Below are 57,459 nucleotides of genomic sequence, written 5' to 3'. Positions count from 1 at the left end.
TTTTCCGTTCAACGTCAGCTGCGACAATCTCGAAGGCGATTGCGAGCCGGATCGTATTACCTTCCAGCGCCGCGTTCACGCGCAGGTGATGGAATATCTTGAGAAAGGCATCCCGGAGCGACCGGCGCGTTTTATCAAGGCACTACAGAATTATTACCACACGCCGGCAATAACGGCGGAATGCTTCCCGTGGCCGGAAGATCTCAACTGAGGAAAAAAGATGATCGCAGAATTTGAATCACGCATCCTGGCGTTAATTGATGACATGGTGGAACACGCCAGTGACGATGAACTGTTTGCCAGCGGTTATCTGCGTGGTCACCTGACGCTTGCTGTTGCCGAGCTGGAAGCGGGCGACGATCACTCACCTGAAGCGGTCCACGCTGAAGTGAGCCGTGGTCTTGAAAAAGCCATTCAGGCGGGCGAGCTTTCTCCACGCGACCAGTCACTGGTGCTGGGGATGTGGGACAATCTGTTCCAGCAGGCTAATCTGAAGTAGTGGCTTTTTGCCCGGTAGCGCTGCGCTTACCGGGCCTCCAAACCTTATCCTACCTTTTTACCCTTCAGTAATTTTCGCACCCACAGCCGATTTGGGTTTAATCCTGCAAGCGTAACACCGTCCATCGGGATCGGCTCATCGCTCATCTGCGACGCCAGAATTTCAGCGGCCAGCGGCGCAGTACACAATCCCCGCGACCCGAGCGCACCGAGCATAAACAGGTTCGGATAGACGGGAGAACGCACGGCATTCTCTTTAGATTCTGCCAGATCCTGATAGGTCGCAAGCGTCGCGTCGTAGTCCGGTACATTGCCGATCATCGGCAGATGATCGCGGGTGGCGCACCGCACGCCGCAGCGCGCGTCGCTGCCGCTTACGTCCACCTCTTTCGCCCATTCAGCCTCCGGGAAGCAGTCGATCAAGCGCTGGCGGTTTTGCTGCTGATCCGCTTCGCTGTAGCGAATGTCCGCTTCGCCGCGATGATAGCTGGCTCCGATGCAGTGATGACCGTTGGTCGGGTTTTGCGGCGTCAGATAGCCGTCGTAGCACAAGACCTGACGCAGCTTGCCGAGCTGAGCTGTCGTGGGAATATGGCTCACCTGTCCGCCAACCGGATAGACCGGCAGATTTTCTGTTTGCGGGAAATCGCTGATGCGATGGCCGTTAGTCAGCACCACTCCGGCATGCCGGGCCTGTGCACCATGGGCAAAACGCAGCTGCCAGTCGCCTTCGATGCGATCCAGGGATTCAAGCTGATGTTCATAATGCACGGTCAGCCCTTGCGACTGGGCCAGCGCAATGGCCGCTGCCGTGAGCTGCGCCGGGCAGAGCCAGCCGCCTTGCGGATAGTGAATGCCACCGCAGCCCGTCTCCAGGCCACTTAACGCCTGCACCTGCTCGGCGTCTACGGCTTCTGCGATGTGCGCCGGTAATTCCAGACTCAGCATCTGGTCGATCTTGCGCTGGCTTTTTTCGTCCCAGCCGAGCTGTGTGACGCCGCACCACGCGTGGTCAAAGGTGACAGGCAGGCTGTCGTAAAGACGCCGGGCAAAGGTAAAGGCGGCCGGGAAAAACTGGCTAAGTGCCGGATCGTGGGCGGTCAGCAGAGGATACAGCGCTCCCTGGCGATTGCCGGAGGCACCCGTGGCGGGGGCGGTATCAGCGCAGTACAACGTCACCTGCCAGCCGCGCTGGAGCAGGGCGAGCGACAGCAGTGCGCTGGCAATACCACCGCCAATAATTGCCGTTTCACGTTTTTCCGCACCGCTGCGGGCAAACCAGGGAGTGCGCTCAGGCAGGGGATTATCCTGCTCCATCACCCCTGTCAGCATCTCTCGCTTGCGGCCAAATCCTTTGGTTTTGTGCATGGTGAAACCGGCGTCCTGCAAACCACGGCGCACGAACCCGGCGGAGGTAAAGGTCGCGAGCGTAGCGCCAGGACGCGCCAGACGCGCCATCGCAGCGAACAGATGCGGGCTCCACATGTCCGGGTTTTTCGCGGGAGCAAAGCCATCCAAAAACCAGGCGTCGACTTTCTGATTCAGAGAATCGTCGAGTTTGTCCGTCAGGTCATTGATGTCCCCGAGCCACAAATCCAGCGTGACTTGACCACCGTCTAACACTAAACGATGACAGCCGGCGATCGGCTGTGGCCACTGGGCCTGCAGCTGCTCGGCCCAGATGCGAAGTTCCGGCCAGTGCTGATGGGCCAGGGTCAGGTCGTGGGCGGTGAGGGGGAATTTCTCGAAACTGATGAAATGTAATCTTTGTAGCGTAGCGTCAGGGTGCGCCGCACGGAACTGAACAAACGCCTGCCAGAGGGTGAGGAAGTTTAATCCGGTGCCAAAACCGCTCTCCGCCACCACAAACTGGCTGCGCGGATGGACAGGGAAACGCGCGTTGAGCTGGTTTCCGTCGAGGAAAACATAACGGGTTTCTTCCAGTCCGTTATCATTAGAGAAGTAGACATCGTCGAAATCTCGGGAAACAGGTGTACCCTCAGCGTTGAACTCAAGGTTGGCGGGTTGTATGGCGTTTTGTTTCACGTAAGTTACTCGTCTGACAGGCAGTGGCAGGATCTTAGCGATGTGTGTTCGATGGTGCAAATTTCCACAGAAATTGGCTGATCGGACTTGTTCAGCGTACAAGTGTACGCTATTGTGCGACTCGAAACTTAATATAGTATGACTTACAGAGGTATTGAATGAAACGTGCAGTGATTACTGGCCTGGGCATCGTTTCCAGCATCGGTAACAACCAGCAGGAAGTCCTGGAATCTCTGCGTGAAGGACGCTCGGGGATCACTTTCTCTCAAGAATTCAAAGATTCTGGTATGCGTAGCCACGTGTGGGGTAACGTCAAACTGGACACCACCGGTCTGATTGACCGCAAAGTGGTCCGTTTCATGAACGATGCCTCTATCTACGCTTACCTCTCAATGCAGCAGGCTGTAGAAGATGCTGGATTGAAAGAAGACGTTTATCAGAACAACCCACGCGTGGGCCTGATCGCAGGTTCCGGTGGTTCTTCTAAATCTCAGGTGTTCGGCGCAGACGCAATGCGTAGCCCGCGCGGCCTGAAAGCGGTCGGTCCTTACGTTGTGACCAAAGCGATGGCGTCAGCGGTATCTGCGTGCCTCGCGACCCCCTTCAAAATCCACGGTGTGAACTACTCCATCAGCTCCGCATGTGCGACCTCCGCACACTGTATCGGCAGCGCGGTTGAGCAGATCCAGTTGGGTAAACAAGACATCGTATTTGCTGGCGGCGGCGAAGAGCTGTGCTGGGAAATGGCGTGTGAATTCGACGCGATGGGCGCACTGTCCACCAAATACAACGAAACGCCAGAAAAAGCGTCCCGTACCTATGATGCGAACCGTGACGGTTTCATCATCGCAGGCGGCGGCGGTATGGTTGTGGTTGAAGAGCTGGAACACGCTCTGGCACGTGGCGCGCACATCTACGCTGAAGTTGTGGGCTACGGTGCGACTTCCGATGGCGCAGACATGGTTGCTCCATCAGGCGAAGGCGCAGTGCGCTGCATGAAGCTGGCGATGAACGGCGTTGATACCCCAATCGACTACCTGAACTCCCACGGTACCTCGACTCCGGTCGGCGACGTGAAAGAGCTGGGTGCTATCCGTGAAGTCTTCGGCGACAACAGCCCGGCGATCTCCGCGACGAAAGCGATGACCGGTCACTCTCTGGGCGCCGCTGGCGTGCAGGAAGCTATCTACTCTCTGCTGATGCTGGAACACGGCTTTATCGCCCCAAGCATTAACGTTGAAGAGCTGGACGAGCAGGCTGCTGGCCTGAATATCGTGACCAAGCCGACTGAGCAAGCGCTGACGACAGTGATGTCCAACAGCTTCGGCTTCGGCGGCACCAACGCCACGCTGGTAATGCGTAAGCTGAAAGCGTAAGTTTTCCGCTGATGTAAAAAAAGGAGCCTGATGGCTCCTTTTTTTATGCGTTGACAATTGATTGACTGAAAAGGCAAACTTCGGCTTCAACATTATCACTTTGATAATGCGTAAGCGTTTAACGTCAACCAACGCACCTTAATCCTGATCCTCAGGTAGAGGGGGCGTGGCATTTCCCCGCCTTACTCTTCATTTTCGGAGTAATGCATGACCGCAGTAACCCAAGCAGAAAAAACCTCTTCAGCGAATGTCTCGCTGTTTCGCATCGCCTTCGCGGTGTTTCTTACCTATATGACCGTCGGCCTGCCGCTGCCGGTAATCCCCTTGTTTGTGCATCAGGAGCTGGGCTACGGCAATACCCTGGTGGGCGTCGCCGTGGGGATTCAATTCCTGGCGACCGTATTAACCCGTGGCTATGCGGGACGCCTGGCCGATCAGCATGGCGCAAAGCGTTCCGCGTTACAGGGCATGTTCGCCTGCGGGCTGGCGGGTGGGGCATGGCTGCTGGCCGCGTTGCTGCCGGTGGACGCCATCTATAAATTCGCACTGCTGATTGTCGGGCGCTTAATTCTCGGTTTTGGCGAAAGCCAGCTGCTGACCGGGACGCTCACCTGGGGTATGGGGCTGGTCGGGCCGACGCGTTCCGGAAAAGTGATGTCCTGGAACGGGATGGCGATCTACGGCGCACTGGCCGCAGGCGCGCCGCTGGGGCTGCTGATCCACAGCCATTTCGGTTTCGCCGTGCTGGCGGGGACGACCATGGTGCTGCCGCTGGTGGCGTGGGCCTTTAACGGCACGGTGCGTAAAGTGCCAGCTCATAAAGGCGATCGCCCGTCGCTGTGGAGCGTGGTCGGTCAAATCTGGAAACCGGGCCTCGGTCTGGCGCTGCAGGGCGTTGGATTTGCCGTGATTGGCACCTTTGTCTCGCTCTACTTCATGAGCCGGGGCTGGGCAATGGCTGGTTTCACCTTAACCGCATTCGGTGGGGCCTTCGTGCTGATGCGCGTGCTGTTCGGTTGGATGCCGGACCGTTTTGGCGGCGTAAAAGTGGCGGTGGTTTCGCTAATGATTGAGACCCTCGGCCTGCTGCTTTTGTGGCAGGCACCGGTGGCGTGGATTGCGTTGCTGGGCGCGGCGTTAACCGGCTGCGGCTGCTCGCTAATCTTCCCGGCGCTCGGCGTGGAGGTGGTGAAACGCGTGGCACCGCAGGTTCGTGGAACTGCACTCGGCGGCTATGCGGCATTCCAGGATATCTCGTACGGTATCACCGGCCCGCTGGCAGGGGTACTGGCTACGTCGTTCGGCTATCCGTCGGTGTTTCTGGCAGGGGCCGTATCGGCAGTGGTGGGGATAGTGGTAACGGTTATCGCATTCCGGAAGCAGTAAGCGGCATTGTCGGGTAACGCTTTGCTTACCCGACCTGCAAAGTCCGTAATTTAGCAGGTCGGGTGGCAGATGCTTCGGCTCAGGCAACCAGCCAGAACAACGCCAGCGCCACCATCAGCGCGATAAACATCAGGCCGGGGCGTGCAGACATCGATTTTATAGTGTCCACCACCGGGGCGAACAGCGGGCTGTAGATTGGCTGAATATTGCGCGCTTCTGGCACACCGCCGTCACGTTCGGCGCGGCGGATAAAGATCTGGTTCAGTAAATCCTGAATCTGGGCGGGGGTCAGCACCGTCTGCGGCGTTACCTGCCAGTTCTGCTGCGCGTATTCACGCACCGCTTCAAATTCTCGTGGTTCCAGTGGCTGTTTAAGCGCCGCCTGCAGGGTATGCAGCGTGGGCGCGCTTTGGGTACTCAACGTCTGACGCGCCTGAAGCCAGGTCACCAGGTGGGTAAACTGCTTCGCCGGGATCAGCTCACCGGCTTTTACGCCGGAAAGTTCCAGCATGGATTGCCAGATAAGCTTGTTTGACTCGCCCGTGGCCGCAGCCAGCCGGGTGACCATCTGCTTGAGAGTATTATGCTCAGCAGGCTGCAGGGGGCGTTCCGTCGCCGGACGTTGCTGCGGCTGCGGAATAGAGAGCTGATTGCTCTGTAACAGCGTGAGCACCGTTTTCAGCTGGTCCGGTGTGAGCTGGCTCAGGGCCGTCTGACCAAATTGCTGGCGGATAAAATCACTCACCGCCTGACGATTATTCCCCTGGCCTAACAGTTCGGTGAGCTGCGACACCATCTGGCGGGTGGTGTGATTTTGCTGCGCGGTATTCAGGCGCAGATTCAGGTTTTGCTCGGCGGCAGGGAAGTGGCGCGATAACAGCGGCGTGTCGTTTTTCAGCCCCAAATCATGTTTCACTCCCGCCCACACCTCCGCGTTCTGTTGCGACGTAAGCGCAACCAGGCGGGTGATCAGTCGCTCCAGCACCGTGCGCTGCTGCGTCGATAACGGCTGTTCGCCAATGGCGGAAGGTGTTACTGGGCCTTCACCGGGAGGGCGCGGCGGCGTACCTGAAATGGGCTGCATCGTCAAAATCCTTAAAGTCATTACTCACCGTAAACCAGGCAAAGCGTTCGGGTATGCCTGGCGGCGAGATTATGGCACACTTGGCCGGTTAACTTCCTCTCAAACAGGTACTCTGTCGTGAAAATCCTCGTTGATGAAAATATGCCTTACGCCCGTGAGCTGTTTAGCCGCCTGGGCGACGTTAAGGCCGTTCCCGGTCGTCCCATTCCCCTTGAAGAACTCACCGATGCTGACGCCCTGATGGTGCGCTCGGTCACCAAAGTGAATGAGGCGCTGCTGTCGGGTAAAAACGTCAAATTTGTAGGGACAGCGACGGCGGGAACCGATCACGTGGACGATGCCTGGCTGGCACAGGCCGGTATCGGATTCTCGGCCGCGCCGGGCTGTAACGCTATCGCCGTGGTGGAATACGTTTTCTCTTCACTGTTGATGCTGGGCGAGCGCGACGGCTTTGCGCTGAAAGATCGCACGGTGGGTATTGTTGGCGTCGGTAACGTCGGCGGGCGGTTGCAAAAACGTCTGGAAGCCCTCGGTATCCGCACCTTGCTGTGCGATCCCCCACGCGCCGATCGCGGTGATGAAGGCGACTTCCGCGCGCTGGATGAACTGGTCGAGCAGGCGGATGTGATCACCTTCCATACGCCGCTGTTTAAAGACGGACCGTACAAATCCCTGCATCTGGCCGATGAAGCGTTAATTCGCCGCCTGAAGCCAGGCACAATTCTGATAAATGCCTGCCGTGGCCCGGTGGTGGATAACACCGCGCTGCTGAAATGTCTGGAAGAGGGGCAGGAGCTGAACGTGGTGTTGGATGTCTGGGAGCCGGAGCCGGATCTCAACGTGGCGCTGCTGAATCGCGTGGATGTCGCTACCGCGCACATCGCGGGCTATACGCTTGAAGGCAAAGCGCGCGGCACGACGCAGGTGTTTGAAGCCTATAGTGCTTTTATCGGCCAGGCGCAGCAGGTGGCGCTGGATACGCTGCTGCCTGCGCCGGAATTTGGCCGCATTACGCTGCACGGTCCGCTTGATGAGTCTTCGCTAAAAAGGCTGGTGCATTTAGTGTATGATGTGCGCCGCGATGACGCGCTGCTGCGAAAAGTGGCCGGCATTCCGGGTGAATTCGACCGGCTTCGCAAGAATTATCTTGAGCGCCGTGAGTGGTCCTCCCTGTATGTCATCTGTGACGACGCCGATGCGGCGGCGTTGCTGAATAAACTGGGTTTTACTGCCACGCATAACCCGGCGCGTTAATGTTTTCCTCATGCTCTCTGCCGGATAATCTGGCAGAGACGCTGTTTCATTTCTGGAGTAAACCACCATGTCTGAAGGCTGGAATATTGCCGTACTGGGTGCCACTGGCGCTGTGGGCGAAGCCCTGCTCGAAACACTTGCGGAGCGTCAGTTCCCGGTGGGAGAAATCTATGCTCTGGCGCGCGCCGAAAGCGCGGGCACCTCTCTGCGCTATGAAGGTAAAACCGTTCGCGCGCAGGACGTAGCAGAATTTGACTGGACGCAGGTGCAACTGGCGTTCTTTGCGGCAGGCGTTGAAGCCTCGGCGACTTACGCTGAAGAAGCGGCGAACGCCGGTTGCCTGGTGATCGACCTGAGCGGTCTGTTTGCCCTCGAGCCTGACGTGCCGCTGGTGGTGCCGGACGTGAACCCGTTCGTGCTGGCCGACTACCGCAACCGCAACATTATTGCTGTCCCGGATAGCCTGACCAGCCAGCTGCTGACGGCACTGAAACCGCTGATCGACGACGGTGGTCTGTCACGCATTAGCGTAACCAGTCTGCTTTCTGTTTCCGCGCAGGGCAAAAAAGCGGTCGACGCGCTGGCAGGGCAGAGCGCGAAACTGCTGAACGGTATACCGGTGGACGATGACGACTTCTTCGGTCGTCAGTTGGCTTTCAACCTGATGCCAATGCTTGCCGATCGTGAAGGCAGCGTGCGCGAAGAGCGTCGTATTGTCGACGAAACGCGCAAAATTTTGCAGGACGACGGCCTGATGATCTCTGCCAGCTGTGTGCGTTCCCCGGTCTTCTACGGCCACGCGCAGATGGTGAGCTTTGAGGCTCTGCGCCCGCTGGCGGCGGAAGAGGCACGCTATGCGTTTGAGCGCGGCGAAGATATCTCCCTCAGCGAAGAGACAGAGTTCCCGACCCAGGTGGGCGATGCGACGGGCAACGCGCGTCTCTCCATCGGCTGCGTGCGTAACGATTACGGGATGCCTGAACAGGTGCAGTTCTGGTCTGTGGCGGACAACGTCCGTTTCGGCGGCGCGCTGATGGCGGTTAAAATCGCTGAGAAGCTGGTGCAGGAGTATCTGTAAGGATGTCTGAAGTGGAGCAAAAGCCAGTCCATAGAATTGCCCTCGGAATAGAATACGACGGCAGTAAATATTATGGCTGGCAGCGTCAGAATGAAGTGCGCAGCGTTCAGGAAAAGCTGGAAAAAGCGCTCTCTCAGGTGGCGAACGAACCGATTAACGTGCTGTGTGCCGGTCGTACCGATGCGGGCGTTCACGGCACGGGTCAGGTGGTGCATTTCGAAACCACTGCGGTGCGTAAAGACGCGGCCTGGACGCTCGGCGTAAATGCGAATTTGCCTGGTGACATCGCGGTGCGTTGGGTCAAAGATGTGCCCGATGATTTTCACGCGCGCTTTAGTGCCACGGCGCGTCGCTACCGTTATATCATCTACAACCAGCGTCTGCGTCCGGCGGTGTTAAGCCAGGGCGTGACCCATTTTTATGAGCCGCTGGATGCAGAGCGTATGCACCGTGCCGCGCAGCAGTTGCTCGGCGAAAATGACTTTACCTCGTTTCGTGCGGTTCAGTGCCAGTCGCGCACCCCGTGGCGAAACGTGATGCACATTAACGTCAGTCGTTATGGCGCGTATGTGGTGGTGGACATCAAAGCGAATGCCTTTGTACATCATATGGTGCGGAATATCGTTGGCAGCCTGATGGAAGTAGGCGCCGGACACCAGCCGGAGAGCTGGATTGCAGAACTGCTGGCAGCGAAGGACAGAACGCTTGCGGCAGCAACGGCGAAAGCGGAAGGGCTGTATCTGGTCTCGGTGGATTATCCGGATCGGTTTGACCTTCCAAAACCGCCAATGGGCCCGCTGTTTTTAGCGGACTAACGCAGTTGCAATTAAGGCTTAGACAATATGGACTTAATACGATTTCTCATTGATTTCATCCTGCATATCGATGTTCATCTGGCGGAGCTGGTCGCGCAGTACGGCGTCTGGGTGTATGCCATTCTGTTTCTGATTTTGTTCTGTGAAACCGGCCTGGTCGTCACGCCGTTTTTGCCAGGCGATTCGCTGCTGTTTGTCGCGGGCGCACTCTCTGCGCTGCCGACCAACGATCTCAACGTTCACCTGATGGTGGTGCTGATGATTATTGCGGCTATCGTCGGCGATGCGGTGAACTACACTATTGGGCGGGTATTCGGTGAACGGCTTTTCAGTAATCCGAACTCGAAGATTTTCCGTCGCAGCTATTTAGATAAAACGCACGCGTTCTACGAACGTCATGGTGGCAAAACCATCATTCTGGCGCGTTTTGTGCCGATCGTCCGCACCTTTGCACCGTTTGTGGCAGGTATGGGGCATATGTCCTATCGTCATTTCGCGGCGTATAACGTGATTGGCGCACTGCTGTGGGTGCTGCTGTTTACCTACGCGGGCTACCTGTTTGGCGATCTGCCTATTGTGCAGGAAAATCTTAAGTTACTGATTGTTGCCATTATTGTGCTCTCAGTCTTGCCGGGTGTGATCGAAATTATTCGTCACAAACGCGCGGCGGCTAAGCAAGCGAAATAAAGACGCATTTGCGGTTCGACCACTTTTTTATCCAAAGTTTCGGGCTGTTATGTTTTAATGTGCAACATTCATGGTCTGTTTGCGGCAAAAATGGCATTATGCGCCGCTTACAGCAAAACTGGCATACGACCAGGTTCAGGCAGAAAGGTTATCAATGAGCTGGATTGAACGAATTAAAAGCAACATAGCCCCAACCCGTAAGGCGAGTATTCCTGAAGGGGTGTGGACCAAGTGTGACAGCTGCGGCCAGGTCCTGTACCGCGCTGAGCTGGAACGCAATCTTGAGGTTTGCCCGAAGTGTGACCACCACATGCGTATGTCGGCGCGTAATCGCCTGCATAGCGTGCTGGACGAAGGTTCGCTTGTGGAACTGGGTAGCGAACTTGAGCCAAAAGATGTGCTGAAGTTCCGTGACTCCAAAAAATACAAAGATCGACTGGCTTCTGCTCAGAAAGAGACTGGCGAGAAAGACGCGCTGGTGGTGATGAAAGGCACTCTGCACGAGATGCCGGTTGTCGCTGTGGCCTTTGAGTTCTCCTTTATGGGCGGCTCAATGGGTTCTGTCGTCGGCGCGCGTTTCATCCGTGCCGTTGAACAGGCGCTGGAAGACAACTGCCCGCTGATCTGCTTCTCCGCCTCCGGTGGTGCACGTATGCAGGAAGCGCTGATGTCCCTGATGCAGATGGCGAAAACCTCTGCGGCCCTGGGCAAAATGCAGGAGCGCGGTCTGCCGTATATCTCCGTGCTGACCGACCCAACCATGGGTGGCGTCTCTGCGAGCTTTGCGATGCTGGGCGATCTGAACATCGCTGAACCGAAAGCGCTGATCGGCTTTGCCGGCCCACGCGTTATCGAACAGACCGTTCGTGAAAAACTGCCGCCGGGCTTCCAGCGCAGTGAGTTCCTCATTGAAAAAGGCGCTATCGACATGATCGTTCGCCGCCCGGAAATGCGCCTGAAACTGGCGAGCATCCTGGCGAAGCTGATGAATCTGCCGTCGCCAAGCCCGGACGAGCCGCGTGAAGGCGTGGTTGTGCCGGATCAGGAACCCGAAGCCTGATAACTCAAAAAGGGCAGGGCCAGACGGCGCTGCCCTTTTCACTTATTTGATACACAAGCCATCAGAGCAGTATCAGGGCGTTGCCAACGCAGAGACCGCTTAAAGGCCGAAGTGTATACATAAATGAAAGTGCGTATCATGGAAAAAAATACTCTTCCCCAAGCCACGTCACCCCTGGTCACGTGGCTTTCTTATCTGGAAAATCTGCACAGTAAAACCATCGATATGGGCCTCGATCGCGTGAGCGAGGTTGGGGCGCGTCTTGATGTCCTCAAGCCCGCGCCCTTCGTGTTCACCGTAGCGGGAACGAACGGCAAAGGCACCACCTGCCGCACGCTGGAGTCCATGCTGATGGCCGCCGGTTACAAGGTGGGTGTTTACAGTTCGCCGCATCTGGTCCGCTACACCGAACGCGTGCGCGTGCAGAATAGCGAACTGCCGGAATCCGCCCACACGGCCTCTTTTGCGCAAATCGAAGCGGCGCGCGGCGAGATTTCTCTCTCCTATTTTGAGTACGGCACGCTGTCCGCCCTGTGGCTGTTTAAGCAGGCGCAGCTGGATGTGGTGATCCTCGAAGTCGGTTTAGGTGGACGCTTAGATGCGACTAACATGGTTGATGCCGATGTCGCGGTGGTGACCAGTATTGCACTTGACCATACGGACTGGCTGGGACCGGACCGCGAAAGCATTGGCCGTGAAAAAGCGGGTGTTTTCCGCGCCAACAAACCTGCCGTAGTCGGTGAACCGGATATGCCGCACACAATCGCCGACGTGGCGAAGGAGAAGGGCGCCCAACTGATGCGTCGTGGCGTTGACTGGCAATATGACGTAACGGGCAACAGCTGGCGTTTTCGCGACGCGCAGGGCGAGCTGGACAATCTGCCGCTGCCACAGGTGCCGCAACCGAACGCGGCGACCGCACTGGCGGCTATCCGCGCCAGTGGTCTGGCGGTGAGCGAACAGGCGATACGAGACGGCATTCAGAACGCGCTTTTGCCGGGGCGTTTTCAGATTGTCAGCGAATCACCGCGTTTGATTCTGGACGTGGCGCATAACCCCCATGCAGCGGCCTATCTTGCTGAGCGCCTCAAATCCCTGCCAAAAACAGGGCGCGTACTTGCGGTTATCGGTATGCTTCATGATAAAGATATTGCGGGCACGCTGGCCTGCATGGAGACTGTGGTCGATTGCTGGTATTGTGCTCCCCTGGAAGGGCCTCGAGGCGCGTCGGCTGAGCAGCTGATGGAACATCTCGCGAAGGGCGAAGCTTATGAAAACGTGGCGCTGGCATGGCGCGCCGCGATGGCGGATGCTAAACCTGAAGATACCGTGCTGGTGTGTGGATCATTCCACACGGTGGCACATGTCATGGAAGTAATGGAGGCGGGGAGAACCGGTGGCAAGTAAGTTTCAGAACCGTTTAACAGGAACCATTGTGCTGGTTGCGCTGGGAGTGATTCTCCTCCCGGGACTGCTCGACGGGCAGAAAAAACATTATCAGGATGAGTTTGCGGCGATCCCGCTGGTGCCAAAACCCGGCGATCGCGACGAGCCAGACATGCTGCCTGCGGCCACGCAGGCGCTGCCTGCTCAACCTCCTGAAGGGGCGGCGGAAGAGGTGCGCGCCGGTGATGCGGCGGCGCCGTCGCTCGATCCTTCTCGTCTGGTGGCGAGTAACGCCGGTGAGCTGGACCCGGTTCCAGAACCCGTTGCACAACCAAAGCCTGCCGTGAAACCGGCAGAAAAACCGCAGCGCGATAAAGCCAGCGAGCAGATCGCCGCCGCGACGGAAGCGCCACCGGAAAAACCGGTTCAGGAAGAGAAGCCTGCGCCAACCGGTAAAGCGTATGTGGTGCAGCTTGGTGCGCTAAAAAATGCCGATAAAGTCAATGAAGTGGTCGGTAAACTCCGCGGTGCCGGATATCGGGTTTACACTTCTCCTACCACCCCGGTGCAGGGTAAAATAACCCGCATTCTGGTGGGCCCGGATGCGTCGAAAGATAAGCTGAAAGGCTCGCTCGGCGAGCTGAAGCAGATTTCCGGGCTGAGCGGTGTGGTGATGAGTTACAGCGCGAACTGATGTGTGCGCATACCCCTCGTCCCGACGGGTGAGGGGATTGCTCCATACGGTCTTGAGGGCCGGGATGAGAGGCGGGAATTCGTCCAAAGAGGCGCAATAACCCAGCGGCGTTGAACATTTTTTCAGCGCCTTTTTTATTTACGCGCGGGAAGGAAATCTCTACGCAAACGTTTTCTTTTTCTGTTAGAATTCGCCCCGAACTGGATGACAGGGCGTTTAATCGTGGGACACTTATGGTCTGGATTGATTACGCCATCATTGCGGTGATAGGTTTTTCCTGTCTGGTTAGCCTGATCCGTGGCTTTGTTCGTGAAGCGTTATCGCTGGTGACATGGGGTTGTGCTTTCTTTGTTGCCAGTCATTACTACACTTACCTGTCTGTCTGGTTCACGGGCTTTGAAGATGAACTGGTCCGAAATGGAATCGCCATCGCGGTGCTGTTTATCGCGACGCTAATCGTCGGCGCTATCGTGAACTACGTGATAGGTCAGCTGGTCGAGAAAACCGGTCTGTCAGGAACGGACAGGGTGCTGGGGATCTGTTTTGGTGCGCTGCGAGGCGCGCTGATCGTGGCTGCGATACTGTTCTTCCTTGATACCTTTACCGGGTTTTCAAAAAGCGAAGACTGGAGCAAGTCCCAGCTGATTCCACAGTTCAGCTTCATCATCAGATGGTTCTTTGACTATCTGCAAAGCTCGTCGAGTTTCTTGCCCAAAGTGTAAAACGCTTTGAGATGTGGCTTAACGAGGAAAAGACGAATGTGCGGTATTGTCGGTATCGCCGGTTTCATGCCGGTAAACCAGTCTATTTATGACGCGTTGTCGGTGCTTCAGCACCGTGGCCAGGATGCAGCAGGCATCATCACCATTGATGCCAACAACTGTTTCCGTTTACGCAAAGCGAATGGCCTGGTCAACGATGTATTTGAAGCCCGCCATATGCAGCGCCTGCAAGGCAATATGGGGATTGGCCACGTTCGTTATCCTACTGCTGGCAGTTCCAGCGCCTCTGAAGCACAGCCTTTCTACGTCAACTCACCGTATGGCATCACGCTTGCCCACAATGGCAACCTGACCAACGCGCATGAGCTGCGTAAAAAGCTGTTCGAAGAGAAGCGTCGCCACATTAACACCACCTCTGATTCTGAAATCCTGCTCAATATCTTTGCCAGCGAGCTGGATAACTTCCGCCATTATCCGCTGGAAGCAGACAACATTTTTGCCGCCATTGCCGCGACTAACCGCCAGATCCGTGGTGCGTATGCTTGCGTGGCGATGATTATCGGCCACGGTATGGTGGCATTCCGCGACCCTAACGGCATCCGTCCGCTGGTGCTGGGTAAGCGTGATTTGGGTGATGGCCGTACCGAGTATATGGTCGCCTCAGAGAGCGTGGCGCTGGATACCCTGGGCTTTGAGTTCCTGCGCGATGTCGCACCGGGCGAAGCCGTCTACATCACCGAGAAAGGTCAGCTGTTTACCCGTCAGTGTGCGGAAAACCCGGTCAGCAATCCGTGCCTGTTCGAATATGTTTACTTTGCACGCCCGGACTCGTTCATCGACAAAATTTCCGTGTACAGCGCGCGCGTGAATATGGGTACCAAACTCGGTGAGAAGATCGCCCGCGAGTGGGACGATCTGGATATCGACGTGGTGATCCCGATTCCGGAAACCTCCTGCGATATCGCACTGGAGATGGCCCGTATTCTGGGTAAACCGTACCGTCAGGGCTTTGTGAAAAACCGCTACGTTGGCCGCACCTTTATCATGCCTGGTCAGCAGCTGCGTCGTAAGTCCGTGCGTCGTAAGCTCAACGCCAACCGCGCTGAGTTCCGCGATAAGAACGTGTTGCTGGTGGATGACTCCATCGTACGTGGCACCACCTCCGAGCAGATTATCGAGATGGCGCGTGAAGCCGGTGCGAAGAAAGTCTATCTGGCCTCTGCTGCGCCGGAAATTCGTTTCCCGAACGTCTACGGTATCGACATGCCGACCGCCAACGAGCTGATCGCACACGGTCGTGAAGTGGACGAGATTCGCCAGATCATCGGCGCTGACGGCCTGATTTTCCAGGATCTCAGCGATCTGATTGACGCAGTACGCGCTGAAAACCCGGACATTCAGCAGTTCGAGTGTTCCGTGTTCAACGGCATCTATGTGACCAAAGACGTCGATCAGCAGTATCTCGACTACCTTGACTCGCTGCGTAACGACGATGCCAAAGCCGTACAGATGCAAAACGATCTCGAAAGCTTAGAGATGCACAACGAAGGCTAACGCCCCGGCAAGTGAGGGCGGATGCCCTCACTTGCAACTCCCCGCAAAATCCTGCAAAGTCTGCCCTGAAGCAAGAAAGGGCGAAATCATGAAACAACTCATTGTAGGGATCTCCGGTGCCAGTGGCGCCATTTACGGCGTACGTCTGCTCCAGGTGCTGCGCGACGTGGCGGATGTCCAGACCCATCTGGTGATGAGCCAGGCGGCGCGTCAGACCCTTTCCCTCGAAACCGATTTTTCTCTGCGCGATGTTCAGGCTCTGGCCGACGTGGTGCACGATGCCCGCGATATCGCCGCCAGCATCTCCTCTGGCTCGTTTAAAACTGCCGGCATGGTTATCCTGCCCTGTTCCATTAAAACCCTCTCAGGCATCGTCAACAGCTATACAGACACTCTCGTGACCCGTGCGGCCGACGTGGTGCTGAAAGAGCGCCGCACGCTGGTGCTGTGCGTGCGCGAAACGCCGCTGCATCTCGGCCATTTGCGTCTGATGACGCAGGCGGCGGAGCTGGGCGCGGTCATTATGCCGCCGGTTCCGGCGTTCTATCATCGCCCGCAAACCCTCGACGACGTCATTAACCAGACCGTAAACCGCGTACTGGATCAGTTTGATGTCGACCTGCCGGAAGATCTGTTCGCGCGCTGGCAGGGCGCATAACCCGTTGCCCTGTTTGGGTGCATGATAAGCCCGGTTGCCCCTTCTCGGGGCAATTATGCAACCGCGATCATATCCTCGACATTTAATTCCTTTTTTCCCTTTTTCCCCCTCCGGTTCGTTTGGCAGACCTGCTATCTTCACTATTAAGGCAATATCGCAACGTTTTATTAACATATTTAACGTCGATTTTTTGACCAGTCGGCAATATGGCATAAGACCTGCAAGAGAACGCCTGCTATCCAACACACAACACAAACCATAATAAAATCACGACACTTGAGGGTAAATGTATGAAGAAGACGGTTCTGGCTCTGTCTCTGCTGGTGGGATTAAGTGCGGCAGCGAGCAGCTATGCAGCACTTCCTCAGACAGTGCGCATCGGTACAGACGCCACTTACGCGCCATTCTCGTCCAAGGATGCGAAAGGCGACTTTGTCGGCTTTGATATCGATTTGGGAAATGAAATGTGCAAGCGCATGCAGGTGAAATGCACATGGGTGGGCAGCGATTTTGATGCATTAATCCCGTCGCTGAAAGCCAAGAAAATCGATGCCATTATCTCCTCGCTCTCCATTACCGAAAAACGTCAGCAGGAAATCGCCTTCTCTGACAAGCTCTACGCGGCAGATTCCCGTCTGATCGCGGCGAAAGGCTCCCCGATTCAGCCGACCATCGAGTCGCTGAAAGGCAAACACGTGGGTGTGCTGCAAGGCTCCACCCAGGAAGGGTTTGCTAATGCTGACTGGCGCGAAAAAGGCGTCGATGTGGTTGCCTATCAGAACCAGGATCTGATCTACTCTGACCTCGCAGCAGGGCGTCTGGATGCCGCATTCCAGGACGAAGTGGCCGCCAGCGAAGGTTTCCTGAAACAACCCGCAGGTAAAGAGTTCGCCTTTGCCGGCCCGTCGGTGAAAGACAAAAAATACTTCGGCGATGGCACTGGGATTGGCTTACGTAAAGACGACAAAGAGCTGAAAGCGGCATTCGACAAAGCCTTTGCCGAACTGCGCAAAGACGGCACCTACGACAAGCTGGCGAAGAAGTACTTCGACTTCAACGTCTACGGGGATTAATCGTCACTGACGGGGCACTGCGCTTTGCATGATCCAAAATGGTGCAAAAGACGCACCATTTTGGGTCGTCGAGTGCATAGTTAAGCATTTATGATGCAAAAATTTCCATCTGGCGGGCTTTATACTTTGCCTTGCCAGGGGGATTAATGGCACATTAATGGCACTCCCCCGTTGTAAAATCCCGTAAGAAGACAGTCTGTTGAGGATAAACATGAAAAAACTGGTGTTGTCGCTTTCTCTGGTACTCGCATTTTCCAGCGCTACCGCAGCTTTTGCCGCCATTCCACAAAAAATCCGTATCGGTACCGATCCGACTTATGCCCCGTTCGAATCTAAGAATTCGAAAGGTGAACTGGTCGGTTTTGACATCGATATCGCCAATGAGCTGTGCAAACGCATCAAAACCCAATGCACCTACGTTGAGAACCCACTGGATGCGCTGATCCCGTCGCTGAAAGCGAAGAAAATCGACGTGATTATGTCCTCACTCTCCATCACCGAAAAACGTCAGCAGGAGATTGCCTTCACCGACAAACTCTATGCGGCGGATTCTCGTCTGGTGGTCGCGAAGTCTTCTGACATTCAGCCAACGCTTGAGTCACTGAAAGGCAAACGCGTGGGCGTGCTGCAGGGCACCACCCAGGAAACCTACGGCAATGAGCACTGGGCGCCGAAAGGCATTGAGATCGTCTCCTACCAGGGCCAGGAAAATATCTACGCTGACCTGACTGCTGGCCGTATCGACGCGGCGTTCCAGGACGAAGTGGCCGCCAGCGAAGGTTTCCTGAAGCAGCCTGTAGGGAAAGATTACAAGTTCGGCGGTCCGTCCATTAAGGACGAGAAACTCTTTGGCGTCGGCACCGGCATGGGCCTGCGTAAAGAGGACAACGAACTGCGCGAAGCACTGAACAAAGCCTTTGCCGAAATGCGCGCAGACGGCACTTACGAAAAACTGGCGAAGAAATACTTCGACTTTGATGTCTACGGCGGCTAATCGCCCCGTTAAATAACGTGCGGCCCCTCCCGCGTTCCGGGAGGGGAAAAGACACGGTGTGACCACTCACGACAGGGCAGGCCTTATGCTGTACGGATTTTCTGGCGTTATTTTACAAGGCGCGCTTGTCACCCTCGAACTGGCCATCAGTTCAGTGGTGCTGGCGGTGCTGATAGGCCTGGCGGGTGCGGGAGCGAAACTCTCAAGTAATCGGGTACTGGCATTAATTTTTGAAGGCTACACCACGCTGATTCGCGGTGTGCCCGATCTGGTCCTGATGCTGCTCATTTTCTATGGTCTGCAGATTGCGCTCAACGGCGTGACGGATGCCGTGGGAATGTCGCAGATTGATATCGACCCGATGGTGGCCGGTATTATCACCCTTGGCTTTATTTACGGCGCCTATTTCACGGAAACCTTCCGCGGCGCATACATGGCCGTACCAAAAGGCCATATCGAGGCGGCCACCGCCTTCGGTTTTACCTCCTCACAAATTTTCCGTCGGATTATGTTCCCGGCCATGATGCGCTTTGCCTTACCGGGCATCGGTAACAACTGGCAGGTGATCCTCAAAGCGACGGCGCTGGTTTCCCTCCTCGGTCTGGAAGATGTGGTCAAAGCCACGCAGCTTGCGGGTAAGAGCACCTGGGAACCCTTCTATTTTGCCGTCGTGTGCGGCGTGATTTATCTGGTGTTTACTACCGTCTCCAATGGTGTGCTGCTTCTTCTCGAACGTCGCTACTCCGTGGGTGTGAAGAGGGCTGACCTGTGATTGAGATTATTCAGGAATACTGGAAATCGCTGCTGTGGACCGATGGCTATCGTTTTACTGGCGTGGCGATTACCCTGTGGCTGCTGATTTCGTCTGTGGTGATGGGCGGGATTCTGGCGGTGTTTTTATCCATTGGCCGCGTATCGGAAAACAAATACATTCGCTTCCCGATTTGGCTGTTTACCTATATTTTTCGCGGCACGCCGCTGTACGTCCAGCTGCTGGTCTTTTACTCCGGCATGTACACGCTGGAAATAGTCAAAGGCACAGAAATGCTGAACGCGTTCTTTCGCAGCGGCCTGAACTGTACCGTGCTGGCGCTGACGCTAAACACCTGCGCGTACACCACTGAGATTTTCGCCGGTGCCATTCGTTCTGTGCCTTACGGTGAGATTGAAGCGGCGCGCGCCTATGGTTTCTCATCGGTGAAGCTCTATCGCTGCATTATTATGCCTTCCGCACTGCGTATCGCGCTGCCGGCGTACAGCAACGAAGTGATCCTGATGCTTCACTCCACCGCGCTGGCGTTTACCGCGACAGTGCCGGACCTGCTGAAAATCGCGCGTGATATTAACTCGGCGACTTACCAGCCCTTTACCGCCTTTGGCATCGCCGCGGTGCTGTATTTGATTATTTCGTACGTCCTGATTAGCCTGTTCCGCAAGGCAGAAAAACGCTGGTTGCAGCACATGAAACCTACTTCGACGCACTGAGAAAACGATGTCTGAAAATAAATTAAACGTTATCGATCTGCACAAACGCTACGGCGAACATGAAGTGCTGAAAGGGGTATCGCTGCAGGCGAATGCGGGCGATGTGATCAGTATTATTGGCTCATCCGGTTCGGGAAAAAGTACCTTCCTGCGCTGCATTAACTTCCTCGAAAAGCCGAGCGAAGGGTCGATTATCGTCAGCGGGCAAAATATCAACCTGGTGCGCGACAAAGACGGGCAGCTGAAAGTGGCGGATAAAAATCAGCTGCGTCTGCTGCGCACGCGTCTGACGATGGTGTTCCAGCACTTTAACCTCTGGAGCCATATGACGGTGCTGGAAAACGTCATGGAAGCGCCGATTCAGGTGCTGGGCTTAAGCAAACAGGAAGCGCGTGAACGTGCGGTGAAATACCTGGCGAAAGTGGGTATCGACGAACGTCAGCAGATTAAGTATCCGGTGCATTTGTCCGGCGGTCAGCAGCAGCGTGTTTCCATCGCCCGCGCGCTGGCGATGGAGCCGGAAGTTCTGCTGTTTGATGAGCCGACCTCGGCGCTCGATCCTGAGCTGGTGGGCGAAGTGCTGCGCATTATGCAGAAGCTGGCCGAAGAGGGGAAAACGATGGTGGTGGTGACGCACGAGATGGGCTTTGCCCGTAACGTCTCGAACCACGTTATCTTCCTGCATCAGGGTGTCATCGAAGAGCAAGGGCATCCTGATGAGGTGCTGGCGAACCCGAAAAGCCCGCGTTTGCAGCAGTTCCTGAAAGGCTCGCTCAAGTAATGTCGGTGCCCGGTGGCGTTGAGTTTACCGGGCCTGCAAAACGCATTTCATCGCCGGGCAAAGACCGTGCCGCCCGGCAATTCACACCGCACCACACTCCAGCCGATACACCCAGTCGTCATACCGCACGCCGTTAATCTCATAGGCCTTTTCCAGCACCTGAGTACGCACAAATCCCTGCTTCTCCAGCACCCGCACCGAACCGGCGTTATCCGCCAGCACATAGGCGTTAATCGCTTTCACGCCCGCCTGGCTGAACGCATAGTCGCACACTGCTCGCAGCGCTTCGCTGGCATAGCCTTTGCCCTGTGCCTGAGGGATCACTGTATAGCCGATATCTGCTTCTTCACGGAACTTCGCGCTGATTTGCAGGCCAATATCGCCGAGCGGTGTGTCGTTGCCATGGGCGCGAATCACAAAGGTGTGGGGCGCTGCCAGGCGAATGGCGAACAGGCGTCGGGTCTCTTTTTCAGGCGCAATGGCCGCCATATAACGCATGATCGCACGATCTTCGCGCAGGGAGCGGAAGAACGCCCAGTCGGAGGGTTTAAAGGGGGAAAGCTGAAGTCGGGGAGTGGTGATTGTCGCCATAGTGTCGCCATTCTGGGGAGTCTGACGTACGACTCTACCATAAGCGACACGGCAGATTTAACCCACCACATCTCCCAGGGCTTCTTCTAAGTCGTACCAGCGGAAGGCAAATCCCGACACCTCCAGCCGTTTTGGCAGGGCGCGCTGCCCGCCCAGTACCAGCACTGACGATTCCCCCATCAGCAGGCGGATGGCCGTCGCAGGGGCGCGAAGCACCGCCGGGCGTTTCAGGGCGTGGCCCAGCGCATGGGCAAACTGTTCGTTTCGCACCGGGTAGGGCGCAACCATATTGAATGGGCCGCGCAGATCGTTATCCAGCAGCCACAGAATGCCGTTAACCATATCGTCGATATGAATCCAGGCCAGATACTGGCGCCCGTTGCCCATCGGACCGCCCAGGCCAAGTTTAAATACCGGGAGCATCTTCGCCAGAATCCCGCCCTTCGGTGCCAGCACCACGCCGGTTCTGAGCAGACAAACGCGGGTAGCGTCACTCTGCGCACCGCAGGCGATTTGCTCCCAGCGGGCGCAGAGTTTGTGGGTAAATTCGTTATGTGGTGGCTCTTCTTCGGTAACAACGACTTCGCCGAGATCGCCGTAATAGCCTGTCGCCGAGCCGGAGATCAGCACCGACGGAGGCGTTGCGCTGGCGTGGAACAGATCGACCAGCTTTTGAGTGATGTTCCAGCGGCTGTCGCACAGCCGCTGTTTCTGCTCTTCGGTCCAGCGTTTGTCGGCGATAGGCTCACCGGCGAGGTTGATGACGGCATCGAAGCCGTCCAGATTCTGCTGTTCAGCCAGCCCTTTCCAGATACCGACGTGATTGCCGAGCACCTGACGCGCTTTATCCGCGTTGCGCGTCACCACGGTGATGTCGTGTTTCAGCACCTGCAAGCGCGAAATGAGATGACGGCCAATCAGGCCGGTACCGCCGGTCACCAGAATCTTCATACCACCTCCTGGAGGCGCTTAGCGTTGCCAGCTTAGGGTCATAGAGACCGAGTCGGCGTAACGCAGCGCGTGAAGTTTGTCGATTTCTACTTCAGCATAAGTGACCCAGTGATGTTCGCGTGCGATATCGAGCACATCCTGAGTTAATTTTTCGAGCAAAGAGAAACGGTTATTCTCAACGTACTTAATGATGTTCTTGGTAATGGTGCGATAGTTCAGGGCGTCGTTGATATCTTCACTGGCGCGGGCCTTGTCGGCCGGGTAGTGAATAACGACATTAATCACGATGTCCTGACGATTTTCGATCTCTTCGTCTTTGATACCGATAAAAGTGCGTAAGCGTAAGTTTTTTATACGAATAATAGCGTCATGCTGAGACATTGCAGGCTTCCTCTGTTTGTTATTCGCACCATAATACATGAGGATTTTGGGCGCGCCCAATCCGGCGGGTACCTAAATTTGCTGAGCCTTCTGCATCGCGCGCTCCGTCGCCGGGCGGGTGCGGATCCGCTCGAACCAGTTGTTCACGGCAGGGTAAGTGGCCAGATCGATTCGCTGGCGCAGATGGGCGTTGATCCACGGCCAGCAGGCGATATCGGCGATGCTGTAATGGTCGCCGCCAAGCCACGGGGATTTTTCCAGCCGCTTGTTCAGCACCCCGTAAAGACGCTGGGTTTCCACCTGATAGCGCTCAATGGCGTAAGGAATGGGCTGCGGGGCAAAATGGTTAAAGTGGTGGTTTTGTCCCAGGCTCGGCCCCAGACCGCTCGCCTGCCAGAACAGCCATTGCAGCGTGTGGTGGCGCTCACGCAGCTCACCGCTCAGCAGCTTGCCGGTTTTTTCCGCCAGATAGAGCAGGATCTCACCTGATTCAAACAGACTCAGCGGCCTGCCGCCATCCACAGGGGAGGTATCGACAATCGCGGGAATTTTATTGTTGGGCGAAATGGCCAGAAAATCAGCCCGGAACTGATCGCCTTTGCTGATATCCACTTTGATAATGCGATAATCCAGCTGGGTTTCTTCCAGAAAGAGCGTGATCTTGTGACCGTTAGGGGTCGGGGCAAAATAGAGGTCTATCATCTCAACTCCTGTCATTAGATTATTTCAGGCCTTAAAAACGAGTATAGGCGCTGCGCATAAATCGTGAGTTTTCATCAAGTGACAGGAACGCAAAGAGATTATATGTTGGATGAAAACCGTTCAGCCGATGAGGATGTTATGAGCCAACCTACGATTACCCTGTGGTCCGATGCCAACTTTTATTCGCCGTATGTCATGAGTGTGTATGTCGCGCTGGCGGAGAAGGGGCTGACGTTCAACCTCAAAACCGTTGATCTGGATCGCGGCGAACACCTTAAACCACAGTGGCAGGGTTACGCGCTGACGCGCCGTGTACCGGTGCTGGAAATCGACGGGTTTGAGTTGAGTGAATCCTCAGCCATTGATGAGTATCTCGAAGACCGCTTTGCGCCGCCGGAGTGGGAGCGTATTTATCCTCACGATCTGCAAAAACGCGCGCGGGCGCGACAGATCCAGGCGTGGCTCAGGAGCGATCTGGTGCCGATTCGTGAGCAGCGTGCGACGGACGTGATCTTTGGCGGCGCGAAAATGCCTGCGCTCAACGAAGCGGGTGAGGCGAGCGCCAGTAAGCTCTTTGAAACGGCCGCGAAGCTGCTGGAACACGGCAACCCGAACCTGTTTGGCGAATGGTGTATTGCCGATGCGGATCTGGCACTGATGCTGAACCGCCTGGTACTGAATGGCGACGCCGTTCCGCAGGCGCTGGCCAACTATGCCTCCTTCCAGTGGCAGCGCGCCTCCGTGCAGCGTTTTGTCGCGCTGTCGGCAAAGCGTTCAGGCTGATAAACCCCGTGGGTTCAGGTATGATAGGGCAGTGATCATTTGAAAGGAGTCACTGATGAAACTCATGTTTGCATCGGATATTCACGGATCGCTGCCCGCGACGGAGCGCGTGCTTGAACGCTTTGTGCAAAGCGGGGCGCAGTGGCTGATTATCCTCGGCGATGTGCTCAACCACGGGCCGCGTAATGCGCTTCCGGACGGCTACGCTCCCGCGCAGGTGGCGGACAAACTGAATCAGTTTGCGGATAAAATCATCGCGGTGCGCGGCAACTGCGACAGCGAAGTCGATCAGATGTTACTTCACTTCCCGATGACTGCCCCCTGGCAGCAGGTGTTGCTGGAACAGAACCGCCTGTTTTTGACCCACGGACATCTTTTTAGCCCGGATAATTTGCCGCCGCTCTCGACTGGCGATGTGCTGGTTTACGGTCATACTCATATTCCGGTGGCGTCGAGGCACGGAGATACCGTGCATTTCAATCCTGGCTCCGTCAGTATTCCGAAAGGGGGGAATGTCCCCAGCTACGGCATGCTGGAGGAGAATCTATTACGCGTTATCGCACTTAATGATCAGCAAGTTATTGCGCAGGTCAGCATTAATCCGTAAGTTACACCTCAAAAGTCAAACGCGCCAAAAGAGCGCTTAACGAGAAGGGTTCCCGATGGTGGAGCAGAGTCATTTGGCAAGTACAGAGTGGGTTGACATTGTCAGCGAAGACAATGAAGTGATTACACAGGCGAGCCGCGAGCAAATGCGGGCTGAACGTCTGCGTCACCGCGCAACTTACATCGTTGTTCACGATGGAATGGGCAAGATCCTGGTACAGCGACGTACTGACACGAAAGATTTTCTCCCGGGCATGCTCGATGCTACGGCAGGTGGCGTGGTCCAGGCCGATGAAATTCTGCTGGACTCTGCGCGTCGTGAGGCAGAAGAGGAGTTGGGCATTGCCGGTGTGCCTTTTGCCGAGCACGGTCTGTTCTACTTTGAAGACCCGCATTGTCGCGTGTGGGGCGGATTGTTTAGCTGCGTGTCCCACGGTCCCTTCGCCCTTCAGGAAGAAGAGGTGAGCGAAGTAAGCTGGATGACGCCAGAAGAGATCACCGCACGTTGTGATGAGTTCACTCCGGATTCACTGAAAGCTCTGGCGCTGTGGATGAGCCGCAACGCCAAAAACGAATCCGCTAAACCTGAGAAGCAGGAGCAGGCTGAGTAAACCTCAGCAACTCTCCCGCAAACACAGACTGGAGGCGATCGGTTTCTGATCGCGCCAGTCGCTGTCATTCAAGCGCTCCAGCAGCGCGCGTCCCGCTTCAACACCAATCTTACGATGTGGCACCGCCATCGTCGTCAGCGGCGGCTGACAGACGCGGCTGACGTCGCTATCGCCAAAACCCACCACCGCCAGGTCATCCGGTACTTTGATGCGCCGGCGCTGACACTCATACAGCACGCCACACGCCAGTTCGTCGGAGACGCAGACCAGCGCATCCAGTTCCGGCCAGGCAAGTAAAAACTCCGGCAGCTGCGACGCCCCCGTTGAGAAATTCGGCGGCAGTGCGGCATTAATCACCCGATTCGGCGACATATGGTGGCGCAACATCGCCTTATACCAGCCCTGCAGGTGCTGCTGGAAAATCCACTGCTCCTGATTCGCGCACAGCAGCCCGATGTTCTGATAGCCGCGCTGAATCACCAGTTCGGTGAGTTCGTACATCGCCGCGACGTTATCGATTCCAATATTCATATCCAGCGGATCGGCGCGCATCGCCCCCATTTCCATCACCGGTATAGAGGCGTTTTTCAGCCAGTGGCGGACGGTATCCGTGTGTTCCGCGCTGAGCAAAATGGCGGCCGCAATGTTAGAGGCGAGCAGCGTTTCGAGCAGTTTCTCTTCCTGCTCAGGACGGTGCTGAGATTCGGCCAGCATAATCTGGTATCCGGCCGGTTGCAGGATTTGCTGCAGTCCGGCGAACATATCGGAACACCCGTCTTCTGCAAGATTGGGGACGACCATGGCAATGGTCCTGGATGATGCTGACGCCAGCGCGCTGGCTGCAAGATTAGGCATATAACCCAGCTCCTGCACCGCCGCATCAATTTTTTCTCGTAGCTTATCGGAAACCTGCTCTGGCGTGCGCAATGCGCGGGACACCGTCATAGTACCCACTCCGGCAAGCTGAGCGACATCAGAGATTGTCACTTTGCCGGTACTACGTCGTTTTCGGGTTAGAGACATACAAATTCCTGGTGACCAGTCGCGTTTTGTTATCTTCCTTCACTTCACGTAAAAATCAGTATACGCCTTAACTCCCTTTTTTTACTGTGATTTAAGGTGCGGTTTGTAATTTGATAGCGCTATCACAATTTTGAATGTTAGAAATTGGTAGCGCTATCTTTGTGATCTTGATCGCAGCTATCCGTGATAGCCTTGCATAAAGTTTGCTCATTGTTGATATCAGGCCGGGAGGAAAACATGCTCAAAAAATGGATACATGATGCAACCATCACCCTGGAAGAGAGCGTTGAAAACTGGCCGCAGGCGCTGGAGCTTTGCGCCAGACCGCTGCTGGAGATGAACGTGATCTCCCCGGAGTATGTGACGGCGATTGTCGAACAGCATCATAAGTTAGGACCGTATTACGTGCTGGCACCAGGGCTGGCCATGCCGCATGCGCGGCCAGAAGAAGGGGCGAAAGGGCTTGGCCTCTCATTATTAAAACTTAAGCAGGGAGTTGCATTCGGTGCCGGAGAGTTCGATCCGGTAGATATTATTATCATGCTGGCTGCACCCGATAAACACAGCCATATCGAAATGATCTCCGCGCTGGCCGAGTTATTTTCCAGTGACGATGATTTGGCCGAACTGCATAACGTAAATACGCGGGAGGAAATAAAAGCCATTATCGAACGCTTCTGACGTTATTACCCATTCCGATTAATTTACTCATTACGCTGAGGCGTGATGCGGGCGCACTCTACTCAAAAAAGGCATAACAATGAAAATTATGGCGATTTGCGGCTCCGGCCTGGGCAGTAGTTTCATGGTCGAAATGAATATCAAAAAAGTGCTAAAAAAATTAAATATCCAGGCTGAGGTTGAGCACTCCGATCTCTCTTCGGCAACCCCCGGTGCTGCCGACGTGTTCGTGATGGCGAAAGATATCGCTGCCAGCGCGAGCGTGCCGGAAAGCCAGCTGGTGGTCATCAACAACATTATTGATATCAATGAACTGGAAGCGCAACTCAGCGCCTGGTTCGCAAAACAATCATCCTGATAACACCCTGTAAACGGTGAGGTGGATATGTTTATACTCGAAACGTTGAATTTCGTTGTTGATATTTTAAAAGTACCCTCAGTGCTGGTGGGCTTAATTGCCTTAATTGGACTGGTAGCCCAGAAAAAACCGTTTTCGGATGTGGTGAAAGGCACCATTAAAACCATTCTCGGTTTTATTGTTCTGGGCGGCGGTGCTACGGTGCTGGTCGGCTCCTTAAATCCCTTAGGGGGAATGTTTGAACACGCCTTTAATATTCAGGGCATTATTCCGAATAACGAAGCCATTGTGTCCATTGCGCTGGAAAAATATGGCGCATCTACGGCGCTGATTATGGCCTTCGGGATGGTAGCGAATATTATTGTCGCTCGCTTTACCCGACTGAAGTACATCTTTCTGACCGGGCACCACACGTTCTACATGGCTTGCATGATCGGCGTGATCCTCACCGTCGCCGGGTTTGAGGGTATCGGCCTGGTCTTTACCGGCTCGCTGATTCTCGGTCTGGTCATGGCGTTCTTCCCGGCGCTGGCGCAACGCTACATGAAGCGCATCACCGGTAATGACGATATCGCATTTGGCCACTTCGGTACGCTGGGCTACGTGCTTTCCGGCTGGATCGGCAGCAAATGCGGGAAAGGCTCGCGCTCAACGGAAGAGATGAATCTGCCAAAGAACCTCAGCTTCCTGCGCGACAGCTCAATCTCTATCTCGCTGACCATGATGATCATCTACCTGATTATGGCCGTCAGCGCCGGACGTGAGTATGTCGAAGCGACCTTCAGCGGCGGTCAAAACTACCTGGTTTACGCAATTATCATGGCGATCACCTTCGCGGCGGGGGTGTTCATCATCCTGCAGGGTGTGCGTCTGATTCTGGCGGAGATTGTCCCGGCCTTTACCGGCTTTTCCGAAAAGCTGGTCCCGAACGCGCGTCCGGCCCTCGACTGCCCGGTGGTCTATCCCTATGCGCCTAACGCCGTGCTGATTGGTTTCCTGTTCAGCTTCCTCGGCGGTCTGGTTGGTCTGTTCCTGTGTGGGCAATTTAGCTGGGTGCTGATCCTGCCGGGTGTGGTTCCTCACTTCTTCACTGGGGCCACTGCCGGAGTGTTCGGGAACGCTACGGGCGGGCGTCGCGGTGCGATGATTGGAGCCTTTGCTAACGGCCTGCTGATTACCTTCCTGCCAGTGATGTTGCTGCCGGTGCTGGGGGCGATTGGTTTCGCTAACACCACTTTCTCAGACGCCGATTTTGGCGCAGTGGGCATCGTGCTGGGCAATCTGGCGCGCTACCTGTCTCCGTTCGCCATTACCGGTCTCGTCGTTGCGCTGTTCGCCGCGCTGGTGGCCTACAACGTGTTCGCTAAAAACAACTCTGCGGGCGGTAACGCGCAGGAAAACACCGGAGCTAAATCATGAATGTGAAAGAAGTCACCCGACTGGCGCGTGAGATCCGCCTGGAAACGCTCAAATCTTTAACGCAGCTGGGGTTCGGTCATTACGGCGGCAGTATGTCGGTGGTGGAAACGCTGGCGGTGCTGTACGGCGCGGTGATGAAAATCGACCCGGCCGATCCCGACTGGCCAGAGCGCGATTACTTCGTGCTCTCCAAGGGGCACGCTGGCCCGGCCCTTTACAGCACGCTGGCGATCAAAGGCTATTTCCCGGTGGAAGAACTGAGCACGCTGAACCAGAACGGCACGCGTTTGCCGAGCCACCCGGATCGCCTGAAAACGCGCGGTGTGGATGCCACTACCGGTTCGCTGGGGCAGGGAATTTCAATCGCTGGCGGGATGGCCCTGTCGCATAAGCTGGCGGGGCGTCCTAACCGGGTGTTCAGTATCGTCGGTGACGGCGAGCTAAACGAGGGGCAGTGCTGGGAAGCCTTCCAGTTTATCGCCCATCACCGGCTGACCAATCTGACCATCTTTGTCGACTGGAACAAACAGCAGCTCGACGGCGAGCTGGATGAGATCATCTGTGCGTTCGATCTCGAAGGGAAGTTCCGCGCCTTTGGCTTTGACGTGGTGACGGTCAAGGGGGACGACGTGGCCGGACTGCTGGAGGCGGTTTCACTGCCGCCTGCCGCCGGTGCCCGCCCGCTGGTGGTGATCCTCGACAGCATCAAAGGGCAGGGCGTGCCGTATCTGGAGCAGCTAAGCAACTCCCACCACCTGCGACTGACGGATGACGTCAAAGCCGCGCTGAATGAGACGATTCGCCAACTGGAGGCCGCACATGATTAAGGTTGCACCCGCAGGACAAAAAGATGCCATCGAGATGCGTAAAGTCTACGCCGGTTTCGTGGCAAACCAGATTGAAGCCGGAAGTGAGATTATCGCTCTCGAAGCCGATCTGATGAGCTCAATGGCAATGGATGGCGTGGCGCGTGATTACCCGCAGCATGTGATTAACTGCGGCATTATGGAAGCCAACGTCATCGGTACGGCCGCCGGCTTGTCACTCACCGGGCGCAAACCGTTTGTGCATACGTTTACGGCCTTTGCCAGCCGCCGCTGCTTTGACCAGCTGTTTATGTCGCTGGATTATCAGCGCAATAACGTCAAGGTCATTGCCTCGGATGCGGGTGTCACGGCCTGTCACAACGGCGGCACCCATATGTCGTTTGAGGATATGGGGATCGTGCGCGGCCTGGCGCATTCGGTAGTGCTGGAAGTGACCGATGCGGTGATGTTCGAAGATGTACTGCGCCAGCTTATCGATCTCGAGGGTTTCTACTGGGTGCGTACGATTCGTAAGCAGGCGCCAAGCGTCTATGCGCCGGGTTCAACCTTTACCATTGGCAAAGGAAACGTTTTGCGTGAGGGGAGCGATATCACGCTGATTGCAAACGGCATCATGGTGGCGGAAGCGCTGGAAGCGGCCCGTCAGCTCGAGCAGGAGGGAGTCAGCGCGGCGGTAATCGACATGTTTACCCTGAAACCTATCGACCGGATGCTGGTGAAAAACTACGCCGAGAAAACCGGGCGGATTGTGACCTGTGAAAACCACAGTATTCACAACGGGCTGGGGTCTGCGGTGGCGGAAGTGCTGGTGGAAACCTGTCCGGTCCCGATGCGTCGTGTCGGCGTGAAAGAGCGGTATGGTCAGGTGGGCACGCAGGACTTCCTGCAGAAAGAGTATGGCCTGACGGCACACGATATTGTCTCGGCGGCGCGAGAGCTGCTGTAATTAAAAAAGGCGACCAGAGGGTCGCCTTTTTGTTGCCCGGTGGTGCAAACGCTTACCGGGCTTACAGAACTTTCAGAACATTACTGCTGTTGCTGTGAAGACTGAATCGCGGTCAGAGCGATGGTGTAGACGATATCGTCAACCAGCGCGCCACGGGACAGGTCGTTCACCGGCTTGCGCATACCTTGCAGCATCGGCCCGATGGAGATCAGGTCGGCAGAACGCTGTACCGCTTTGTAGGTGGTGTTACCGGTGTTCAGATCCGGGAAGATGAACACGGTCGCGCGACCTGCAACCGGAGAGTTCGGTGCTTTGGATTTCGCAACGTCAGCCATCACGGCGGCGTCGTACTGCAGCGGGCCATCGATCATCAGGTCAGGACGTTTTTCCTGCGCCAGACGCGTCGCTTCACGCACTTTCTCTACGTCGCTACCTGCACCAGAGGTGCCGGTGGAGTAGGAGAGCATCGCAACGCGCGGTTCGATACCGAAGGCAATTGCGGAGTCCGCAGACTGGATAGCAATCTCAGCCAGCTGTTCTGCAGTTGGGTCTGGGTTAATCGCACAGTCACCGTAAACATAAACCTGTTCAGGCAGCAGCATGAAGAACACAGAAGAGACCAGCGAGCTACCTGGTGCCGTTTTGATCAGCTGCAGCGGTGGACGAATGGTGTTCGCGGTGGTGTGAACTGCACCGGAAACCAGACCGTCAACTTCGTCCTGCTCCAGCATCAGGGTACCCAGTACCACGTTGTCTTCCAGCTGTTCGCGCGCAACGGCTTCGGTCATGCCTTTGCTCTTACGCAGCTCAACCAGACGGGCAACGTAGCTCTCGCGAACCACTTCTGGATCGACGATTTCAATACCTGAACCCAGCTCAACGCCCTGAGACGCTGCAACGCGGGTGATTTCATCTGGGTTACCCAGCAGCACGCAGGTCGCAATACCGCGCTCTGCACAGATAGCAGCCGCTTTAACGGTACGCGGTTCGTCGCCTTCTGGCAGAACAACGCGTTTACCGGCTTTACGCGCCAGCTCGGTCAACTGGTAGCGGAATGCTGGTGGAGACAGACGACGGCTACGCTCGGAGGTCGCGGTCAGAGACTCAACCCAATCAGCGTTAATGTAGCTTGCAACGTATTCCTGAACTTTCTCGATACGCTCATGGTCATCAACCGGGACTTCCAGGTTGAAGCTCTGCAGGCTCAGAGAGGTCTGCCAGGTGTTGGTGTTCACCATGAACACTGGCAGGCCGGTGGCGAACGCACGTTCGCACAGCTTGCTAACGCGAGGGTCCATTTCGTATGCGCCGGTCAGCAGGATCGCACCGATCTCAACGCCGTTCATCGCAGCCAGACAGGCGGCAACCAGCACGTCAGGACGGTCAGCGGAGGTCACCAGCAGGGAACCTGCACGGAAATGTTCCAGCATGTGCGGAATGCTGCGCGCGCAGAAGGTCACAGATTTCACGCGGCGGGTATTGATGTCGCCTTCGTTAACCACGGTCGCATTCAGGTGACGCGCCATGTCGATCGCACGGGTAGCGATCAGATCGAAGCTCCACGGCACCGCGCCCAGCACTGGCAGCGGGCTGCTTGCGCTCAGCTGAGCAGGGTCCACTTTCACGATCTTCGCTTTGGAAGAGTCGTCGAAAATTTCAGACAGGTCAGGGCGAGTACGGCCTTGTTCATCAACCGGTGCGTTCAGTTTGTTAACGATAACGCCGGTGATGTTGCTGTTTTTCGCGCCGCCGAAGCTGCTGCGAGTCAGCTCAATGCGCTCGTTCAGCTGTTCCGGGGTATCGGTACCCTGGGACATCACGAACACGATTTCAGCGTTCAGGGTTTTGGCGATTTCGTAGTTCAGAGACTGAGCAAACTGATGTTTGCGCGTCGGAACCAGACCTTCAACCAGAACCACTTCCGCGTCCTTCGCGTTCGCGTGGTAGTTAGCGATGATCTCTTCCATCAGCACATCGGACTGATTGCTGGAGAGCAGAGACTCAACGTGGCTCATTTTCAGCGGTTCAGCCGCTGGCAGACCGGAATTCGCACGCACGATGGCGGTGGTCTGGTCTGGCGCATCGCCACCGGCACGAGGCTGGGCGATAGGCTTAAAGACGCTCAGGCGAACGCCTTTGCGTTCCATAGCACGGATAACGCCAAGGCTGACGCTGGTCAGGCCGACGCTGGTTCCGGTAGGGATCAGCATAATAGTACGGGACACGGTTTATCCTCTTTTGGTTACCGCCGCAGTGGGCGGGGTACAAAACAGCACCGCCAGCATTGCTGGCGGTGTGGAATCAGGCAGTCAGACGGTTCGCGTCTTGCGCGATGACCAGCTCTTCGTTGGTTGGGATAACCAGAGCCGGGCGGGTGCCTTCTTTGTTGATGAAGCCAGACTTGCCGAAACGGGCAGCCAGGTTACGTTCGTGATCAACATCGAAGCCCAGAACGCCCAGTTTGCCCAGGGACAGTTCACGAACCATTGCCGCGTTCTCACCGATACCACCGGTGAAGATAACCGCATCCAGACGACCATCCATCAGTGCAGTGTAAGAACCGATGTATTTCGCCAGACGGTGGCAGTAAACGTCCATTGCACGTTTAGCGTCAGCTTTGGTGGTGTAGTTGTCTTCAACGTAACGGCAGTCGCTGGTGACTTCGGTCAGACCCAGCAGGCCAGACTCTTTGGTCAGCATTTTGTTGATTGCATCAACGCTCATGCCCAGGGTGTCGTGCAGGTGGAAGATGATCGCCGGGTCGATGTCACCGGAACGTGTACCCATCACCAGACCTTCCAGCGGGGTCAGACCCATAGAAGTATCAACACACTCGCCGTTGCGGATAGCAGAAACAGAACCACCGTTGCCCAGGTGGCAAGTGATGATGTTCAGCTCTTCAACAGGTTTGTTCAGAATCTTGGCCGCTTCCTGAGTAACATAGAAGTGGCTGGTGCCGTGTGCGCCGTAACGACGAACGCCGTGCTCTTTGTACAGGCTGTACGGCAGGGCATAGAGGTAAGACTCTTCTGGCATGGTCTGATGGAACGCGGTGTCGAAGACAGCGACGTTTTTGTCTTTCAGATTCGGGAAGGATTTCAGCGCTTCCGCGATGCCGATCAGGTGTGCAGGGTTGTGCAGCGGTGCAAAAGAGGCTGCGTCTTTGATACCCTGAATAACGGAATCGTCGATCACTACAGAGCCGGTGTACTTCTCGCCGCCGTGAACAACACGGTGGCCGATCGCAGTCAGCTGAGCAGACAGTTCTGGTTTTTGTGCCAGAATAGTGTTAACGATAAAGTTCAGCGCTTCACTGTGAGCGGCGCCTGCACCTAAAGCCGCTTCTTGTTTGCTGCCGTCCATTTTCCATTTCAGACGTGCTTCAGGAAGATGGAAACATTCGGCCAAACCAGAGAGGTACTCTTCACCGTTGAGCGCATCGATGATGGCGAATTTCAGTGAGGAGCTACCGCAGTTCAGAACCAGTACTAACTTACTCGACATGGAAGTACCTATTATTGATACGTGGCTAAAAAAACGTCAGTGAGTCTCGTAGCGTAGCGCAAGATGACCCAGACATTTATGATTAACATCATGCCAAACGAACTTTCTGGCATGATGAAAGAAATCCATATGATTTTATGCCATTTTGAACGATTTTCAGACAATGGCATAATATGCGATAATTTGACGAGTTAACGATTCTCGTCTAAGGCCCAATCAGGCTGGCACAGAATACCCGATACTGGGTAGCGATGACAAAATATTTTGAACGTTGTCATGGCTTGTTGTGGATTTGCACGAAAATTTTAATTTTTATATGTGAAGTTGAGGTACAGCCATGTCGACACCTGAGAACCCCTCCGTGAGCTTCTTGAGTCTGTTTCGTCGGGGCCAGCATTACGCAAAGACGTGGCCCCTGGAGAAGCGCCTTGCGCCGGTGTTTGTAGATAACCGCGTTATCCGCATCACCCGCTATGCGATCCGTTTTATGCCGCCGATTGCCGTCTTTACCTTGTGCTGGCAAATCGCGCTGGGTGGTCAGCTTGGCCCGGCAGTGGCAACCGCGCTGTTTGCGCTCAGTCTCCCGATGCAGGGATTGTGGTGGTTGGGTAAACGTTCTGTCACGCCGCTGCCACCTACTATTTTACACTGGTTTTATGAAGTGCGCGGGAAACTTCAGGAAGCAGGTCAGGCGCTGGCCCCGGTTGAAGGCAAACCGGATTATCAGGCGCTGGCGGATACGCTCAAGCGGGCTTTCAAGCAACTTGATAAAACATTCCTTGATGACTTGTGATTGATCATCGAAACGGTCACGAAAAGAAGGCACAGTAACCACCAGTTACCGTGTCTTTTTTTTAGTGCAACGCGCAACAGGAGTCGAAAGATGGAAATGACCAACGCTCAACGTCTGATTTTGTCCAATCAGTACAAGATGATGACTATGCTTGATCCCGACAACGCGGAGCGCTATCGCCGCCTGCAGACTATCGTTGAACGTGGCTTCGGCTTGCAGATGCGCGAGCTGGACCGCGAGTTTGGCGAACTGAAGGAAGAGACGTGCCGCACCGTCATCGACATTATGGAGATGTACCACGCGCTGCATGTTTCCTGGACCAATCTGAAAGATGCTCAAACCATTGATGAGCGTCGCGTAACGTTCCTCGGTTTTGACGTGGCGACCGAATCGCGTTACCTGAGCTATGTTCGTTTCATGGTCAACACCGAAGGGCGTTACACCCATTTTGATGCCGGAACCCATGGCTTCAATTCCCAGACGCCGATGTGGGAAAAATATCAGCGTATGTTAAGCGCGTGGCACGCCTGCCCGCGTCAGTACCATTTAAGCAGTAACGAAATTCAGCAAATTATCAATGCCTGAGGGGGTAAGTGTGCAGTGTAAAGGTTTTCTGTTTGATCTGGACGGTACGCTGGTGGATTCGCTGCCGGTAGTCGAGCGCTCGTGGTGCCATTGGGCCGACAGGCATGGCATTGACCATCAGGACGTATTGAATTTCATCCATGGCAAACAGGCCATTACCTCTTTACGTCACTTCTTGCCAGGACGAACCGAAGAAGAGATTCAGGCGGAGTTCAAGTATCTGGAGCAGATCGAAGCAACAGATGTTGAAGGGATTGTCGCCTTGCCGGGCGCGCTTGAGCTGCTCAATCATCTTGAAGAAGCGCAGATCCCCTGGGCTATCGTGACCTCAGGTTCGATTCCCGTCGCCCACGCCCGCCATAAGGCTGCTGGTCTGCCGACGCCTGAAGTGTTCGTCACCGCCGAACGCGTGAAGCGCGGGAAGCCGGAACCGGACGCCTTCTTATTAGGCGCGGAATTGCTGGGCATCCATCCGGCCGAGTGCGTCGTGGTAGAGGATGCCGCCGCCGGTGTGCTGGCCGGGCTGAACGCCGGTAGCCATGTGGTTGCCGTGAATGTGCCCGCCGGTTCGCCCCGGCTCGACGAGGTCGACTTTGTGCTCACGTCGCTTGCCGCGCTGTCCGTTCACAAGGGCGCAGACGGAAATGTTACCGTCTCCTTAAAAATGTAATCCCATGATTTGGCCCCACATTGTTGGGGCCTTTTTATGGCAAAATTCCACTCCCTTTCCCTGACAAGGACATGTTGTGAACGGTGAACTGATTTGGGTGCTCAGCCTGCTTGCTATCGCCATCATTCTCTTTGCAACCGGCAAAGTGCGCATGGACGCCGTCGCTTTACTGGTTATCGTCGCGTTTGTTCTGAGCGGCACCTTAACGCTCCCGGAAGCCTTCTCAGGTTTTAGCGATCCCAACGTTATTTTGATTGCCGCGCTGTTTATCATCGGTGACGGACTGGTGCGCACCGGCGTCGCCACGGTGATGGGGGCCTGGCTGGTGAAAGTGGCGGGCAGCAGCGAAACCAAAATGCTCATCTACCTGATGCTGACTGTCGCCGGACTGGGCGCCTTTATGAGCTCCACCGGCGTTGTTGCAATCTTTATTCCGGTGGTGTTAAGCGTCTCCATGCGCATGCAGACCTCACCGTCGCGACTGATGATGCCGCTGAGTTTTGCCGGGCTGATTAGCGGCATGATGACTCTGGTCGCCACGCCGCCGAACCTGGTGGTTAACAGTGAACTGCTGCGCGAAGGCTATGCCGGGTTCAGTTTCTTCAGCGTGACGCCGATTGGCCTGGTGGTGCTGGTGCTCGGGGTGATTTATATGCTCCTGACCCGTTTTGCCCTCAAGGGCGATAACCAGCATAAACATCGCGATGGCTGGCGCAGACGTACCTTTCGCGATCTGATCAAAGAGTATCGTCTTACCGGTCGGGCGCGTCGTCTGGCGATTCGCCCCGGTTCGCCGCTGATTGGTCAGCGTCTTGACGATCTCAAGCTGCGCGAGCGCTACGGTGCGAATATCATCGGGGTCGAGCGCTGGCGCCGGTTCCGTCGCGTGATTGTAAATGTGAACGGGGTGTCTGAGTTTCGCGCCCGCGACGTTCTGCTGATTGATATGTCGACGGCAGATGTCGATTTACGCGAGTTCTGCACCGAGCAACTGCTGGAGCCAATGGTGCTTCGCGGTGAGTATTTCTCCGACCAGGCGCTGGACGTGGGGATGGCGGAAGTCTCTCTTATCCCCGAATCGGAATTGCTGGGTAAAACTGTCCGTGAGATCGGGTTTCGAACCCGCTACGGGCTGAATGTGGTTGGCCTGAAACGCGACGGGGTGGCGATGGAAGGGGCGGTAGTGGATGAGCCGCTGCAGCTGGGCGATATCTTCCTGGTGGTCGGCAACTGGAAACTGATCAGCCAGCTTGGGCAAAAAGGGCGTGATTTTGTGGTGCTCAATATGCCCATCGAAGAGAGCGACGCGTCACCGGCCCACAGCCAGGCACCGCATGCCATTTTCTGTCTGGTGCTGATGGTCGCATTGATGCTCACGGACGAAATTCCGAATCCGATCGCGGCCATTATTGCCTGTCTGCTGATGGGGAAATTCCGCTGCATCGATGCGGAAAGTGCCTATAAAGCCATTCACTGGCCGAGCATTATTCTGATCGTCGGGATGATGCCGTTTGCGCTGGCGCTGCAAAAAACGGGTGGCGTCGATCTGGTAGTGAAAGGGCTGATGGACGTCGGCGGGGGATACGGCCCGTACATGATGCTGATTTGCCTGTTCGTCATGTGCGCGACCATTGGGCTGTTTATCTCCAATACCGCGACGGCGGTGCTGATGGCGCCGATTGCGCTGGCGATGGCTAAATCGATGGGGGTGTCGCCGTATCCGTTTGCGATGATGGTCGCAATGGCCGCGTCGGCGGCGTTTATGACGCCCGTTTCGTCACCGGTGAATACCCTAGTGCTGGGGCCGGGAAACTATAAATTCAGCGATTTCGTGAAGCTCGGCGTGCCGTTCACTATCCTGGTAATGCTGGTGTGCGTGGTGTTGATTCCGGTGCTGTTCCCGTTCTGACCTGTTTGCGCCGGGCGGCGGCTTCGCCTGACCCGGCTGCATTTGTGTATCAGCTGTACCCCTGGCAAAGGCTTACAGCGGTGAATCCTGACTGATTTCATCCAGCGACAGATGGAAGCTCGGCACGAACACCTCCATGAAATAATCCATCTCTTCGCTGCGACGCGATTCGAGGGTTTTTTCCAGCCGCGTTTTCGCCAGTAAAAACTCATTATTACCGGCGGAGAGTTCTTCCAGACATTTGAGATAGGCGCACAGGGCATCCGCCTGTTTCACCAGCAATCTTTCCTCTTCCGTGCACTGGTGTTCGTCGATAAGCGGCGCAAAAATATCCCGCAGCTCTTCAGGCACCATATCCACCAGTTTCTGCTGGGCGATCTTCTCGATGGCCTTATATTCCTGCGCAATCTGCGAGTTGAAATATTTAACCGGTGTCGGTAAATCCCCGGTCAGGACTTCGGAGGCGTCGTGATACATCGCCAGCAGCGCGATACGCTCAGGATTCACCTGCCCGTTGAATTTACGGTTTTTGATAGCGGCCAGCGCGTGCGCGACCATGGCGACCTGCAAACTGTGTTCAGACACGTTCTCTGTGCGCACGTTGCGCATCAGCGGCCAGCGGTTGATTAACTTCAGGCGGGAGAGATGGGCAAAAAAATGACTCTGACTCATAGATAACCTTTGGTCTTGCACTGCGACAGATTTCATTGTGCGGCGAGGGGAGGCAAGATGCAAATCAGGCTGCCCGTGGCAGCCTGATGGAGGTTTACTGATGATAACCGGAGAGGAAGCGTCCGAACCGGCTGATCGCCATTTCGAGGTCGTCTTCGCGCGGCAGGGTGACGATACGGACGTGGTCCGGCCACGGCCAGTTAAACGCGGTTCCCTGCACCAGCAGCACTTTTTCCTGCAACAGGAAGTCGAGCACCATTTTCTGGTCGTCGTGAATATTGAAACGTTTAATATCGATTTTCGGGAACATATACAGCGCGCCGTTCGGCTTCACGCAGGAGACGCCAGGAATATCGTTAATCAACTCCCACGCCCGGTTACGCTGCTCATACAGACGCCCGCCGGGTACGATAAATTCGCTGATGCTCTGATAACCGCCGAGCGCGGTCTGAATGGCGTGTTGCGCCGGAACGTTAGCACACAGGCGCATCGAGGCGAGCATTTCCAGCCCTTCGATATAGCCTTTGGCGTGTTTTTTCGGGCCGTTCAGAACCATCCAGCCCTGACGGAAACCGGCAACGCGGTAGGTTTTCGACAGGCCGTTAAAAGTGACGGTCAGCAGATCCGGAGCCAGCGTAGCAATAGAGTGGTGTTGCGCCGCATCGTACAGAATCTTGTCGTAAATCTCATCGGCAAAGATAATCAGGTTGTGCTGACGGGCGATCTCAACGATCTCCATCAACAGCTCTTTGGAATAGACGGCACCCGTTGGGTTGTTCGGGTTGATAATCACAATACCGCGCGTGCGCGGGGTGATTTTGGCGCGGATATCGTCGAGATCCGGGAACCAGTCGGACGATTCATCGCACAAATAGTGCACCGCTTTGCCGCTGGAAAGGGAAACGGCCGCTGTCCACAGCGGATAGTCCGGCGCAGGCACCAGCATTTCATCGCCGCTGTTAAGCAAAGCCTGCATCGCCTGGACGATCAGTTCAGAAACGCCGTTACCAATATAGATATCTTCAACGGTGACATCGCGCATCCCACGGGCCTGATAGTGCTGCATGATGGCCTTACGGGCGGAGTAGAGTCCTTTAGAATCACAGTAGCCTTGCGCCGTCGGCAGGTTACGGATCACATCAACGAGGATTTCATCCGGCGCGTCAAAGCCAAAGGGCGCGGGGTTACCTATGTTGAGTTTCAGGACTTTGTTGCCTTCCTCTTCAAGGCGCTTAGCCTCTTTAAGAACCGGACCGCGGATGTCGTAACAGACGTTATCTAATTTGCTGGATTTTTCGATAGGGGACATGAATCGTTGACCTTTTAGCTGTTATTGCCACTCCCTGCCGTGGAAGTCAGCACGGAACAATGTACTCCCACCGCGCTGCGTTTTGAAGGGTGTACAGAAGAAGATTTTGCCGGGATGTGAAAATAAGAGGTAATCTTTTTAGCTGTCAGAAGGGGGATTTGGTCGTGTAAAGCGTTGCGTTGAGAGGCGTGTGCAGTCTATTATCTCGCACCAGGTGGTTTTTAATGTATTTTACCCTGCCAAAAACCGCTGTGCGACAGAGAAACGATGAGATCGCAATGATTTCTCCTGGTGACCTTTCGTAAAACCGGAATGCTTCTTAATATCTTTGGTGAATGATGGATTCTGCCAGAGGTTACGCGTGTGAAAATATTGTTAAGCAATATTAATGGATAAACCTAATCTACATTAATGTTTATTTATTAATGATGCCTAAATCTTAACTTTCGTTAATTTTAATAAAATTAGTTTAGCCGTTAATCAACATGGATTAATCAGTAATGGTGTAATAATACTTATAAATAAAGTGGATTTGGGTTAAGATGTTGTCTCAGGAAAAGAGAGGAATGTTTACATTACTGTGTATTTTGCCTCGATTTTTCTGAATTAGTTGATTGTTATTGTTAGAATTATCTCTACTATACTGGATAGGCAACACCTTTACTGCTGTGCCCGTGTTGCGAGTAAAAGAGTGATGATGAGTAAGTTCTTTAATGGAATTTACTGAAATCAGCAAAATCTAAAAATATCCTGAACATTTAAGAGAATAAAAATATCGTCATGGAACGTTGTTTCTGACTTCTGCTATACACCAGCCAATAACTATCTGTCAGGTAGTCTGCCGGTCGGCAGCTCCGCACGAGCAACTTGTAAGTGAATAGATATGATAAATGCAAATCGTCCGATACTAAATCTCGATCTCGATCTGCTGAGAACGTTTGTTGCGGTCGCTGATCTCAACACCTTTGCAGCCGCTGCTGCCGCTGTCTGCCGTACGCAATCGGCGGTCAGCCAACAGATGCAGCGACTGGAGCAACTGGTGGGCAAAGAACTCTTTGCACGCCACGGTCGTAATAAACTGTTAACTGAGCACGGGATCCAGTTACTGGGTTACGCCAGGAAGATTTTACGCTTCAATGATGAAGCATGTATGTCATTAATGTTTAGCAATCTTCAGGGCGTTTTAACGTTAGGCGCTTCTGATGAATCTGCTGATACGATATTGCCGTTTTTACTTAATCGGATCAGTTCGGTTTATCCGAAGCTTGCGCTGGATGTCAGTGTAAAACGAAATGCCTTCATGATTGATATGCTTAAAGACCATGAAGTTGATCTGGTTGTTACCACGCATTGTCCTGGACAATTTGATTGTCTGACATTGCGAACGTCTCCAACGCACTGGTATTGCGCGGCAGAATATGTGCTGCAAAAAGGCGAGCCTATTCCGCTGGTATTGCTGGACGATCCTAGTCCGTTCCGCGATATGGTGTTGTCGGCTCTGAATGAAGCGAATATTCCGTGGCGTTTAGCGTACGTGGCTTCCACATTACCTGCAGTGCGTGCCGCCGTTAAAGCCGGCCTTGGTGTGACCGCTCGCCCTGTTGAGATGATGAGCCCGGATTTACGCGTCTTAGGTAAATCTAATGGTTTACCTGCGCTGCCGGACACGGAATATCTGCTTTGCCATAACTCATCCAGCAACAACGAGCTGGCAAAAATCGTGTTTGAAGCGATGGTGAACTACCACAACCCATGGCAATTCGAGAATGTTACTCCCGAAGGGGGGGGCGATTCCCTGGTGGTTGAAGGGGATTTTGAGTGATCCCGATCCGATAATTGTCGTAACAATTTGTAAGTGTAAAAAAGAACCACTCGTGCGGTATTTCCGCGGAGTGGTTTTTTTTTGACAACAATAGCGCCATACTCTTTGAGGTTATTGTAAATAAGTCTTAATTATCATCGCGATGTATGGTTATGCTCGATTTTTGAACGTTATGCGTTTTGTTATCTTCTCTGCGGCACTGATGTTAAAAAACCAGCAAAAATGTTGCCGTTTTTTTGATTGGATTAACAAAAGCGTGTCTCAGATCAAGAAAATACTCCCATTTGGGGGGAGGAATCAGCAGCAAATCCTGTCAAAATAGGAGGGTAATATTTCTTTTACTTCAAAACGGACACGATTCAACAGCATGCAGTTGACGTAAAGTCATCGACCCACCAGGGTTAAAGGGCATGAAATGTTAATGAGAATCGATCCATGTGATTTAATGTGAAGAAACCTTTGTTAAAGTTGACAAAAGGTTATAGAAAGGAGTAAAAAACCACATCATTTTGCTGTCTATGTCTCATTTCTGACAGTCGGTGTAAGGTTATTTGTTCCTCCCCATGAATCGATGTGATGTCCATCTGCCAGCAAGAGCAGAGCTGTAGATATCACTTTTGATGAGTAAGCAATGAGTATGTCAACATCCACAGAAGTCGTCGCTCATCACTGGGCATTCGCAATCTTTCTTATTGTTGCCATTGGCCTGTGCTGCCTGATGTTAATCGGCGGCTGGTTCCTGGGCGGTCGCGCCCGCGCAAGGCACAAAAACACCCCATTTGAATCGGGTATCGATTCGGTAGGTACTGCTCGCTTACGCCTGTCCGCCAAGTTCTATCTGGTGGCCATGTTCTTCGTCATTTTCGACGTTGAAGCGCTCTACCTGTTCGCATGGTCAACGTCAATCCGCGAAAGTGGATGGACTGGCTTTGTCGAAGCCGCAATTTTCATTTTAGTGCTACTGGCCGGTCTGGTGTACCTGGTGCGCATCGGCGCGCTGGACTGGACACCTGTGCGTTCACGCCGTGAACTGGTTAATCCGGAAAACAGTAACTCTAATCGTCAGCAGTAACAGCGAGGCAATAAGATGGATTATACGCTCACCCGCATAGATCCTAACGGTGAGAATGACCGTTACCCCCTGCAAAAACAGGAGATCGTAACCGACCCCCTGGAGCAAGAAGTCAACAAAAGCGTGTACATGGGCAAGCTCGAACATGCCATGCACGATATGGTCAACTGGGGTCGTAAGAACTCCATCTGGCCATATAACTTTGGTCTTTCTTGCTGCTACGTTGAAATGGTGACGTCATTCACTGCGGTGCATGACGTTGCGCGTTTTGGTGCCGAGGTACTGCGTGCTTCCCCTCGTCAGGCTGACCTGATGGTGGTGGCCGGAACCTGCTTCACCAAAATGGCGCCAGTCATTCAGCGTCTTTATGACCAGATGCTCGAGCCGAAGTGGGTTATCTCCATGGGTGCCTGTGCAAACTCGGGTGGTATGTACGACATTTATTCCGTTGTGCAAGGCGTCGATAAGTTTATCCCGGTGGATGTTTACATCCCTGGCTGCCCGCCGCGTCCGGAAGCTTACATGCAGGCGCTGATGCTGCTGCAGGAGTCGATCGGTAAAGAACGCCGTCCGCTTTCCTGGGTCGTGGGCGACCAGGGTGTGTACCGCGCCAATATGCAGTCTGAGCGCGAGCGTAAACGCGGAGAACGTATTGCAGTCACCAATCTGCGTACGCCTGACGAAATTTAATTTGCGCCTGTGGGCCTGGGGCAAACCTTCGCATATCACTATACAAATAGCGCGAAGCCAGGCTTAACAGTCACCACGGACCATTTGCAATGGTGAACAATATGACCGACTTAACCGCGCAAGATGCCGCATGGCAAACCCGGGATCATCTCGATGACCCGGTCATTGGCGAACTGCGCAACCGTTTTGGGCCGGATGCCTTTACTGTTCAGGCCACCCGCACCGGGGTACCCGTTGTTTGGGTGAAGCGTGAGCAATTGCTGGAAGCAGTTGATTTCTTAAAGAAATTACCTAAACCTTACGTCATGCTGTTTGACTTACACGGCATGGATGAGCGTCTTCGCACCCACCGTCACGGTTTACCCGCGGCGGATTTTTCCGTTTTCTACCACCTGATCTCAATAGACCGCAACCGGGATATCATGCTTAAGGTGGCATTGTCTGAAAACGACATGCATCTGCCGACGCTCACCAAACTTTTCCCTAACGCCAACTGGTATGAGCGTGAAACCTGGGAAATGTTCGGCATGACCTTCGATGGCCACCCGCACCTGACGCGCATCATGATGCCGCAGACCTGGACCGGCCACCCGCTGCGTAAAGACTATCCGGCGCGCGCCACCGAATTCGATCCGTTTGAGCTGACCAAAGCCAAGCAGGATCTGGAGATGGAAGCGCTGACTTTCAAGCCGGAAGACTGGGGCATGAAGCGCGGTACCGACAACGAGGATTTCATGTTCCTCAACCTCGGTCCAAACCACCCGTCTGCGCACGGTGCGTTCCGTATTATTCTTCAGCTTGACGGCGAAGAGATTGTCGACTGCGTGCCTGATGTCGGTTACCACCACCGTGGTGCTGAGAAGATGGGCGAGCGTCAGTCCTGGCACAGCTACATTCCGTACACCGACCGTATCGAGTACCTCGGCGGCTGCGTGAACGAAATGCCTTATGTGCTGGCCGTTGAGAAACTGGCGGGTATCACCGTACCGGATCGCGTTAACGTTATCCGCGTGATGCTGTCAGAACTGTTCCGTATCAACAGTCACCTGCTCTACATCTCCACGTTCATTCAGGACGTCGGGGCGATGACGCCGGTGTTCTTCGCGTTTACCGACCGTCAGAAAATCTACGATCTGGTTGAAGCAATTACGGGTTTCCGTATGCACCCGGCCTGGTTCCGTATCGGCGGCGTGGCACACGATCTGCCGCGCGGATGGGATCGTCTGCTGCGCGAATTCCTCGACTGGATGCCGAAGCGTCTGGCCTCTTACGAGAAAGCCGCGCTGCGTAACACCATCCTGATTGGCCGTTCCAAAGGCGTGGCCGCTTACGGCGCGAAAGAAGCGCTGGAGTGGGGCACCACCGGTGCTGGCCTGCGTGCGACGGGTATTGATTTCGACGTGCGTAAAGCCCGTCCATACTCTGGCTACGAAAACTTCGACTTCGAAGTCCCGGTTGGCGGCGGTGTATCCGACTGCTACACCCGCGTGATGCTGAAAGTAGAAGAGCTGCGCCAGAGTCTGCGCATTCTTGAGCAGTGCCTCAACAACATGCCGGAAGGCCCGTTCAAAGCGGATCACCCGCTGACAACGCCGCCACCGAAAGAGCGCACGCTGCAACATATCGAAACCCTGATCACTCACTTCCTGCAGGTTTCCTGGGGCCCGGTCATGCCGGCCAACGAATCCTTCCAGATGATTGAAGCGACCAAGGGTATTAACAGTTACTACCTGACCAGTGACGGCAGCACCATGAGCTATCGTACGCGTATCCGTACGCCGAGCTATGCGCACCTGCAGCAGATCCCGTCCGCCATTCGCGGCAGTCTGGTCTCCGACCTGATTGTGTATCTGGGTAGTATCGATTTTGTTATGTCAGATGTGGACCGCTAATTATGCACGAGAATCAACAACCACAAACCGAGGCTTTTGAGCTGAGTGCGGCAGAACGTGCGGCAATTGAGCACGAGATGCACCACTACGAAGACCCGCGTGCGGCATCCATTGAAGCGCTGAAAATCGTCCAGAAACAGCGTGGTTGGGTACCCGATGGCGCGATCTATGCGATCGCCGACGTGCTGGGTATCCCGGCAAGCGACGTGGAAGGGGTGGCAACATTCTACAGCCAGATCTTCCGCCAGCCGGTGGGCCGTCACGTTATTCGCTATTGCGACAGCGTCGTTTGCCATATCACCGGTTATCAGGGCATCCAGGCTGCACTCGAGAAGAAACTCGATATCAAGCCAGGACAGACGACCTTTGACGGTCGTTTCACGCTGCTGCCAACCTGCTGCCTGGGTAACTGCGACAAGGGGCCGAGCATGATGATTGATGAGGACACTCACAGCCATCTGACGCCGGAAGCAATTCCTGACCTGCTGGAGCGGTACAAATGAAAACAGTCATTCGCACTGCTGAAACCCATCCGCTGACCTGGCGTCTGCGCGATGACAAACAGCCGGTTTGGCTCGAAGAATACCAGAGCAAAAACGGTTACGAAGGGGCGCGTAAAGCGCTCTCAGGCATGGCTCCAGATGAGATCGTTAACGCGGTTAAAGATTCCGGCCTGAAAGGGCGCGGCGGTGCAGGTTTCTCCACCGGTCTTAAGTGGAGCCTGATGCCGAAAGACGAATCCATGAACATCCGTTACCTGCTGTGTAACGCCGATGAAATGGAGCCAGGCACCTATAAAGACCGCCTGCTGATGGAGCAGCTGCCGCACCTGCTGGTGGAAGGCATGCTGATCTCCGCGTTCGCCCTGAAAGCCTATCGTGGTTACATCTTCCTGCGCGGCGAATACATCGAAGCGGCAGAGCACCTGCGCCGCGCGATTGCAGAAGCGACCGAAGCGGGCCTGCTGGGCAAAAACATTCTCGGCACCGGTTTTGATTTTGAGCTGTTCGTGCACACGGGCGCAGGGCGTTATATCTGTGGTGAAGAGACCGCACTGATTAACTCCCTCGAAGGCCGCCGCGCAAACCCACGCTCCAAGCCGCCATTCCCGGCAAGTTCCGGCGTCTGGGGTAAACCGACCTGTGTCAACAACGTCGAAACCCTGTGTAACGTACCGGCTATTCTCGCTAACGGCGTGGAGTGGTATCAGAACATTTCGACCAGCAAAGACGCGGGCACCAAGCTGATGGGCTTCTCCGGCCGCGTCAAAAACCCTGGTCTTTGGGAGCTGCCGTTCGGTACTACCGCACGCGAAATCCTCGAAGACTATGCGGGCGGGATGCGCGATGGCCTGAAATTTAAAGCCTGGCAACCGGGTGGGGCAGGGACCGACTTCCTGACCGAAGCCCACCTCGACCTGCCAATGGAATTTGAAAGCATTGGTAAAGCAGGCAGCCGTCTGGGTACGGCGCTGGCGATGGCCGTTGACCATGAAATTGGCATGGTGTCGCTGGTGCGTAACCTGGAAGAGTTCTTCGCGCGCGAATCCTGCGGCTGGTGTACGCCATGCCGTGATGGTTTGCCATGGAGCGTGAAAATTCTGCGCGCTATCGAGCGCGGCGAAGGCCAGCCGGGCGATATCGAGACACTTGAGCAACTGTGTCGATTCCTCGGTCCGGGCAAAACCTTCTGTGCCCACGCACCAGGTGCCGTTGAGCCATTGCAGAGCGCGATTAAATATTTCCGCGACGAATTCGAAGCAGGCATCAAGCAGCAGTTCAGCAATACCCATTTGATTAATGGTATTCAGCCGAACCTGCTGAAAGCGCGCTGGTAGCGATACTGAATTTTGATTAACGCTCAGTTTCTGACTGAGCCAACTGGAAGCATGCTAATGGCTACGATTCATGTAGACGGCAAAGAATACGAGGTCAACGGGGCCGACAACCTGCTAGAAGCTTGTCTGTCTCTCGGCCTTGATATTCCGTATTTTTGCTGGCATCCGGCGCTGGGCAGCGTCGGTGCTTGCCGCCAGTGTGCGGTGAAGCAATATCAGAACGCGGAAGACACGCGTGGGCGCCTGGTGATGTCCTGTATGACACCAGCGACCGAAGGCACCTTTATTTCGATTGAAGACGAAGAAGCGAAACAGTTCCGCGAGAGCGTCGTGGAATGGTTGATGACCAACCACCCGCACGACTGTCCTGTCTGTGAAGAGGGCGGTAACTGCCATCTTCAGGATATGACCGTGATGACCGGTCATAGCTTCCGTCGCTATCGCTTTACTAAACGTACCCACCGTAATCAGGATCTGGGGCCGTTCATCTCTCACGAAATGAACCGCTGCATCGCCTGCTACCGCTGCGTGCGTTACTACAAAGATTACGCAGACGGTCAGGATCTGGGCGTGTATGGCGCACATGACAACGTCTACTTTGGTCGTCCGGAAGACGGTACGCTTGAAAGCGAATTCTCCGGTAACCTGGTAGAAATCTGCCCGACCGGCGTCTTTACCGACAAAACGCACTCCGAGCGTTACAACCGTAAGTGGGACATGCAGTTTGCGCCAAGCATCTGCCAGCAGTGTTCTCTTGGCTGTAACACCAGCCCAGGCGAGCGCTATGGTGAACTGCGTCGTATCGAAAACCGTTACAACGGTACCGTAAACCACTACTTCCTCTGCGACCGTGGTCGTTTCGGCTATGGCTATGTGAACCTGAAAGACCGTCCGCGTCAGCCGGTTCAGCGCCGTGGCGATGACCTGATCACCCTCAACGCTGAACAAGCGATGCAGGGCGCGGCAGATATTCTGCGCCAGTCGAAGAAAGTGATCGGTATCGGCTCCCCGCGCGCCAGCGTCGAAAGCAACTTTGCGCTGCGTGAGCTGGTGGGTGCGGATAACTTCTACACCGGTATCGCCAACGGCGAGCAGGAACGTCTGCAGCTGGTGCTGAAAGTGCTGCGTGAAGGCGGTATTCGTACCCCGGCGCTGCGCGAAATCGAATCCTACGACGCGGTGCTGGTGCTGGGCGAAGATCTGACTCAGACCGGTGCGCGCGTTGCGCTGGCTGTTCGTCAGGCGGTGAAAGGTAAAGCACGTGAAATGGCAGCGGCCCAGAAAGTGGCTGACTGGCAGATTGCGGCAATCCTGAACATCGGCCAGCGTGCCAAACATCCGCTGTTTGTGACGAACGTCGACAACACGCGTCTGGACGACATCGCGGCGTGGACCTATCGCGCACCGGTGGAAGATCAGGCGCGCCTCGGTTTTGCTATTGCTCACGCGCTGGATAACAGTGCTCCGGCCGTTGAAGGCCTGGATCGTGACCTGCAAAACAAGATCGACGTGATCGTTCAGGCTCTGGCCGGTGCGAAAAAACCACTGATTATTTCCGGCACCAACGCCGGCAGCCCTGATGTGATTCAGGCGGCGGCAAACGTAGCTAAAGCGCTGAAAGGGCGTGGGGCAGACGTGGGTGTGACCATGATTGCGCGCGCAGTGAACAGCGTCGGTCTGGGACTGATTGGCGGCGGTTCTCTGGAAGCGGCGTTAAGCGAACTCGAATCGGGTGCGGCTGACGGCGTTATCGTGCTTGAGAACGACTTGCATCGTCATGCTTCTGCGGCTCGCGTGGATGCAGCTCTGTCTAAAGCGCCGTTGGTGATGGTCATCGACCATCAGCGCACCGCGATTATGGACAAAGCGCACCTCGTGCTCTCTGCGGCAAGCTTCGCCGAAAGTGACGGTACGGTTATCAACAACGAAGGTCGCGCACAGCGTTTCTTCCAGGTTTATGACCCGTCTTATTACGACAGCAACACCGTAATGCTGGAAAGCTGGCGCTGGCTGCACTCGCTGCACAGCACCGTGGAAAATCGTCAGGTGGACTGGACGCAGCTCGATGATGTGATCGATGCCGTGGTCGCAAAACTGCCGCAGCTGGCGGGCATTAAAGAAGCCGCGCCGGACGCGAGCTTCCGCATTCGCGGCCAGAAACTGGCCCGTGAACCGCACCGTTACAGTGGTCGTACCGCGATGCGCGCGAATATCAGCGTGCACGAACCGCGTCAGCCGCAGGATAAAGACACGATGTTCGCCTTCTCCATGGAAGGGAACAACCAGCCGTCTGCACCGCGCTCTCAGGTTCCGTTCGCATGGGCACCAGGCTGGAACTCCCCACAGGCATGGAACAAGTTCCAGGCGGAAGTGGGTGGCTCTCTGCGCCACGGTGACCCAGGTGTTCGTCTGATCGAAGCGAGCGAAACGGGTCTGGAGTACTTCACGACCGTTCCGGCGAGTTTCGAAGCGCAGGAAGGCAACTGGCGTATCGCGCCGTACTACCATCTGTTTGGTAGTGACGAGATGTCCCAGCGCTCTCCGGTATTCCAGACGCGCATGCCGCAGCCTTACATCAAGCTCAATCCGGCGGATGCCGCGAAGCTTGGCGTCAACGCGGGCAGCCAGGTCTCCTTTAGCTATGAAGGCCAGACCATCAGTCTGCCGCTGGTTATCGCCGAAGGTCTGACAGCAGGGCAGGTGGGTCTGCCGATGGGTCTGCCGGGCATCGCTCCGGTACTGGCGGGCGCGCGTCTTGATAATCTGCAGGAGGCACAAGCATGAGTTGGTTAACGCCGGATCTCATCGAAATTCTGTTAAGCATTCTCAAGGCGGTGGTCATTCTGCTGGTGGTTGTCACCTGCGGCGCGTTCATGAGCTTTGGTGAACGTCGTCTGCTCGGCCTGTTCCAGAACCGTTACGGACCGAACCGCGTGGGCTGGGGTGGTTCACTCCAGCTGGTCGCGGACATGATCAAGATGTTCTTTAAAGAAGACTGGATCCCGAAATTCTCGGATCGCGTCATCTTTACTCTGGCACCGATGATCGCCTTTACCTCACTGCTGCTGGCCTTTGCTATCGTTCCGGTCAGTCCGACTTGGGTGGTTGCTGACCTGAACATCGGGATCCTGTTCTTCCTGATGATGGCGGGTCTTGCGGTGTACGCGGTGCTGTTTGCGGGCTGGTCCAGTAACAATAAATACTCGCTGCTCGGTGCGATGCGTGCGTCTGCGCAAACCCTGAGCTACGAAGTGTTCCTGGGTCTTTCCCTGATGGGCGTAGTGGCGCAGGCCGGTTCATTCAACATGACCGACATCGTCAACAACCAGGCCGACATCTGGAACGTTATTCCGCAGTTCTTTGGTTTTGTCACCTTTGCTATCGCGGGCGTGGCGGTGTGTCACCGTCACCCGTTTGACCAGCCAGAAGCCGAGCAGGAACTGGCCGACGGTTATCACATTGAATATTCCGGTATGAAATTCGGTCTGTTCTTCGTGGGCGAGTACATCGGTATCGTCACCATTTCTGCGTTGATGGTAACGCTGTTCTTTGGTGGCTGGCATGGCCCGTTCTTACCGCCGTTCATCTGGTTCGCGCTGAAAACCGCGTTCTTCATGATGATGTTCATTTTGATTCGCGCCTCATTACCGCGTCCGCGTTATGACCAGGTAATGTCCTTCGGCTGGAAAGTGTGCCTGCCGCTGACGCTAGTCAACTTGTTGGTAACGGCAGCTGTCATTCTCTGGCAGCAGCCATAAGGGGCAATAGACCATGACCTTAAAAGAATTAATGGTAGGTTTCGGCACCCAGGTACGCAGTATCTGGATGATCGGCCTGCACGCGTTTGCAAAACGCGAAACCCAGATGTATCCGGAAGAGCCGGTCTATCTGCCGCCGCGCTACCGTGGCCGTATCGTGCTGACCCGCGATCCGGACGGCGAAGAGCGCTGCGTTGCCTGTAACCTGTGTGCGGTAGCCTGCCCGGTTGGCTGTATCTCTTTGCAGAAAGCAGAGACCAAAGACGGCCGCTGGTACCCTGAGTTCTTCCGCATTAACTTCTCACGCTGCATCTTCTGCGGTCTGTGTGAAGAAGCGTGCCCAACCACGGCGATTCAGCTGACTCCAGATTTCGAACTGGGTGAGTACAAGCGTCAGGACCTGGTGTACGAGAAAGAGGATCTGCTGATTTCCGGTCCGGGCAAATACCCGGAATATAACTTCTACCGGATGGCGGGTATGGCAATCGACGGCAAAGATAAGGGCGAAGCAGAGAACGAAGCTAAGCCTATCGACGTCAAGAGCCTGTTACCGTAAGGAGAGGTCAATGGAATTCGCTTTTTATATCTGTGGCCTTATCGCCATCCTGGCCACGCTGCGAGTGATTACGCACACCAATCCGGTGCATGCGTTGCTTTACTTAATCATTTCGCTTCTGGCTATTTCCGGCGTGTTCTTCGCGCTGGGCGCCCACTTTGCGGGTGCGCTGGAGATCATCGTCTACGCCGGGGCCATTATGGTTCTGTTCGTGTTCGTCGTCATGATGCTTAACCTGGGCGGCTCTGAAATTGAACAAGAGCGTCAGTGGTTGAAACCGCAGGTATGGATTGGCCCGGCGATTCTGTCGGCCATCATGCTGGCAGTGATCGTTTACGCGATTCTCGGCGTGAACGATCAGGGTATTGACGGTACGCCGATCAGCGCAAAAGCGGTTGGTATCACGCTCTTCGGTCCGTACGTACTGGCCGTTGAACTGGCGTCGATGCTGCTGCTGGCGGGTCTGGTTGTTGCCTTCCACGTTGGCCGCGAAGATCGTGCGGGCGAAGTGCTGAGCAACCGTGCGAATGACAGCGCGAAAAGAAAAACGGAGGAGCGCGCATGATCCCCTTAACACATGGACTGATCCTCGCCGCGATTTTGTTCGTTCTGGGCTTAACCGGTCTGGTTATCCGACGCAATCTGCTTTTTATGCTGATCGGTTTGGAAATCATGATCAACGCTTCCGCGCTGGCCTTTGTGGTCGCCGGTAGCTACTGGGGCCAGACCGATGGTCAGGTGATGTACATTCTCGCCATCAGCCTTGCGGCTGCCGAAGCGAGTATTGGCCTGGCGCTGTTGCTGCAGCTCCATCGTCGCCGCCAGAACCTGAACATCGATTCAGTAAGTGAGTTGCGTGGATGAACATGCTTGCCTTAACCATTATTTTCCCGTTGATCGGCTTTGTGCTGCTGGCTTTCTCCCGCGGTCGCTGGTCGGAAAATCTGTCTGCCACCGTGGGCATTGGCTCTATCGGCCTGGCTGCGCTGGTCACCGCTTACGCGGGTATCGACTTCTTTAACAACGGCAAGCAGGCGTTCAGCCTGCCGCTGTGGACCTGGATGTCGGTCGGCGATTTCAACATCGGTTTCAGCCTGGTACTGGATGGTCTCTCCCTGACCATGCTCTCCGTGGTCACCGGCGTTGGTTTCCTGATCCACATGTTCGCCTCCTGGTATATGCGCGGTGAAGAGGGTTACTCCCGCTTCTTCGCCTACACCAACCTGTTTATCGCCAGCATGGTTGTTCTGGTGCTGGGTGATAACCTGCTGCTGATGTATCTCGGCTGGGAAGGCGTGGGTCTCTGTTCTTACCTGCTGATCGGTTTCTACTACACCGATCCGAAGAATGGCGCAGCGGCCATGAAAGCGTTCGTCGTGACCCGTGTGGGTGACGTGTTCCTCGCTTTCGCGCTGTTCATTCTTTACAACGAACTGGGCACGCTGAACTTCCGCGAAATGGTGGAACTGGCGCCAGCGCACTTCGAAGCAGGCAACAACATGCTGACGTGGGCAACGCTGATGCTGCTGGGTGGTGCTGTGGGTAAATCCGCGCAGCTGCCGTTGCAGACCTGGCTTGCGGACGCGATGGCAGGCCCAACGCCTGTCTCCGCGCTGATCCACGCCGCGACCATGGTGACCGCTGGTGTCTATCTGATTGCACGTACGCATGGCCTGTTCCTGATGACGCCGGAAATTCTGCACCTTGTCGGTATTGTCGGTGCGGTAACTCTGGTGCTGGCGGGCTTTGCCGCGCTGGTTCAGACAGACATCAAACGTGTTCTCGCTTACTCCACCATGAGCCAGATTGGTTACATGTTCCTGGCGCTGGGCGTGCAGGCATGGGACGCAGCGATCTTCCACCTGATGACGCACGCGTTCTTTAAAGCGCTGCTGTTCCTCTCGTCCGGCTCCGTCATTCTGGCGTGCCATCACGAGCAGAACATCTTCAAGATGGGCGGTCTGCGCAAATCGATTCCGCTGGTGTATGTCTGCTTCCTGGTGGGCGGCGCGGCGCTGTCGGCACTGCCGATCATCACTGCGGGCTTCTTCAGTAAGGACGAAATCCTTGCGGGCGCCATGGCAAATGGTCATATCAATCTGATGGTGGCAGGTCTGGTCGGTGCGTTCATGACCTCCCTGTATACCTTCCGTATGATTTTCATCGTCTTCCACGGTAAAGAACAAATTCACGCTCACGCAGGGAAGGGGATTACTCACCACCTGCCGCTGCTGGTTCTGCTGGTGCTCTCTACCTTCGTTGGCGCGATGATTGTGCCACCGTTGCAGGGCGTACTGCCGGATACCACCGAGCTTGAGCACGGTCGCGTTCTGACGCTTGAAATCACCTCCGGTGTGGTCGCTATCGCAGGCATCCTGATTGCTGCATGGCTGTGGCTGGGCAAACGTACTCTGGTGACGGCTGTTGCTAACAGTGCGCCAGGCCGTCTGCTGGGCACCTGGTGGTACAACGCGTGGGGCTTCGACTGGCTGTACGACATGATCTTCGTTAAGCCGTTCCTGGGCGTTGCATGGTTGCTGAAACGCGATCCGATGAACTCCATGATGAACATCCCGGCAGTGCTGTCCCGCTTTGCAGGTAAAGGCCTGCTGTTGAGCGAGAACGGCTATCTGCGCTGGTATGTGGCATCCATGAGCATTGGTGCGGTCGTCGTGCTGGCGCTGCTGATGGTGTTGCGTTGATCTGAGATTGGGTTTGCCCGGTGGTTCAAGCCGGGCCTACAAGAGCGTAGGTCGGATAAGCGTGAGTGCCACCCGACATAACAAACCCAATCCGAAGTGAATGTTCCGTGAGAATTCGTTGAAAATCGGCCCCGGCTGGGGCCTTAAAAAGGAATAAAAATCGCCATGTTACTACCCTGGCTAATATTAATTCCCTTCATTGGTGGGTTCCTGTGCTGGCAGACCGAACGCTTTGGCGTGAAGATGCCGCGCTGGATTGCGCTGATCACCATGGGATTGACGCTCGCGCTTGGTCTGCAACTGTGGTTGCAGGGCGGCTATTCTCTGACCCAGTCTGCGGGTATTCCGCAGTGGCAGTCTGAATTTATCCTGCCGTGGATACCGCGCTTTGGTATCACAATCCACCTCGCCATCGACGGTCTGTCGCTGCTGATGGTGGTGCTGACTGGTTTGCTCGGCGTTCTGGCGGTGCTCTGTTCCTGGAACGAGATTCAAAAATACCAGGGCTTCTTCCACCTGAACCTGATGTGGATCCTGGGCGGCGTTATCGGCGTGTTCCTTGCCATCGACATGTTCCTGTTCTTCTTCTTCTGGGAGATGATGCTGGTGCCGATGTACTTCCTGATCGCGCTGTGGGGCCATAAGGCATCCGACGGTAAAACGCGTATCACGGCGGCCACCAAGTTCTTCATCTACACCCAGGCGAGTGGTCTGGTGATGTTGATTGCTATCCTGGCGCTGGTGTTCGTGCACTACAACGCGACCGGTGTCTGGACCTTCAACTATCAGGACCTGCTGAAAACGCCAATGTCTCACGGCGTTGAATATCTGCTGATGCTGGGCTTCTTCATTGCGTTTGCGGTGAAAATGCCGGTGGTTCCGTTGCACGGCTGGCTGCCAGACGCGCACTCCCAGGCACCGACGGCGGGTTCCGTTGACCTGGCGGGGATCTTGCTGAAAACCGCGGCCTACGGTCTGCTGCGCTTTGCGCTGCCACTGTTCCCGAACGCCTCCGCTGAGTTTGCACCGATTGCGATGTGGCTCGGTGTGATTGGTATCTTCTACGGCGCATGGATGGCTTTCACGCAGTACGACATCAAACGTCTTATCGCGTACACCTCCGTTTCCCACATGGGCTTCGTGCTGATTGCCATCTACACCGGCAGCCAGCTGGCGTACCAGGGGGCGGTGATTCAGATGATTGCACACGGTCTGTCTGCGGCGGGTCTCTTCATCCTCTGTGGTCAGCTGTACGAACGTCTGCATACCCGTGACATGCGCATGATGGGCGGTCTGTGGAGCAAAATTAAGTGGTTGCCAGCCCTGTCGATGTTCTTCGCAGTGGCGACGCTGGGTATGCCGGGTACCGGTAACTTTGTCGGCGAATTCATGATTCTGTTCGGCAGCTTTAAAGTGGTTCCGGTCATTACGGTTATCTCCACTTTCGGCCTGGTCTTCGCGTCCGTTTACTCGCTGGCGATGCTGCATCGCGCTTACTTCGGTAAAGCGAAGAGCCAAATCGCGGCGCAAGAACTGCCGGGAATGTCGCTGCGCGAACTGTTCATCGTTCTGCTGCTGGTCGTACTGCTGGTGCTGCTGGGCTTCTATCCGCAGCCGATTCTGGATACCTCGCATTCCGCGATGGGTAACATCCAGCAGTGGTTTGTTAATTCTGCTTCTAATACAAGGCTGTAAATCGCCATGACAATAACTCCACAACAACTGATCGCGCTGCTACCGCTGCTGATCGTCGGATTGACGGTGGTGGTTGTGATGCTCTCCATTGCGTGGCGACGCAATCACTTCCTGAATGCCACACTGTCGGTTTTAGGTCTGAACGCTGCGTTAGTCTCCCTCTGGTTTGTTGGCCAGGCGGGCGCAATGGATGTCACCCCGCTGATGCGCGTTGACGGTTTTGCGATGCTGTACACCGGGCTGGTCCTGCTGGCGAGCCTGGCGACCTGTACCTTTGCCTACCCATGGCTCGAAGGCTACAACGACAACAAAGAAGAGTTTTACCTGCTGGTTCTGATTGCCGCCCTCGGCGGGATCCTGCTGGCGAACGCGAACCATCTCGCGGCCCTGTTCCTCGGTATTGAGTTGATCTCACTGCCGCTGTTCGGCCTGATTGGTTATGCGTTCCGTCAGAAGCGCTCTCTGGAAGCGAGTATCAAGTATACGATTCTGTCTGCTGCCGCCTCGTCTTTCCTGCTGTTTGGTATGGCGCTGCTGTACGCACAGTCCGGTAACCTGTCGTTCGTGGCGCTCGGTAAGAGCCTCGGCGACAACATGCTGCACGAACCGCTGCTGCTGGCGGGTCTGGGCATGATGATTGTCGGTCTTGGCTTTAAACTCTCTCTGGTTCCGTTCCACCTGTGGACGCCAGACGTGTATCAGGGCGCTCCGGCTCCTGTCTCCACCTTCCTGGCGACAGCGAGTAAAATCGCGATCTTCGGCGTGGTGATGCGTCTGTTCCTGTACGCTCCAGTGGGTGACAGCGAAGCGGTGCGCGTGGTGCTTGGCATTATCGCCTTCGCCTCCATCATCTTCGGTAACCTGATGGCGCTGAGCCAGACCAACATCAAGCGTCTGCTTGGTTACTCGTCTATCTCCCACCTGGGTTATCTGCTGGTGGCGCTGATTGCCCTGCAGAGCGGCTCCATGTCGATGGAAACCGTCGGTGTTTACCTTGCCGGTTACCTGTTCAGCAGCCTCGGTGCGTTCGGCGTCGTGAGTCTGATGTCCAGCCCGTACCGTGGTCCGGATGCCGATTCACTGTTCTCCTACCGTGGTCTGTTCTGGCACCGTCCGATTCTGTCTGCGGTAATGACGGTGATGATGCTGTCTCTGGCGGGTATCCCGATGACGCTGGGCTTTATCGGTAAGTTCTACGTGCTGGCCGTCGGTGTACAGTCTGGCCTGTGGTGGCTGACGGCTGCGGTGGTTATCGGCTCCGCAATCGGTCTGTACTACTACCTGCGTGTGGCGGTGAGCCTATATCTGTCGGCGCCACAGCAGCTGAACCGCGATGCACCGACCAACTGGCAGTACAGCGCCGGCGGTATTGTGGTGCTGATCTCCGCGCTGCTGGTACTGATCTTCGGTATCTATCCGCAGCCGCTGATCACCCTGGTGCAGCATGCGATGCCGCTGATGTAATGGTCTCAGACATAAAAAA

56 protein-coding genes (1 of these 56 only partly in view) are annotated in these 57,459 nt (G+C 55.4%); 45 read left to right on the top strand and 11 right to left on the bottom strand.

What is annotated here, in order from left to right; all coding sequences use genetic code 11:
- Both ETG88_RS12975 and ETG88_RS12970 read left to right on the top strand, forming a co-directional pair.
- Positions 1-211, top strand: partial view of an elongation factor P hydroxylase gene (locus tag ETG88_RS12975; protein WP_102104925.1) — the end only. 338 nt of this gene lie to the left of the window's left edge; the window shows 211 of its 549 coding nt (coding positions 339-549); its start codon lies beyond the left edge, outside the window; its stop codon occupies positions 209-211.
- Between the two features lie 9 nt (positions 212-220).
- Entirely contained in the window at positions 221-499 is a 279-nt protein-coding gene (locus ETG88_RS12970; protein WP_100779413.1) for a YfcL family protein, read from the top strand.
- Positions 500-543: 44 nt separating this feature from the next.
- Here ETG88_RS12970 and mnmC read toward each other — a convergent pair whose 3' ends face one another.
- Positions 544-2,544, bottom strand: a complete 2,001-nt coding sequence (gene mnmC, locus ETG88_RS12965; RefSeq protein WP_187469897.1) for a bifunctional tRNA (5-methylaminomethyl-2-thiouridine)(34)-methyltransferase MnmC2/FAD-dependent 5-carboxymethylaminomethyl-2-thiouridine(34) oxidoreductase MnmC1 — start codon at positions 2,542-2,544, stop codon at positions 544-546.
- Between the two features lie 158 nt (positions 2,545-2,702).
- Between mnmC and fabB the strand changes: the two genes are divergently transcribed.
- Together fabB and ETG88_RS12955 are read left to right on the top strand one after the other, a co-directional pair.
- On the top strand, positions 2,703-3,920 hold the full coding sequence (gene fabB, locus ETG88_RS12960) for a beta-ketoacyl-ACP synthase I (RefSeq protein ID WP_100779415.1): 1,218 nt from the start codon (positions 2,703-2,705) through the stop codon (positions 3,918-3,920).
- 207 nt (positions 3,921-4,127) lie between these two features.
- Positions 4,128-5,306, top strand: coding sequence for an MFS transporter (locus ETG88_RS12955; protein ID WP_129035534.1), 1,179 nt, complete (start codon positions 4,128-4,130; stop codon positions 5,304-5,306).
- A 79-nt stretch (positions 5,307-5,385) separates the two neighbouring features.
- Here ETG88_RS12955 and flk read toward each other — a convergent pair whose 3' ends face one another.
- Entirely contained in the window at positions 5,386-6,390 is a 1,005-nt protein-coding gene (flk, locus tag ETG88_RS12950) for a flagella biosynthesis regulator Flk (protein WP_102104922.1), read from the bottom strand.
- Between the two features lie 117 nt (positions 6,391-6,507).
- Here flk and pdxB point away from each other — a divergent pair, with 117 nt between their 5' ends.
- From pdxB to hisP, 15 genes are all read left to right on the top strand, one after another.
- Positions 6,508-7,644 carry a 4-phosphoerythronate dehydrogenase PdxB gene (gene pdxB, locus ETG88_RS12945; RefSeq protein WP_129035533.1) on the top strand — a complete coding sequence of 379 codons (1,137 nt, stop codon included), beginning with the start codon at positions 6,508-6,510 and terminating at the stop codon, positions 7,642-7,644.
- A 67-nt stretch (positions 7,645-7,711) separates the two neighbouring features.
- The gene (locus ETG88_RS12940) at positions 7,712-8,722 is read left to right on the top strand and encodes an aspartate-semialdehyde dehydrogenase (RefSeq protein ID WP_129035532.1); all 1,011 of its coding nucleotides are present in this window, start codon (positions 7,712-7,714) and stop codon (positions 8,720-8,722) included.
- A gap of 2 nt (positions 8,723-8,724) precedes the next feature.
- Positions 8,725-9,537 (top strand): tRNA pseudouridine(38-40) synthase TruA, encoded by an 813-nt coding sequence (truA, locus tag ETG88_RS12935; protein ID WP_107703176.1) that lies wholly within the window; start codon positions 8,725-8,727, stop codon positions 9,535-9,537.
- Between the two features lie 27 nt (positions 9,538-9,564).
- The gene (locus ETG88_RS12930; RefSeq protein WP_107703177.1) at positions 9,565-10,224 is read left to right on the top strand and encodes a DedA family protein; all 660 of its coding nucleotides are present in this window, start codon (positions 9,565-9,567) and stop codon (positions 10,222-10,224) included.
- Positions 10,225-10,378: 154 nt separating this feature from the next.
- A complete protein-coding gene (accD, locus tag ETG88_RS12925) occupies positions 10,379-11,284 on the top strand; it encodes an acetyl-CoA carboxylase, carboxyltransferase subunit beta (protein ID WP_100779422.1) in 906 nt (301 codons plus the stop codon).
- A gap of 138 nt (positions 11,285-11,422) precedes the next feature.
- A complete protein-coding gene (gene folC / locus ETG88_RS12920; RefSeq protein WP_129035531.1) occupies positions 11,423-12,691 on the top strand; it encodes a bifunctional tetrahydrofolate synthase/dihydrofolate synthase in 1,269 nt (422 codons plus the stop codon).
- Positions 12,681-13,364, top strand: coding sequence for a cell division protein DedD (gene dedD / locus ETG88_RS12915; RefSeq protein ID WP_129035530.1), 684 nt, complete (start codon positions 12,681-12,683; stop codon positions 13,362-13,364). The genes folC and dedD overlap by 11 nt, the downstream gene beginning before the upstream one ends.
- 233 nt (positions 13,365-13,597) lie before the next feature.
- Positions 13,598-14,086: a colicin V production protein gene (gene cvpA / locus ETG88_RS12910; RefSeq protein ID WP_100779424.1), complete on the top strand. Its 489-nt coding sequence runs from the start codon at positions 13,598-13,600 to the stop codon at positions 14,084-14,086.
- 36 nt (positions 14,087-14,122) lie between these two features.
- Positions 14,123-15,640: an amidophosphoribosyltransferase gene (gene purF / locus ETG88_RS12905; protein ID WP_100779425.1), complete on the top strand. Its 1,518-nt coding sequence runs from the start codon at positions 14,123-14,125 to the stop codon at positions 15,638-15,640.
- A gap of 88 nt (positions 15,641-15,728) precedes the next feature.
- Positions 15,729-16,298, top strand: coding sequence for a UbiX family flavin prenyltransferase (locus ETG88_RS12900; RefSeq protein WP_129035529.1), 570 nt, complete (start codon positions 15,729-15,731; stop codon positions 16,296-16,298).
- A 290-nt stretch (positions 16,299-16,588) separates the two neighbouring features.
- Entirely contained in the window at positions 16,589-17,371 is a 783-nt protein-coding gene (gene argT / locus ETG88_RS12895; RefSeq protein WP_095282776.1) for a lysine/arginine/ornithine ABC transporter substrate-binding protein ArgT, read from the top strand.
- A gap of 211 nt (positions 17,372-17,582) precedes the next feature.
- Positions 17,583-18,365, top strand: coding sequence for a histidine ABC transporter substrate-binding protein HisJ (gene hisJ / locus ETG88_RS12890; protein WP_100779427.1), 783 nt, complete (start codon positions 17,583-17,585; stop codon positions 18,363-18,365).
- Between the two features lie 85 nt (positions 18,366-18,450).
- Positions 18,451-19,137 carry a histidine ABC transporter permease HisQ gene (locus ETG88_RS12885; protein ID WP_102104913.1) on the top strand — a complete coding sequence of 229 codons (687 nt, stop codon included), beginning with the start codon at positions 18,451-18,453 and terminating at the stop codon, positions 19,135-19,137.
- Positions 19,134-19,850 carry an ABC transporter permease gene (locus ETG88_RS12880; protein ID WP_100779429.1) on the top strand — a complete coding sequence of 239 codons (717 nt, stop codon included), beginning with the start codon at positions 19,134-19,136 and terminating at the stop codon, positions 19,848-19,850. Before ETG88_RS12885 ends, ETG88_RS12880 begins: the two co-directional genes overlap by 4 nt.
- Positions 19,851-19,857: 7 nt before the next feature.
- Positions 19,858-20,631 (top strand): histidine ABC transporter ATP-binding protein HisP, encoded by a 774-nt coding sequence (gene hisP, locus ETG88_RS12875; protein WP_102104912.1) that lies wholly within the window; start codon positions 19,858-19,860, stop codon positions 20,629-20,631.
- Positions 20,632-20,712: 81 nt separating this feature from the next.
- Here hisP and ETG88_RS12870 read toward each other — a convergent pair whose 3' ends face one another.
- The 4 genes from ETG88_RS12870 to yfcG all read right to left on the bottom strand — a co-directional run bounded on the left by ETG88_RS12870 (position 20,713) and on the right by yfcG (position 23,256).
- On the bottom strand, positions 20,713-21,222 hold the full coding sequence (locus ETG88_RS12870) for a GNAT family N-acetyltransferase (RefSeq protein ID WP_102104911.1): 510 nt from the start codon (positions 21,220-21,222) through the stop codon (positions 20,713-20,715).
- 57 nt (positions 21,223-21,279) lie between these two features.
- Complete coding sequence (locus ETG88_RS12865; protein WP_129035528.1) at positions 21,280-22,173, bottom strand: TIGR01777 family oxidoreductase; 894 nt, start codon at positions 22,171-22,173, stop codon at positions 21,280-21,282.
- 18 nt (positions 22,174-22,191) lie between these two features.
- Positions 22,192-22,554: a dihydroneopterin triphosphate 2'-epimerase gene (gene folX / locus ETG88_RS12860; protein WP_100779433.1), complete on the bottom strand. Its 363-nt coding sequence runs from the start codon at positions 22,552-22,554 to the stop codon at positions 22,192-22,194.
- A gap of 72 nt (positions 22,555-22,626) precedes the next feature.
- A complete protein-coding gene (yfcG, locus tag ETG88_RS12855) occupies positions 22,627-23,256 on the bottom strand; it encodes a GSH-dependent disulfide bond oxidoreductase (RefSeq protein ID WP_100779434.1) in 630 nt (209 codons plus the stop codon).
- A 138-nt stretch (positions 23,257-23,394) separates the two neighbouring features.
- Here yfcG and yfcF point away from each other — a divergent pair, with 138 nt between their 5' ends.
- Genes yfcF through yfcD form a run of 3 tightly spaced genes read left to right on the top strand, consistent with a single transcriptional unit; the run spans position 23,395 to position 25,256 of the window.
- On the top strand, positions 23,395-24,039 hold the full coding sequence (gene yfcF / locus ETG88_RS12850) for a glutathione transferase (protein WP_129035527.1): 645 nt from the start codon (positions 23,395-23,397) through the stop codon (positions 24,037-24,039).
- Positions 24,040-24,094: 55 nt separating this feature from the next.
- Complete coding sequence (yfcE, locus tag ETG88_RS12845) at positions 24,095-24,646, top strand: phosphodiesterase (RefSeq protein WP_129035526.1); 552 nt, start codon at positions 24,095-24,097, stop codon at positions 24,644-24,646.
- A 55-nt stretch (positions 24,647-24,701) separates the two neighbouring features.
- Complete coding sequence (yfcD, locus tag ETG88_RS12840) at positions 24,702-25,256, top strand: NUDIX hydrolase YfcD (RefSeq protein ID WP_129035525.1); 555 nt, start codon at positions 24,702-24,704, stop codon at positions 25,254-25,256.
- A 3-nt stretch (positions 25,257-25,259) separates the two neighbouring features.
- On the opposite strand, the gene ETG88_RS12835 is transcribed toward yfcD, so the two are convergent.
- Positions 25,260-26,279, bottom strand: a complete 1,020-nt coding sequence (locus ETG88_RS12835; RefSeq protein WP_100779437.1) for a LacI family DNA-binding transcriptional regulator — start codon at positions 26,277-26,279, stop codon at positions 25,260-25,262.
- A gap of 237 nt (positions 26,280-26,516) precedes the next feature.
- On the opposite strand from ETG88_RS12835, the gene ETG88_RS12830 reads away from it, so the two are divergent.
- The 5 genes from ETG88_RS12830 (at position 26,517) to ETG88_RS12810 (ending at position 30,510) form a co-directional block, all read left to right on the top strand.
- On the top strand, positions 26,517-26,960 hold the full coding sequence (locus ETG88_RS12830) for a PTS sugar transporter subunit IIA (RefSeq protein ID WP_107703185.1): 444 nt from the start codon (positions 26,517-26,519) through the stop codon (positions 26,958-26,960).
- Positions 26,961-27,039: 79 nt separating this feature from the next.
- Positions 27,040-27,318, top strand: coding sequence for a PTS sugar transporter subunit IIB (locus ETG88_RS12825; protein ID WP_100779439.1), 279 nt, complete (start codon positions 27,040-27,042; stop codon positions 27,316-27,318).
- Between the two features lie 27 nt (positions 27,319-27,345).
- Complete coding sequence (locus ETG88_RS12820) at positions 27,346-28,737, top strand: PTS ascorbate transporter subunit IIC (RefSeq protein WP_107703186.1); 1,392 nt, start codon at positions 27,346-27,348, stop codon at positions 28,735-28,737.
- Positions 28,734-29,564, top strand: coding sequence for a transketolase (locus ETG88_RS12815; RefSeq protein WP_123427189.1), 831 nt, complete (start codon positions 28,734-28,736; stop codon positions 29,562-29,564). Before ETG88_RS12820 ends, ETG88_RS12815 begins: the two co-directional genes overlap by 4 nt.
- Positions 29,557-30,510 carry a transketolase family protein gene (locus ETG88_RS12810; RefSeq protein ID WP_100779442.1) on the top strand — a complete coding sequence of 318 codons (954 nt, stop codon included), beginning with the start codon at positions 29,557-29,559 and terminating at the stop codon, positions 30,508-30,510. The genes ETG88_RS12815 and ETG88_RS12810 overlap by 8 nt, the downstream gene beginning before the upstream one ends.
- Positions 30,511-30,590: 80 nt before the next feature.
- Here the strand turns inward: ETG88_RS12810 and pta are convergent, their stop codons facing one another.
- On the bottom strand, positions 30,591-32,735 hold the full coding sequence (gene pta / locus ETG88_RS12805) for a phosphate acetyltransferase (RefSeq protein WP_100779443.1): 2,145 nt from the start codon (positions 32,733-32,735) through the stop codon (positions 30,591-30,593).
- 76 nt (positions 32,736-32,811) lie between these two features.
- Positions 32,812-34,014, bottom strand: coding sequence for an acetate kinase (gene ackA, locus ETG88_RS12800; protein ID WP_100779444.1), 1,203 nt, complete (start codon positions 34,012-34,014; stop codon positions 32,812-32,814).
- Positions 34,015-34,351: 337 nt separating this feature from the next.
- On the opposite strand from ackA, the gene yfbV reads away from it, so the two are divergent.
- From yfbV to ETG88_RS12780, 4 genes are all read left to right on the top strand, one after another.
- Positions 34,352-34,807 carry a terminus macrodomain insulation protein YfbV gene (gene yfbV / locus ETG88_RS12795; RefSeq protein ID WP_100779445.1) on the top strand — a complete coding sequence of 152 codons (456 nt, stop codon included), beginning with the start codon at positions 34,352-34,354 and terminating at the stop codon, positions 34,805-34,807.
- A gap of 90 nt (positions 34,808-34,897) precedes the next feature.
- The gene (locus tag ETG88_RS12790; RefSeq protein ID WP_095282756.1) at positions 34,898-35,392 is read left to right on the top strand and encodes a YfbU family protein; all 495 of its coding nucleotides are present in this window, start codon (positions 34,898-34,900) and stop codon (positions 35,390-35,392) included.
- A gap of 10 nt (positions 35,393-35,402) precedes the next feature.
- Positions 35,403-36,062: a sugar phosphatase gene (locus tag ETG88_RS12785; RefSeq protein WP_100780843.1), complete on the top strand. Its 660-nt coding sequence runs from the start codon at positions 35,403-35,405 to the stop codon at positions 36,060-36,062.
- 76 nt (positions 36,063-36,138) lie between these two features.
- Positions 36,139-37,971 (top strand): SLC13 family permease, encoded by a 1,833-nt coding sequence (locus ETG88_RS12780; protein WP_102104906.1) that lies wholly within the window; start codon positions 36,139-36,141, stop codon positions 37,969-37,971.
- 72 nt (positions 37,972-38,043) lie between these two features.
- Here the strand turns inward: ETG88_RS12780 and yfbR are convergent, their stop codons facing one another.
- Positions 38,044-38,643, bottom strand: coding sequence for a 5'-deoxynucleotidase (gene yfbR, locus ETG88_RS12775; RefSeq protein WP_102104905.1), 600 nt, complete (start codon positions 38,641-38,643; stop codon positions 38,044-38,046).
- A 94-nt stretch (positions 38,644-38,737) separates the two neighbouring features.
- Positions 38,738-39,952, bottom strand: coding sequence for an alanine transaminase AlaA (alaA, locus tag ETG88_RS12770; RefSeq protein WP_100779448.1), 1,215 nt, complete (start codon positions 39,950-39,952; stop codon positions 38,738-38,740).
- An 883-nt stretch (positions 39,953-40,835) separates the two neighbouring features.
- On the opposite strand from alaA, the gene lrhA reads away from it, so the two are divergent.
- The 14 genes from lrhA to nuoN all read left to right on the top strand — a co-directional run bounded on the left by lrhA (position 40,836) and on the right by nuoN (position 57,440).
- Positions 40,836-41,774: a transcriptional regulator LrhA gene (gene lrhA / locus ETG88_RS12765; RefSeq protein ID WP_100779449.1), complete on the top strand. Its 939-nt coding sequence runs from the start codon at positions 40,836-40,838 to the stop codon at positions 41,772-41,774.
- Between the two features lie 631 nt (positions 41,775-42,405).
- The gene (gene nuoA / locus ETG88_RS12760) at positions 42,406-42,846 is read left to right on the top strand and encodes an NADH-quinone oxidoreductase subunit NuoA (RefSeq protein WP_102104904.1); all 441 of its coding nucleotides are present in this window, start codon (positions 42,406-42,408) and stop codon (positions 42,844-42,846) included.
- Between the two features lie 15 nt (positions 42,847-42,861).
- Positions 42,862-43,536: an NADH-quinone oxidoreductase subunit NuoB gene (gene nuoB, locus ETG88_RS12755; protein WP_003861482.1), complete on the top strand. Its 675-nt coding sequence runs from the start codon at positions 42,862-42,864 to the stop codon at positions 43,534-43,536.
- 89 nt (positions 43,537-43,625) lie between these two features.
- Positions 43,626-45,428 (top strand): NADH-quinone oxidoreductase subunit C/D, encoded by a 1,803-nt coding sequence (gene nuoC / locus ETG88_RS12750; protein ID WP_100779451.1) that lies wholly within the window; start codon positions 43,626-43,628, stop codon positions 45,426-45,428.
- 2 nt (positions 45,429-45,430) lie between these two features.
- Positions 45,431-45,931, top strand: coding sequence for an NADH-quinone oxidoreductase subunit NuoE (gene nuoE / locus ETG88_RS12745; protein WP_095282749.1), 501 nt, complete (start codon positions 45,431-45,433; stop codon positions 45,929-45,931).
- A complete protein-coding gene (gene nuoF, locus ETG88_RS12740; RefSeq protein ID WP_100779452.1) occupies positions 45,928-47,265 on the top strand; it encodes an NADH-quinone oxidoreductase subunit NuoF in 1,338 nt (445 codons plus the stop codon). Before nuoE ends, nuoF begins: the two co-directional genes overlap by 4 nt.
- 57 nt (positions 47,266-47,322) lie before the next feature.
- On the top strand, positions 47,323-50,049 hold the full coding sequence (gene nuoG, locus ETG88_RS12735; RefSeq protein WP_123427200.1) for an NADH-quinone oxidoreductase subunit NuoG: 2,727 nt from the start codon (positions 47,323-47,325) through the stop codon (positions 50,047-50,049).
- Complete coding sequence (nuoH, locus tag ETG88_RS12730; RefSeq protein ID WP_095282746.1) at positions 50,046-51,023, top strand: NADH-quinone oxidoreductase subunit NuoH; 978 nt, start codon at positions 50,046-50,048, stop codon at positions 51,021-51,023. The genes nuoG and nuoH overlap by 4 nt, the downstream gene beginning before the upstream one ends.
- A gap of 13 nt (positions 51,024-51,036) precedes the next feature.
- Positions 51,037-51,579 (top strand): NADH-quinone oxidoreductase subunit NuoI, encoded by a 543-nt coding sequence (gene nuoI, locus ETG88_RS12725; protein ID WP_129035524.1) that lies wholly within the window; start codon positions 51,037-51,039, stop codon positions 51,577-51,579.
- A 10-nt stretch (positions 51,580-51,589) separates the two neighbouring features.
- Positions 51,590-52,144: an NADH-quinone oxidoreductase subunit J gene (nuoJ, locus tag ETG88_RS12720; RefSeq protein ID WP_100779454.1), complete on the top strand. Its 555-nt coding sequence runs from the start codon at positions 51,590-51,592 to the stop codon at positions 52,142-52,144.
- Complete coding sequence (gene nuoK / locus ETG88_RS12715; RefSeq protein WP_003861496.1) at positions 52,141-52,443, top strand: NADH-quinone oxidoreductase subunit NuoK; 303 nt, start codon at positions 52,141-52,143, stop codon at positions 52,441-52,443. The genes nuoJ and nuoK overlap by 4 nt, the downstream gene beginning before the upstream one ends.
- Entirely contained in the window at positions 52,440-54,281 is a 1,842-nt protein-coding gene (nuoL, locus tag ETG88_RS12710) for an NADH-quinone oxidoreductase subunit L (protein ID WP_123427202.1), read from the top strand. The genes nuoK and nuoL overlap by 4 nt, the downstream gene beginning before the upstream one ends.
- 165 nt (positions 54,282-54,446) lie before the next feature.
- Positions 54,447-55,976, top strand: coding sequence for an NADH-quinone oxidoreductase subunit M (gene nuoM, locus ETG88_RS12705; RefSeq protein WP_100779456.1), 1,530 nt, complete (start codon positions 54,447-54,449; stop codon positions 55,974-55,976).
- Positions 55,977-55,982: 6 nt separating this feature from the next.
- Positions 55,983-57,440, top strand: coding sequence for an NADH-quinone oxidoreductase subunit NuoN (gene nuoN / locus ETG88_RS12700; RefSeq protein WP_100779457.1), 1,458 nt, complete (start codon positions 55,983-55,985; stop codon positions 57,438-57,440).
- Positions 57,441-57,459 lie beyond the last annotated feature (19 nt).

The organism is Lelliottia nimipressuralis, assembly GCF_004115925.1.
Taxonomy (GTDB): Bacteria; Pseudomonadota; Gammaproteobacteria; order Enterobacterales; family Enterobacteriaceae; genus Enterobacter; species Enterobacter nimipressuralis.
Note: the sequence above shows the minus strand (reverse complement) of the source record. Positions and strands in the feature narration are given on the sequence as shown.

Bases quoted from the DNA above. Each gene is read 5' to 3' on its own strand.
- ETG88_RS12970 (WP_100779413.1), top strand. From the start codon at position 221: ATGATCGCAGAATTTGAATCACGCATCCTGGCGTTAATTGATGACATG.
- fabB (WP_100779415.1), top strand. From the start codon at position 2,703: ATGAAACGTGCAGTGATTACTGGCCTGGGCATCGTTTCCAGCATCGGT.
- ETG88_RS12955 (WP_129035534.1), top strand. From the start codon at position 4,128: ATGACCGCAGTAACCCAAGCAGAAAAAACCTCTTCAGCGAATGTCTCG.
- flk (WP_102104922.1), bottom strand. From the start codon at position 6,390: ATGCAGCCCATTTCAGGTACGCCGCCGCGCCCTCCCGGTGAAGGCCCA.
- ETG88_RS12940 (WP_129035532.1), top strand. From the start codon at position 7,712: ATGTCTGAAGGCTGGAATATTGCCGTACTGGGTGCCACTGGCGCTGTG.
- truA (WP_107703176.1), top strand. From the start codon at position 8,725: ATGTCTGAAGTGGAGCAAAAGCCAGTCCATAGAATTGCCCTCGGAATA.
- ETG88_RS12930 (WP_107703177.1), top strand. From the start codon at position 9,565: ATGGACTTAATACGATTTCTCATTGATTTCATCCTGCATATCGATGTT.
- accD (WP_100779422.1), top strand. From the start codon at position 10,379: ATGAGCTGGATTGAACGAATTAAAAGCAACATAGCCCCAACCCGTAAG.
- folC (WP_129035531.1), top strand. From the start codon at position 11,423: ATGGAAAAAAATACTCTTCCCCAAGCCACGTCACCCCTGGTCACGTGG.
- cvpA (WP_100779424.1), top strand. From the start codon at position 13,598: ATGGTCTGGATTGATTACGCCATCATTGCGGTGATAGGTTTTTCCTGT.
- purF (WP_100779425.1), top strand. From the start codon at position 14,123: ATGTGCGGTATTGTCGGTATCGCCGGTTTCATGCCGGTAAACCAGTCT.
- ETG88_RS12900 (WP_129035529.1), top strand. From the start codon at position 15,729: ATGAAACAACTCATTGTAGGGATCTCCGGTGCCAGTGGCGCCATTTAC.
- argT (WP_095282776.1), top strand. From the start codon at position 16,589: ATGAAGAAGACGGTTCTGGCTCTGTCTCTGCTGGTGGGATTAAGTGCG.
- hisJ (WP_100779427.1), top strand. From the start codon at position 17,583: ATGAAAAAACTGGTGTTGTCGCTTTCTCTGGTACTCGCATTTTCCAGC.
- ETG88_RS12885 (WP_102104913.1), top strand. From the start codon at position 18,451: ATGCTGTACGGATTTTCTGGCGTTATTTTACAAGGCGCGCTTGTCACC.
- hisP (WP_102104912.1), top strand. From the start codon at position 19,858: ATGTCTGAAAATAAATTAAACGTTATCGATCTGCACAAACGCTACGGC.
- ETG88_RS12870 (WP_102104911.1), bottom strand. From the start codon at position 21,222: ATGGCGACAATCACCACTCCCCGACTTCAGCTTTCCCCCTTTAAACCC.
- ETG88_RS12865 (WP_129035528.1), bottom strand. From the start codon at position 22,173: ATGAAGATTCTGGTGACCGGCGGTACCGGCCTGATTGGCCGTCATCTC.
- folX (WP_100779433.1), bottom strand. From the start codon at position 22,554: ATGTCTCAGCATGACGCTATTATTCGTATAAAAAACTTACGCTTACGC.
- yfcG (WP_100779434.1), bottom strand. From the start codon at position 23,256: ATGATAGACCTCTATTTTGCCCCGACCCCTAACGGTCACAAGATCACG.
- yfcF (WP_129035527.1), top strand. From the start codon at position 23,395: ATGAGCCAACCTACGATTACCCTGTGGTCCGATGCCAACTTTTATTCG.
- yfcE (WP_129035526.1), top strand. From the start codon at position 24,095: ATGAAACTCATGTTTGCATCGGATATTCACGGATCGCTGCCCGCGACG.
- yfcD (WP_129035525.1), top strand. From the start codon at position 24,702: ATGGTGGAGCAGAGTCATTTGGCAAGTACAGAGTGGGTTGACATTGTC.
- ETG88_RS12835 (WP_100779437.1), bottom strand. From the start codon at position 26,279: ATGTCTCTAACCCGAAAACGACGTAGTACCGGCAAAGTGACAATCTCT.
- ETG88_RS12830 (WP_107703185.1), top strand. From the start codon at position 26,517: ATGCTCAAAAAATGGATACATGATGCAACCATCACCCTGGAAGAGAGC.
- ETG88_RS12825 (WP_100779439.1), top strand. From the start codon at position 27,040: ATGAAAATTATGGCGATTTGCGGCTCCGGCCTGGGCAGTAGTTTCATG.
- ETG88_RS12820 (WP_107703186.1), top strand. From the start codon at position 27,346: ATGTTTATACTCGAAACGTTGAATTTCGTTGTTGATATTTTAAAAGTA.
- ETG88_RS12815 (WP_123427189.1), top strand. From the start codon at position 28,734: ATGAATGTGAAAGAAGTCACCCGACTGGCGCGTGAGATCCGCCTGGAA.
- ETG88_RS12810 (WP_100779442.1), top strand. From the start codon at position 29,557: ATGATTAAGGTTGCACCCGCAGGACAAAAAGATGCCATCGAGATGCGT.
- ackA (WP_100779444.1), bottom strand. From the start codon at position 34,014: ATGTCGAGTAAGTTAGTACTGGTTCTGAACTGCGGTAGCTCCTCACTG.
- yfbV (WP_100779445.1), top strand. From the start codon at position 34,352: ATGTCGACACCTGAGAACCCCTCCGTGAGCTTCTTGAGTCTGTTTCGT.
- ETG88_RS12790 (WP_095282756.1), top strand. From the start codon at position 34,898: ATGGAAATGACCAACGCTCAACGTCTGATTTTGTCCAATCAGTACAAG.
- yfbR (WP_102104905.1), bottom strand. From the start codon at position 38,643: ATGAGTCAGAGTCATTTTTTTGCCCATCTCTCCCGCCTGAAGTTAATC.
- alaA (WP_100779448.1), bottom strand. From the start codon at position 39,952: ATGTCCCCTATCGAAAAATCCAGCAAATTAGATAACGTCTGTTACGAC.
- lrhA (WP_100779449.1), top strand. From the start codon at position 40,836: ATGATAAATGCAAATCGTCCGATACTAAATCTCGATCTCGATCTGCTG.
- nuoA (WP_102104904.1), top strand. From the start codon at position 42,406: ATGAGTATGTCAACATCCACAGAAGTCGTCGCTCATCACTGGGCATTC.
- nuoB (WP_003861482.1), top strand. From the start codon at position 42,862: ATGGATTATACGCTCACCCGCATAGATCCTAACGGTGAGAATGACCGT.
- nuoC (WP_100779451.1), top strand. From the start codon at position 43,626: ATGGTGAACAATATGACCGACTTAACCGCGCAAGATGCCGCATGGCAA.
- nuoE (WP_095282749.1), top strand. From the start codon at position 45,431: ATGCACGAGAATCAACAACCACAAACCGAGGCTTTTGAGCTGAGTGCG.
- nuoF (WP_100779452.1), top strand. From the start codon at position 45,928: ATGAAAACAGTCATTCGCACTGCTGAAACCCATCCGCTGACCTGGCGT.
- nuoG (WP_123427200.1), top strand. From the start codon at position 47,323: ATGGCTACGATTCATGTAGACGGCAAAGAATACGAGGTCAACGGGGCC.
- nuoH (WP_095282746.1), top strand. From the start codon at position 50,046: ATGAGTTGGTTAACGCCGGATCTCATCGAAATTCTGTTAAGCATTCTC.
- nuoI (WP_129035524.1), top strand. From the start codon at position 51,037: ATGACCTTAAAAGAATTAATGGTAGGTTTCGGCACCCAGGTACGCAGT.
- nuoJ (WP_100779454.1), top strand. From the start codon at position 51,590: ATGGAATTCGCTTTTTATATCTGTGGCCTTATCGCCATCCTGGCCACG.
- nuoK (WP_003861496.1), top strand. From the start codon at position 52,141: ATGATCCCCTTAACACATGGACTGATCCTCGCCGCGATTTTGTTCGTT.
- nuoL (WP_123427202.1), top strand. From the start codon at position 52,440: ATGAACATGCTTGCCTTAACCATTATTTTCCCGTTGATCGGCTTTGTG.
- nuoM (WP_100779456.1), top strand. From the start codon at position 54,447: ATGTTACTACCCTGGCTAATATTAATTCCCTTCATTGGTGGGTTCCTG.
- nuoN (WP_100779457.1), top strand. From the start codon at position 55,983: ATGACAATAACTCCACAACAACTGATCGCGCTGCTACCGCTGCTGATC.